This window comes from Paraburkholderia metrosideri (genome assembly GCF_904848625.1).
In the GTDB taxonomy this organism is placed as follows: Bacteria; Pseudomonadota; Gammaproteobacteria; order Burkholderiales; family Burkholderiaceae; genus Paraburkholderia; species Paraburkholderia metrosideri.
The window spans coordinates 1-57,671 of record NZ_CAJHCP010000006.1 but is presented as its reverse complement, the minus strand read 5'-3'; the positions used below and the strand labels follow the sequence as shown (position 1 = coordinate 57,671).

The 57,671-nt window shown below is 62.5% G+C and carries 51 protein-coding genes and 1 pseudogene (1 of these 52 running past the window's edge); 39 read left to right on the top strand and 13 right to left on the bottom strand.

Annotation, left to right across the window (positions count from 1 at the left end):
- The 5 genes from LMG28727_RS13995 to LMG28727_RS13975 all read left to right on the top strand — a co-directional run.
- Nucleotides 1-602: the end of an MFS transporter gene (locus LMG28727_RS13995; protein WP_201642943.1), read on the top strand. Its footprint begins 694 nt before the window's first position; 602 of the gene's 1,296 nt are visible here — the last part of the coding sequence; its start codon lies beyond the left edge, outside the window; the stop codon is at nt 600-602.
- 4 nt (nt 603-606) lie between these two features.
- Entirely contained in the window at nt 607-1,584 is a 978-nt protein-coding gene (locus tag LMG28727_RS13990) for a 2-hydroxyacid dehydrogenase (protein ID WP_201642942.1), read from the top strand.
- A gap of 43 nt (nt 1,585-1,627) precedes the next feature.
- A complete protein-coding gene (locus LMG28727_RS13985; protein WP_201642941.1) occupies nt 1,628-2,749 on the top strand; it encodes a LacI family DNA-binding transcriptional regulator in 1,122 nt (373 codons plus the stop codon).
- A 60-nt stretch (nt 2,750-2,809) separates the two neighbouring features.
- Nucleotides 2,810-3,622 (top strand): YhfC family intramembrane metalloprotease, encoded by an 813-nt coding sequence (locus LMG28727_RS13980; protein WP_201642940.1) that lies wholly within the window; start codon nt 2,810-2,812, stop codon nt 3,620-3,622.
- A gap of 146 nt (nt 3,623-3,768) precedes the next feature.
- Nucleotides 3,769-4,134, top strand: coding sequence for a DUF3022 domain-containing protein (locus tag LMG28727_RS13975; RefSeq protein ID WP_201642939.1), 366 nt, complete (start codon nt 3,769-3,771; stop codon nt 4,132-4,134).
- 58 nt (nt 4,135-4,192) lie between these two features.
- On the opposite strand, the gene LMG28727_RS13970 is transcribed toward LMG28727_RS13975, so the two are convergent.
- Nucleotides 4,193-4,630, bottom strand: coding sequence for a PGDYG domain-containing protein (locus tag LMG28727_RS13970; protein WP_201642938.1), 438 nt, complete (start codon nt 4,628-4,630; stop codon nt 4,193-4,195).
- Between the two features lie 331 nt (nt 4,631-4,961).
- Nucleotides 4,962-5,468: a Spy/CpxP family protein refolding chaperone gene (locus LMG28727_RS13965; protein WP_201642937.1), complete on the bottom strand. Its 507-nt coding sequence runs from the start codon at nt 5,466-5,468 to the stop codon at nt 4,962-4,964.
- Nucleotides 5,469-5,665: 197 nt separating this feature from the next.
- On the opposite strand from LMG28727_RS13965, the gene LMG28727_RS13960 reads away from it, so the two are divergent.
- The 3 genes from LMG28727_RS13960 to LMG28727_RS13950 all read left to right on the top strand — a co-directional run bounded on the left by LMG28727_RS13960 (nt 5,666) and on the right by LMG28727_RS13950 (nt 8,436).
- Nucleotides 5,666-6,550, top strand: coding sequence for a LysR family transcriptional regulator (locus LMG28727_RS13960; protein ID WP_201642936.1), 885 nt, complete (start codon nt 5,666-5,668; stop codon nt 6,548-6,550).
- 96 nt (nt 6,551-6,646) lie between these two features.
- Nucleotides 6,647-7,105 carry an Lrp/AsnC family transcriptional regulator gene (locus LMG28727_RS13955; RefSeq protein WP_201642935.1) on the top strand — a complete coding sequence of 153 codons (459 nt, stop codon included), beginning with the start codon at nt 6,647-6,649 and terminating at the stop codon, nt 7,103-7,105.
- 233 nt (nt 7,106-7,338) lie between these two features.
- Nucleotides 7,339-8,436, top strand: a complete 1,098-nt coding sequence (locus LMG28727_RS13950) for a saccharopine dehydrogenase family protein (protein ID WP_201642934.1) — start codon at nt 7,339-7,341, stop codon at nt 8,434-8,436.
- 188 nt (nt 8,437-8,624) lie between these two features.
- Here LMG28727_RS13950 and LMG28727_RS13945 read toward each other — a convergent pair whose 3' ends face one another.
- Complete coding sequence (locus LMG28727_RS13945) at nt 8,625-9,245, bottom strand: AAA family ATPase (protein ID WP_201642933.1); 621 nt, start codon at nt 9,243-9,245, stop codon at nt 8,625-8,627.
- Nucleotides 9,242-9,391: a cytochrome bd-I oxidase subunit CydX gene (gene cydX, locus LMG28727_RS13940; RefSeq protein ID WP_201642932.1), complete on the bottom strand. Its 150-nt coding sequence runs from the start codon at nt 9,389-9,391 to the stop codon at nt 9,242-9,244. Before cydX ends, LMG28727_RS13945 begins: the two co-directional genes overlap by 4 nt.
- A gap of 372 nt (nt 9,392-9,763) precedes the next feature.
- Here cydX and LMG28727_RS13935 point away from each other — a divergent pair, with 372 nt between their 5' ends.
- The 13 genes from LMG28727_RS13935 (at nt 9,764) to LMG28727_RS13875 (ending at nt 29,793) form a co-directional block, all read left to right on the top strand.
- Complete coding sequence (locus LMG28727_RS13935; RefSeq protein ID WP_201642931.1) at nt 9,764-10,222, top strand: hypothetical protein; 459 nt, start codon at nt 9,764-9,766, stop codon at nt 10,220-10,222.
- A 205-nt stretch (nt 10,223-10,427) separates the two neighbouring features.
- Nucleotides 10,428-11,405, top strand: a complete 978-nt coding sequence (gene corA, locus LMG28727_RS13930; protein WP_201642930.1) for a magnesium/cobalt transporter CorA — start codon at nt 10,428-10,430, stop codon at nt 11,403-11,405.
- A 356-nt stretch (nt 11,406-11,761) separates the two neighbouring features.
- Nucleotides 11,762-12,736 carry a sugar ABC transporter substrate-binding protein gene (locus LMG28727_RS13925; protein ID WP_201642929.1) on the top strand — a complete coding sequence of 325 codons (975 nt, stop codon included), beginning with the start codon at nt 11,762-11,764 and terminating at the stop codon, nt 12,734-12,736.
- 362 nt (nt 12,737-13,098) lie between these two features.
- Complete coding sequence (locus LMG28727_RS13920) at nt 13,099-14,691, top strand: sugar ABC transporter ATP-binding protein (protein WP_201642928.1); 1,593 nt, start codon at nt 13,099-13,101, stop codon at nt 14,689-14,691.
- Nucleotides 14,691-15,758 (top strand): ABC transporter permease, encoded by a 1,068-nt coding sequence (locus LMG28727_RS13915; protein WP_201642927.1) that lies wholly within the window; start codon nt 14,691-14,693, stop codon nt 15,756-15,758. Before LMG28727_RS13920 ends, LMG28727_RS13915 begins: the two co-directional genes overlap by 1 nt.
- A 244-nt stretch (nt 15,759-16,002) precedes the next feature.
- A complete protein-coding gene (locus LMG28727_RS13910; protein ID WP_201642926.1) occupies nt 16,003-17,061 on the top strand; it encodes a LacI family DNA-binding transcriptional regulator in 1,059 nt (352 codons plus the stop codon).
- A gap of 631 nt (nt 17,062-17,692) precedes the next feature.
- The gene (gene rbsK / locus LMG28727_RS13905; RefSeq protein WP_201642925.1) at nt 17,693-18,622 is read left to right on the top strand and encodes a ribokinase; all 930 of its coding nucleotides are present in this window, start codon (nt 17,693-17,695) and stop codon (nt 18,620-18,622) included.
- A gap of 372 nt (nt 18,623-18,994) precedes the next feature.
- On the top strand, nt 18,995-20,749 hold the full coding sequence (locus LMG28727_RS13900) for a methyl-accepting chemotaxis protein (RefSeq protein ID WP_201642924.1): 1,755 nt from the start codon (nt 18,995-18,997) through the stop codon (nt 20,747-20,749).
- A 539-nt stretch (nt 20,750-21,288) separates the two neighbouring features.
- On the top strand, nt 21,289-22,050 hold the full coding sequence (locus LMG28727_RS13895; RefSeq protein WP_201642923.1) for a hydratase: 762 nt from the start codon (nt 21,289-21,291) through the stop codon (nt 22,048-22,050).
- Nucleotides 22,051-22,997: 947 nt separating this feature from the next.
- The gene (locus tag LMG28727_RS13890) at nt 22,998-24,920 is read left to right on the top strand and encodes a PrkA family serine protein kinase (protein WP_201642922.1); all 1,923 of its coding nucleotides are present in this window, start codon (nt 22,998-23,000) and stop codon (nt 24,918-24,920) included.
- Nucleotides 24,921-25,159: 239 nt separating this feature from the next.
- Nucleotides 25,160-26,431, top strand: a complete 1,272-nt coding sequence (locus LMG28727_RS13885) for a YeaH/YhbH family protein (RefSeq protein WP_201642921.1) — start codon at nt 25,160-25,162, stop codon at nt 26,429-26,431.
- A complete protein-coding gene (locus LMG28727_RS13880) occupies nt 26,428-28,155 on the top strand; it encodes a SpoVR family protein (protein WP_201642920.1) in 1,728 nt (575 codons plus the stop codon). Before LMG28727_RS13885 ends, LMG28727_RS13880 begins: the two co-directional genes overlap by 4 nt.
- 333 nt (nt 28,156-28,488) lie before the next feature.
- The gene (locus LMG28727_RS13875; RefSeq protein WP_201642919.1) at nt 28,489-29,793 is read left to right on the top strand and encodes an MFS family transporter; all 1,305 of its coding nucleotides are present in this window, start codon (nt 28,489-28,491) and stop codon (nt 29,791-29,793) included.
- Nucleotides 29,794-29,886: 93 nt separating this feature from the next.
- Here the strand turns inward: LMG28727_RS13875 and LMG28727_RS13870 are convergent, their stop codons facing one another.
- From LMG28727_RS13870 to LMG28727_RS13860, 3 genes are all read right to left on the bottom strand, one after another.
- Nucleotides 29,887-30,108 carry a hypothetical protein gene (locus LMG28727_RS13870; RefSeq protein WP_201642918.1) on the bottom strand — a complete coding sequence of 74 codons (222 nt, stop codon included), beginning with the start codon at nt 30,106-30,108 and terminating at the stop codon, nt 29,887-29,889.
- Nucleotides 30,109-30,315: 207 nt separating this feature from the next.
- Nucleotides 30,316-31,395: a glycosyltransferase family 2 protein gene (locus LMG28727_RS13865; protein ID WP_201642917.1), complete on the bottom strand. Its 1,080-nt coding sequence runs from the start codon at nt 31,393-31,395 to the stop codon at nt 30,316-30,318.
- A gap of 225 nt (nt 31,396-31,620) precedes the next feature.
- Nucleotides 31,621-31,800, bottom strand: a complete 180-nt coding sequence (locus LMG28727_RS13860; protein WP_201642916.1) for a hypothetical protein — start codon at nt 31,798-31,800, stop codon at nt 31,621-31,623.
- Between the two features lie 399 nt (nt 31,801-32,199).
- Here LMG28727_RS13860 and LMG28727_RS13855 point away from each other — a divergent pair, with 399 nt between their 5' ends.
- The 6 genes from LMG28727_RS13855 to LMG28727_RS13830 all read left to right on the top strand — a co-directional run bounded on the left by LMG28727_RS13855 (nt 32,200) and on the right by LMG28727_RS13830 (nt 38,139).
- The gene (locus LMG28727_RS13855) at nt 32,200-33,405 is read left to right on the top strand and encodes an ABC transporter substrate-binding protein (protein ID WP_236591890.1); all 1,206 of its coding nucleotides are present in this window, start codon (nt 32,200-32,202) and stop codon (nt 33,403-33,405) included.
- Between the two features lie 81 nt (nt 33,406-33,486).
- Nucleotides 33,487-34,533: an aromatic ring-hydroxylating dioxygenase subunit alpha gene (locus tag LMG28727_RS13850; RefSeq protein ID WP_201642915.1), complete on the top strand. Its 1,047-nt coding sequence runs from the start codon at nt 33,487-33,489 to the stop codon at nt 34,531-34,533.
- Nucleotides 34,534-34,535: 2 nt separating this feature from the next.
- Nucleotides 34,536-35,381: an ABC transporter ATP-binding protein gene (locus LMG28727_RS13845; RefSeq protein WP_201642914.1), complete on the top strand. Its 846-nt coding sequence runs from the start codon at nt 34,536-34,538 to the stop codon at nt 35,379-35,381.
- Between the two features lie 101 nt (nt 35,382-35,482).
- Nucleotides 35,483-36,244: an ABC transporter permease gene (locus LMG28727_RS13840; RefSeq protein ID WP_201643302.1), complete on the top strand. Its 762-nt coding sequence runs from the start codon at nt 35,483-35,485 to the stop codon at nt 36,242-36,244.
- 62 nt (nt 36,245-36,306) lie between these two features.
- Entirely contained in the window at nt 36,307-37,752 is a 1,446-nt protein-coding gene (locus LMG28727_RS13835) for an amidohydrolase family protein (protein WP_201642913.1), read from the top strand.
- A gap of 135 nt (nt 37,753-37,887) precedes the next feature.
- Entirely contained in the window at nt 37,888-38,139 is a 252-nt protein-coding gene (locus LMG28727_RS13830; protein ID WP_201642912.1) for a DUF1488 family protein, read from the top strand.
- Between the two features lie 82 nt (nt 38,140-38,221).
- Here the strand turns inward: LMG28727_RS13830 and LMG28727_RS13825 are convergent, their stop codons facing one another.
- Nucleotides 38,222-39,151 carry a LysR family transcriptional regulator gene (locus LMG28727_RS13825; protein ID WP_201642911.1) on the bottom strand — a complete coding sequence of 310 codons (930 nt, stop codon included), beginning with the start codon at nt 39,149-39,151 and terminating at the stop codon, nt 38,222-38,224.
- Between the two features lie 252 nt (nt 39,152-39,403).
- Between LMG28727_RS13825 and LMG28727_RS13820 the strand changes: the two genes are divergently transcribed.
- Nucleotides 39,404-40,177, top strand: coding sequence for an SDR family NAD(P)-dependent oxidoreductase (locus LMG28727_RS13820; protein WP_201642910.1), 774 nt, complete (start codon nt 39,404-39,406; stop codon nt 40,175-40,177).
- 49 nt (nt 40,178-40,226) lie between these two features.
- Here the strand turns inward: LMG28727_RS13820 and LMG28727_RS13815 are convergent, their stop codons facing one another.
- A complete protein-coding gene (locus tag LMG28727_RS13815; RefSeq protein WP_268960480.1) occupies nt 40,227-41,675 on the bottom strand; it encodes a DHA2 family efflux MFS transporter permease subunit in 1,449 nt (482 codons plus the stop codon).
- A gap of 109 nt (nt 41,676-41,784) precedes the next feature.
- Between LMG28727_RS13815 and LMG28727_RS13810 the strand changes: the two genes are divergently transcribed.
- On the top strand, nt 41,785-42,645 hold the full coding sequence (locus LMG28727_RS13810) for a LysR family transcriptional regulator (RefSeq protein ID WP_201642908.1): 861 nt from the start codon (nt 41,785-41,787) through the stop codon (nt 42,643-42,645).
- Between the two features lie 149 nt (nt 42,646-42,794).
- On the opposite strand, the gene LMG28727_RS13805 is transcribed toward LMG28727_RS13810, so the two are convergent.
- Nucleotides 42,795-43,232, bottom strand: coding sequence for a carboxymuconolactone decarboxylase family protein (locus LMG28727_RS13805; RefSeq protein WP_201642907.1), 438 nt, complete (start codon nt 43,230-43,232; stop codon nt 42,795-42,797).
- 268 nt (nt 43,233-43,500) lie between these two features.
- Between LMG28727_RS13805 and LMG28727_RS13800 the strand changes: the two genes are divergently transcribed.
- Nucleotides 43,501-44,550 carry an NAD(P)/FAD-dependent oxidoreductase gene (locus LMG28727_RS13800; protein ID WP_201642906.1) on the top strand — a complete coding sequence of 350 codons (1,050 nt, stop codon included), beginning with the start codon at nt 43,501-43,503 and terminating at the stop codon, nt 44,548-44,550.
- 149 nt (nt 44,551-44,699) lie between these two features.
- On the opposite strand, the gene LMG28727_RS13795 is transcribed toward LMG28727_RS13800, so the two are convergent.
- Nucleotides 44,700-44,939, bottom strand: a complete 240-nt coding sequence (locus tag LMG28727_RS13795) for a hypothetical protein (RefSeq protein ID WP_201642905.1) — start codon at nt 44,937-44,939, stop codon at nt 44,700-44,702.
- Nucleotides 44,940-45,150: 211 nt separating this feature from the next.
- Between LMG28727_RS13795 and LMG28727_RS13790 the strand changes: the two genes are divergently transcribed.
- The 5 genes from LMG28727_RS13790 to LMG28727_RS13770 all read left to right on the top strand — a co-directional run bounded on the left by LMG28727_RS13790 (nt 45,151) and on the right by LMG28727_RS13770 (nt 50,464).
- Nucleotides 45,151-47,109 carry a PAS domain-containing hybrid sensor histidine kinase/response regulator gene (locus LMG28727_RS13790; protein ID WP_201642904.1) on the top strand — a complete coding sequence of 653 codons (1,959 nt, stop codon included), beginning with the start codon at nt 45,151-45,153 and terminating at the stop codon, nt 47,107-47,109.
- Between the two features lie 222 nt (nt 47,110-47,331).
- A complete protein-coding gene (locus LMG28727_RS13785) occupies nt 47,332-48,600 on the top strand; it encodes an acyl-CoA dehydrogenase family protein (RefSeq protein ID WP_407945846.1) in 1,269 nt (422 codons plus the stop codon).
- A 37-nt stretch (nt 48,601-48,637) separates the two neighbouring features.
- A complete protein-coding gene (locus LMG28727_RS13780) occupies nt 48,638-49,243 on the top strand; it encodes an SAM-dependent methyltransferase (RefSeq protein ID WP_201642903.1) in 606 nt (201 codons plus the stop codon).
- Nucleotides 49,240-49,893: a glycosyltransferase gene (locus tag LMG28727_RS13775; protein ID WP_201642902.1), complete on the top strand. Its 654-nt coding sequence runs from the start codon at nt 49,240-49,242 to the stop codon at nt 49,891-49,893. The genes LMG28727_RS13780 and LMG28727_RS13775 overlap by 4 nt, the downstream gene beginning before the upstream one ends.
- Before the next feature lie 67 nt (nt 49,894-49,960).
- Entirely contained in the window at nt 49,961-50,464 is a 504-nt protein-coding gene (locus LMG28727_RS13770) for a DUF421 domain-containing protein (RefSeq protein WP_201642901.1), read from the top strand.
- A gap of 38 nt (nt 50,465-50,502) precedes the next feature.
- Here the strand turns inward: LMG28727_RS13770 and LMG28727_RS13765 are convergent, their stop codons facing one another.
- Nucleotides 50,503-51,900, bottom strand: coding sequence for an MFS transporter (locus LMG28727_RS13765; protein WP_201642900.1), 1,398 nt, complete (start codon nt 51,898-51,900; stop codon nt 50,503-50,505).
- A 234-nt stretch (nt 51,901-52,134) separates the two neighbouring features.
- Between LMG28727_RS13765 and LMG28727_RS13760 the strand changes: the two genes are divergently transcribed.
- A complete protein-coding gene (locus LMG28727_RS13760) occupies nt 52,135-52,284 on the top strand; it encodes a hypothetical protein (RefSeq protein ID WP_201642899.1) in 150 nt (49 codons plus the stop codon).
- A 324-nt stretch (nt 52,285-52,608) separates the two neighbouring features.
- Here LMG28727_RS13760 and LMG28727_RS13755 read toward each other — a convergent pair whose 3' ends face one another.
- Nucleotides 52,609-52,746 (bottom strand): hypothetical protein, encoded by a 138-nt coding sequence (locus LMG28727_RS13755; protein ID WP_201642898.1) that lies wholly within the window; start codon nt 52,744-52,746, stop codon nt 52,609-52,611.
- A gap of 489 nt (nt 52,747-53,235) precedes the next feature.
- Here LMG28727_RS13755 and mprF point away from each other — a divergent pair, with 489 nt between their 5' ends.
- From mprF to LMG28727_RS13740, 3 genes and pseudogenes are all read left to right on the top strand, one after another.
- Nucleotides 53,236-55,788, top strand: a complete 2,553-nt coding sequence (gene mprF / locus LMG28727_RS13750) for a bifunctional lysylphosphatidylglycerol flippase/synthetase MprF (RefSeq protein ID WP_407945848.1) — start codon at nt 53,236-53,238, stop codon at nt 55,786-55,788.
- Complete coding sequence (locus LMG28727_RS13745; protein ID WP_201642897.1) at nt 55,785-57,050, top strand: virulence factor family protein; 1,266 nt, start codon at nt 55,785-55,787, stop codon at nt 57,048-57,050. Before mprF ends, LMG28727_RS13745 begins: the two co-directional genes overlap by 4 nt.
- Nucleotides 57,051-57,504: 454 nt before the next feature.
- Nucleotides 57,505-57,671, top strand: a pseudogene (locus tag LMG28727_RS13740) (threonine ammonia-lyase, biosynthetic); the annotation flags it as partial.

Sequence of the window (57,671 nt, the reverse complement as noted above, 5' to 3'; positions counted from 1 at the left end):
GCACGCCCGCGGTGATCCGGCTGTGCGCGCAATATTTCTGCTGGAGCATCGGCGTGTATGGCTTCGTGCTGTGGCTGCCCTCCATTCTGAAAAACGGTTCGTCGCTCGGCATGGTCGAAACCGGCTGGCTGTCGGCGCTGCCGTATCTCGCCGCAACCATCGCGATGCTTGCAGCTTCGTGGGCATCGGATAAACTCAACCGCCGTAAAGTGTTCGTGTGGCCGTTCCTGCTGATCGGCGCGATTGCCTTCGCGGGCTCCTATGCGCTCGGCTCGTCGCATTTCTGGCTCTCGTACGCGTTGCTGGTGATCGCCGGCGGCGCGATGTATGCGCCGTACGGGCCGTTCTTCGCGATCGTGCCGGAGTTGCTGCCGAAGAACGTCGCGGGCGGCGCCATGGCGCTGATCAACAGCATGGGCGCGCTCGGTTCGTTTGTCGGCTCGTATGTGGTCGGCTATCTGAATGGTGCGACCGGTTCGCCGTCCGCATCGTATGCATTCATGAGCGTGGCGCTGATCGCCGCGGTGATCCTGACGCTGACCGTCAAGCCGCAGCCGCTGACGCAAAATCCCACGCTCGCCACACCGTTGCAAGGAAAATAAGCCAATGAAGAAGATCGTCGTCTATAAATCGTTGCCGCCAGATGTGCTCGCGTATCTGCAACAGCACGCGCAGGTCGTCGAGGTCGATGCCTCGCAGCACGACGCGTTCGTCGCCGCGTTGCGCGACGCCGACGGCGCGATCGGCGCCAGCGTGAAAATCACGCCGGCCATGATCGAAGGCGCGAGCCGCCTGAAGGCGCTGTCGACTATCTCGGTGGGCTTCGACCAGTTCGATGTCGCCGACCTCACGCGGCGCGGCATCGTGCTCGCGCACACGCCGGACGTGCTGACTGAATCGACTGCCGACACGGTGTTCGCGCTGATCCTTTCGTCGGCGCGGCGGGTCGTCGAACTCGCCGATTGGGTGAAGGCGGGGCAGTGGCGCGATAGCATCGGCCCGGCGCAGTTCGGGGTCGACGTGCAGGGCAAGACGCTCGGCATCGTCGGGATGGGGCGGATCGGCGGTGCGGTCGCACGCCGGGCGGCGCTCGGCTTCAACATGAAGGTGCAATACACGAACCGCAGCGCGAATCCGCAGGCTGAAGCGGCGTATGGCGCAAAGCGTGTCGAATTGGCAGAACTGCTCGCCACCTCCGACTTCGTCTGTCTGCAAGTGCCGCTCACCGCTGAAACGCGACACATGATCGGCGCGGCCGAATTCAACGCGATGAAAAAGAGCGCGATCCTGATCAATGCATCGCGCGGTGCGACCGTCGACGAACCGGCGCTGATCGAAGCACTGCAAAACGGCACGATTCGCGGCGCAGGGCTCGACGTTTTCGATACCGAACCGCTGCCCGCCGACTCGCCATTGCTGAAGCTGCCGAATGTCGTCGCGTTGCCGCATATCGGTTCGGCGACGCACGAAACCCGTCATGCGATGGCACTGAACGCGGCGGAAAATCTGGTCGCCGCGCTCGACGGCAAGCTGAAGACCAACATCGTCAATCACGACGTGCTGGGCCACGGGTCGGCGCAGTGAATCGCGGTGTGACGCAACCGATGCGCGAACCGGCGAGCGGACGGTGAGCACGCCGCCGTCCGCGCCGCGCCGCGCGACGATTACCGATGTCGCACGCGAAGCCGGCACCGGCAAGACCAGCATCTCGCGCTATCTGAACGGCGAGATGAGCGTGATGTCGCCGGAATTGCGGGCGCGCATCGAGGCGGCTATTGCCCGGCTGAACTATCAGCCGAACCAGATGGCGCGCGGTTTGAAGCGTGGGCGCAACCGTCTGATCGGCATGTTGCTCGCCGATCTGACCAACCCGTATACGGTCGAAGTGCTGCAAGGCGTCGAGGCGGCCTGTCACGCGCTCGGCCTGATGCCGCTGATCTGCCACGCGGCGAACGAAGTGGAGATGGAGCGTCGTTATCTGCAACTGCTGACCACGTATCGGGTGGAAGGAGTGATTGTCAACGCGCTCGGCGTGAGCGAAGAGACCTTGCGCCCGGTGGGCGGCAGCGGTATTCCGGCGGTCCTGGTGGACCGTCAGGTGGACGGACTGATCGCCGACATGGTCGGACTCGATAACCGCGCGGCGGCGGAACTCGGCGTGCGCCATCTGATGGATCAGGGGTTCGACGACATCTGGTTTGTCGTGCAGCCCTTCGCGCAGGTGAGTTCGCGGCAACTGCGGCACACGGCGTTTCTTGATGCGATCGGCAGGTACGGCGGCGCGCTCCGCGTCGAGCGCGATAGTCACGGCGAGCGCGCCAATCCAGGCCCACGCGGCGCCGCCCGCGGCCACACGCTCGTGCTGGATCTGGCGGATGCCGGGGAAACCGCGCGCAGTCTCGCCGAGCTGGATCGCGCGATCGATTCAGCCGCGGCTGACAGCGGAAGTTCTCCTCCAGCTCACCGGCGCATCGCACTGTTCGCGGCCAACGCGCCCGTGGCGCTGTGCGTCGCGCTGCATCTGAAATCCCGTTACGGGGCCGACTGGCAAACCCGCGCGGCGCTCGTTTCCATCGACGACCCCGACTGGGCCGAACTCACCGGCATCACGACGATCCGCCAGCCGACCTACGAAATCGGCTACCGCGCGGTCGAATTCCTGCACGAGCGCATCGAAGGCGTTCAGGCCACGGCGCGAGACTGCCTTTTGCCGGGCGAGTTGATCGTTCGCGCATCAACTTCGCGCTGATCTGCGATCATGCGGGCTGCGGCGCGCAGCGGGTGCGCGCCGGTCATCGCAAGGAAACTCATGGTTGTTGCACCGATTACCCTCTCGAGCCTCGCCGTCGCGACGCTGTTCGTCGCTGCGTTGCCGTTCCTGATTTACCGCCGTCTGCGCCGCTCACTCAAGCTCAATCCACGCGACGCGATTACCGGCATCGCCATATTCGCGCTGTTCGCGATGGTGATCGAGCGCGCGCTGAACGACTATGTCCTGCATCGCAACGAGGCGACGGCGACGTTGCTGTCGAATCCGCTCGCTTTCGTGGTGTATGGCGCGCTGGTCGCGGGTGTGTGCGAAGAAGTGGGGCGCTTCATCGGCATGCGGTTGATCCTGAAGCGCGCGGCGAAGACGCCCGCAGCGGCGGCACGCACCGACGACGGCACCGCGCTGACCTACGGCCTCGGCCACGGCGGCGCGGAAGCGTGGCTGGTCGGCGTGCTGGTGCAAATTCAGTGGATTCTGTTCGCGATCTTCGAAAACCGCGGTCAACTGGACGGCTATCTGAGCAACCTGCCAGCCGACTCGCTGATGCGCATTCACCTGATTCTCGCCAGCCTGTCGCCGCAGACGGCGGGCATTTTCGCACTTGAACGCGTGGCAGCGCTGGTGTTCCAGATTGGTTTGTCGGTGCTGATGTGGCGGGGATTGCGCGCAGGCTGGCGCGGGATCCTGCCGCTGGCGATTCTGCTGCATGCGCTGGTCGACGTACCGGCCGCGCTGTTTCAGGCGCAACTCGTGCCGCTGATCGCGGTGGACGGTATGTATGCGGTCGCGGCGGTCGTCGTGGCGGGATTGCTGTTCCGGACTTTCCGGCGACCGGCAGTGGCCGCCGCGTGAGCGTGATCGCGATCGCGATCGCGTGACGACACTCGCATGCTGCAGATGACTCGCGAAAATGTCGGCCTTTGCCTACAATCGGCCGACTTTTCCAGCAGCTTTTTAAGTTCTTTCAGCCTCTTTAGGCCGACACTTCGGCAGACCTCATGGAAGCTTACCAATACGACTGCGCGAATCCCGAGTTCGAGGAATTGGCGCGTGTGATCAGCGATCTGTTTCCCGAGCAGACGCAGTTCATCCAGAGCGCGGCGGAAGATGGCACGCCGACGCTGGCAATTCACTGGGTGGCGATGCGTTTCGGCTCGACAGCCCGCCGCATTGTGATGACGGTGGCGATCACTCCGGCCGCGTTGGCGCGTTATCGCGCGTTACCGGCGAGGTTGCGCGGGCGCAGTTTCGCCGTGTTGCGCGCGTATGTCGAAGCGAGCCTGGGCTCGCTCGAAGAACAGTACGCGAACGGAGAAACGGTGCCGCGTGACGTCATCGTGGATCTCGGCGACGAGTTTGCGTGAGCGTGGATCTGATGCGGTTTGGTGCGACTCAATGCAGGGTGACGAGGTCCGGTAACGCCTAGTCCGCGCGACGATAAACCTTTGCGAAGCGCGCAGCCTGAACCACGCCATAGTCGCCCGGCGCGTATTGCATCACCCAGTCGCCGGCCACGCCGCGCAGCACGTCGCCCCCGCCAGCGGAACGGGCGAGCGAAAACGCTTCGTTCATCTGTCTGGCCAGCACGACGGCAGGGCGGTTGCGATAGGCGCCGGCTTCCCCGTGCGTGACTGCGGTGTCGGCGGGAACGTACTTCGCGTCGAAGCGCTCGCGCGAGACGACCCAGCGCTCGCCGGTGGATCCGGTGATCAGTGCGTCGCCGCGCACATAACGATTGGGGCCTTCGAGGCTCATCAATTCGCCTTCGCTCGCGGCGAATTCGACGGCGACCGTTTCGTCCTTAACGACGCGAAGTGCGTTGACGTCCTGAGTCAGGTCGAGATTTTCAAGTTCGTTCATGGGGCGGGAGGGGGCGATGCAAGCGGGTGCGGATCGGTGACGACAGCGCATCGACTCTGCGTCGAGGTGTCGGTTTCAAGGGTTTCAAATCACGGTTTCAATTCGGGGCTTGTGTAACGTGTGTAACGTGTGGAACGTGTGGAACGTGTGGAACGGGACATTGTGCCCCGCAGCCGCCTACCCGCATGATGCCAGATGCATCGGGAAACCGGTTTCTTTTGCGATGGGCGCAGGGCCGTGGCAAACGGCCTGAAGAGGCGCCCATCGCAGAAGATCCGCACGCGCAGCGCCAACCTCGCGCTGCGCACAAACACAATCTGTCAGCCGCTGATCAGTTCGCCGCTGCGTCGCTGGCCGGTGCGGCGTGTGCCTTGCCGCCCTTGCCCTTGCCATGATGACGGCCGCCTTCGCCACCCTGATGATGGAACGTCGCATCCGCAAGCTTCTTCTGCTCCGGCGAGAAGCTGCTATAAAGCGGATCGAAAGCATCGACCAGCTTCTTCATGCCGTCAGCATGCGCCTGAGCGATCTGCGCGTACTGCTTCATATCGTCGATGGCAGACAGCGTGCCGGCAGTCTTACGTTGTTCGAACAGTTGACCCATCGTCTCACCGTTGCTGCGCATTACGTCGGCGAACGTGTTCCATTGCGATTCCTGCGCCGAGGTAATCTTCAGTTGCGCATGCAGATAGGCGATGCGGTCTTCGACATTGCGTTCATGACCGGCCTTGCCCGCAGGTGCGGAGGCGCTCATCGGTGCTGCGGCCGGTGTGGAAGCTTGTGCAAATGCGCCGCTCATTGCAACGGCGGTGGCCAGCATAACCAGTGCTTTTTTCATCGAAACTCCTGATGTCTATTCGAAGTGGGACAGGGCGCGTGGCGAGCGGCCCGTTACGCGTGAGCCTCAGTGTTAGCCGAAGCGACGCGCGACGACCGGCTGCCCCGTTCGCCGTCGTCGGTAGTTGTAACACGATATCCGAACAATGCGGCTCTTGTGCGACAAACGCTTACAACCGAAACGAAAGGAAATAGCGGGTGGATAAATTCGTCAGCATGGAAATCTTCGTCGCGGTGGTCGACGAAGGCAGCCTCACAGCGGCTGCCGAACGCTTTCACATTTCAGCGGCGATGGTCGGCAAGCATATCCGCTCGCTTGAAACGCGCCTGGCCACCCGGCTGTTGACGCGCACCACGCGTCGGCAAAGTCTGACGGAAATTGGTCGCCAGTATTACGAACAATGCAGACGCATCCTCGCCGACGTGAAGGATGCCGAGTCGCTGGCCGAAGCGATGGCCGCGACCCCGCGTGGCGTGCTGAAGGTCACGGTGCCGCTGACTTACGGCGTTGAAGTATTCGCGCCAGCGATGACCGACTACCTGGGGGCGTGGCCCGATGTCAGTCTCGAACTCGATCTGTCGAATCGCGTGATCGATCTCGTCGAAGAGGGCTTCGATGCGTCGGTGCGTATCGGTCAGCTGGCCGATTCGAGTTTTGTCGCGCGGCCCTTGAAGCCTTACCGGATGCGCGCGTGCGCATCGCCGGCTTATCTGCAGAAGCACGGCACGCCGCGCACGCCCGCCGATCTCGCGAATCACGAATGCCTGGGCTTTCTGCATTGGGGACGCGAAGGCGTATGGCGTCTCGATGGCGATACTGTCGACGAAAACGTGCTGCGCGCCGGCCGCTTTCGCGCGAACAATGGTCAGGCGTTGAAGGCGGCCGCGTTGCGCGGTTTCGGCCTCGTGTTGCAGCCCGAAGTGCTGCTCGCACGCGAAATTGCCAGCGGTGAACTGGTGCCGGTGCTGGACGACTTTCTGCCCGATGGCGCGCCCGTGCATCTGATTTATCCACGCGACCGCCGCGCGACACCCAAGCTCACGAGCTTTATCGACTTCGTGATCGAACGGTTCGGCGTTTGAGCGGGGTTAGTGCGGGAGTAAGCGTGACTCATGCCGCTTTCCATGCGCAAGACGCGCGATAATCGCCGCCATCACTGACTCACTTCGGCTCCCTCAATGAGACCACCGCGCCTCGATCAACTCGACGACCTCGACCGTCAACTCGTTGCCTTGCTGCAAGCCAATGCCCGCGAAAGCGTCGCCAGTCTCGCGCGCCAGCTCGACGTCGCGCGCACCACGGTGATCGCGAGAATTGCCCGGCTGGAGCGCAGCAACGTGATTGCCGGATATAGCGTGCGGCTCGGCCAGGACGTCCTCGATTCGAGCATCGTCGCGTATGTCGGCATCATCATTGCGCCGAAGCATGGCGCGGCGGTGCAGAAGCGTCTCGGCAAGATGCCCGAGGTGCAGTTGCTATGCGCAGTGAGCGGCGAGTTCGATTATGTCGCCTGGCTGCGTGCCGATTCGCCTGACCGGCTTAACGATCTGCTCGACCAGATTGGCGGCCTCGAAGGCGTGGAGCGGACCACCACGTCGATCATTCTCGCGCGCAAGATCGATCGCGGAACCGTATGAACGTGGCGCCGCGTTTACGTGATTTTTATATGTTTTCGACAGATCGACTGAAAATTTCGTCATAACGTCGAAACTGATGGTCATAGCGCAGCATTTTGCGTGTATGAACTGTTTTTGCTTCTTCCTACACTGTGCCTGTGGAGTTCAAAACAGGGTTTGGCCGCCGCGCACCGCGCGCCGGGCACGAGGTTCGCCCAGGCCGGCGTCAACCCACAGAAAACAAGGAGAAGCGCATGAAAGTAGCCATCGTTGGTGCGGGTCTGATCGGTCACACCATCGCGCATATGTTGCGGGAAACCGGCGACTACGACGTCGTCGCATTCGACCGCGACCAGCACGCGCTCGACCAGCTCGCCGCCCAGGGCATACCGACACGCCGGGTCGATTCCGCCGACGCCACCGCGCTGCGCGCCGCGATACAGGGCTTCGATACGCTCGTCAATGCATTGCCGTACTACCTCGCGGTGAACGTGGCGGCTGCGGCGAAAGGCGCGGGCGTGCACTACTTCGATCTGACCGAGGACGTGCGCGCGACCCACGCGATCCGCGCGATCGCCGACGACGCCGCGCACGCGTTCATGCCGCAGTGCGGTCTGGCGCCGGGCTTTATCGGCATTGCCGCGCACGAACTGGCGAACCGCTTTACGGAGATTCGCGATGTGAAGATGCGGGTCGGCGCACTGCCGGAGTTTCCGACAAACGCGCTGAAATACAACCTGACGTGGAGCGTCGACGGTCTGATCAACGAATACTGCCAGCCGTGCGAAGCGATTCGCGATAGCCGCACGCAGTGGGTGCAGCCGCTCGAAGGCCTCGAACACTTTTCGCTCGACGGCACCGAGTACGAGGCCTTCAATACTTCCGGCGGCCTCGGCACGTTGTGCGAAACCCTGTCGGGACGCGTCGAGTCGCTCGACTACAAGTCGGTGCGTTATCCGGGCCACCGTAATCTGATGCAGTTCCTGCTGGAAGACCTGCGTCTGGCGAGCGACCGCGACACGCTGAAGAACATCATGCGCCGCTCGGTGCCGTCGACCGCGCAGGATGTCGTGCTGGTGTTCATCACCGTATCCGGTATGCGCGACGGTCAACTGGTGCAGGAAGTGTTCACCCGCAAGATTTTCGCGAAGACCGTATGCGGCGTGCCGATGAGCGCGATCCAGATCACCACGGCCGGCGCGATGTGCGCGGTGCTCGACCTGTTCCGCGAAAAGAAGCTGCCGCAAAGCGGGTTTGTGCGTCAGGAGCAGGTGTCGCTACGCGAATTTCTCGCTAACCGGTTTGGGCAATTGTACGAAGGGCAGGGGTTGGAGGCGCTGGCGGTGGCGTGACGCCGGGCGCAACAGAGCGGCGCGAAAGTCGATCAGTGGGCTACGCCTCGAACAAGGGTTGATCAGGTTCGGGGCGTAATTTTTTTAGCTGCTGCTGGTGCTGCTGGTGCTGCCGCTGCCGCGCGCCACTCAGGCGCTGAACGACGCCGGCTGCGAGCCGGCCAATAGCGGCCAACAGCTGGCCAATGCTAGACGGGCAAACGAGGCAGTAGCGTGGCCACGCGCTGCGGCTCGCCGACGATCCGCGTCAGCAACGCTTCATCATTCGCCAACGTCGGCGCCGTATTGTCAAACATCAGCAAGTCTTCGCCCATCTCGCCACTGGGCACGAAACGGCGCTGCCGGTACTCATCCCAGTGCGCGAGCTTATAGGCATCGTTCGGATCCGCGCGCGCGATGATCCGCTGTCGTGCCGTCTCTTCGGTGGTATGCACCCACACGACCCGCAGCTTCACGTCGTCGCCGATACCCAGCCACGCACGATCGAACAGACGCCGCTCACGGATTTCCCGCGATAACGGAGCGACCACCAGTGCGCTCACGCCGAGTTGAAGATTGTCGCGCGCGGTGTCGATCAGGCAGCGATACTCGGGGTCCCGCAGATGTTGCAGGAAAAGCGGACTGTCGCGATCGTTCGGGTCGCCGGTCAGCATGGCCATCGCGGCTGCGCTGTAGCCGCCGTAGAGCGTGTCTTTATCGAGCAGGCAGAAGGGCGTGGCGCTTGCCTGCATCAGCGGGACGAGCAGCTTTTTGGCCAGTGTCGTTTTGCCCGTGCCCGCGTGGCCGCAGAAAAAAACCAGATACGTCACGCAGGTTTGTCCTCGGACGCAGCAGCGGGCGTATCGGTGCGTTGCGGGTCACGCGCGAACTTGCCGTTCGCCTCCAGCCACATCACGTTGATGATGCCGAAGGCCAATGCCACGCCAACGCCCAGAATCCAGGTGAAATACCACATAGCAGTCTCCTTGATCGCCGGTCCGGCAACGCGGACGGCAAGCCGTCGCGCATACGGAAAAGCGAAACCGGGATACGACGAAACCGAAACCGAGGGTTAATCCGTGGCCGGCCGCAGCCAGCGCCCGTACCCCGCAGCGCGCGCTGCGGCCCACTGCAGCGATCATGAAGAAGAACGCGATGTCATGCAAGAGGGTGTGGTATCGGCCGTCTGGCCAGGCTGGCGCAACGGCCGCGCGTTGCTATCATGCATGTCACAAAGGCGCGGCGGCAGTCAGGATGGCCAGGCATCGCACCTCATGTCGATCATCAGGTTGACGTCGACATCGAAGATAGAAAGCACGACCACAATCAACAACACGGGAGAGACAGCATGACAAGGCGCTTCGATTGCCGTTGCAAAGCCGCGTCGGTCGCGACGCTGGCGTGTGTCATGCTGATCGTCGCGGCGCTCGGCGGTTGCGCTTCGACGCCGGCCGAGCCGGTGCCCTTCAAGCCCGTACCGTCGGCCCGTATCGTGCGCTCCGGCTACACGGAGCCGGCCACCGGCCTCGTGGCGGTCGATGTCAGGCGGGAACGTTCGCGCGACGTTATCGTACGGTTTCGCGATGCACCGGTGTATCTCGACGGCGAGCGGGTCACCGACCTGATGAACGGCGAACACGTCGTGTTCTATCTCAGCCCGGGCGTGCATCGGATCGGCGTGTCGACGCAGTTCGATCCGGTGGTCGAGTTGAATTTCATCGTGACGGCCGATCCGCGTTACACGAACCGCGCATCGGTCACCTTCAACGACGATCATCGCATTCAGCTGAACCGGGTTGCCCGCTAGTGCCGCTCTGGCGCGCGGAATGCTGAAGCCTGTCGAGCCGCCAGCGAGCGTGGTCCGAACCGGTCGGATTAACAATTGGATACGTGGCGTTCACGCGCAGCCGCTAACATGGCGGCTATCGTTTATTCGTCAACGCGGACCTTGCGCCGGGCTTACGCTCCGGGCTATACCGGCCGGTCCGTTTCGTTTTCAAGGTAATCCGAACATGCTGATCAATTGCGCCGCCTACCAGGACGGCCGGAAGCTGGCTGATATCGACATCGATAGCATTAGCGACTACGTGGCGCGGCCAGAGTGCTTCGTGTGGGTCGCGTTGAAAGACCCGGGGCCAGGCGAGCTGGCTGTGATGAAAAAAGAATTCGGCCTGCACGAACTCGCGATTGAAGATGCGCAGAACGGCCACCAGCGTCCGAAGATCGAGGAGTATGGCGAATCGCTGTTCACCGTGATGCATACGGTCGAAAAGGACGAAGACGGCGAATTGCTGATCGGCGAAGTCGATGTGTTCGTCGGCCGCAACTATGTGTTGTCGGTGCGCCGCGGCACGAAGGTTGGCTTTCAGGGTGTACGTGCGCGCTGCGAGCGCGAGCCGCATCTGCTGAAGGAAGGCTCGGCCTTCGTGCTGTATGCGCTGATGGACGATGTCGTCGACCGTTATTTCCCGATCATCGAGGGCATGAGCACGGAGATCGAAGAACTCGAAGACCGCATTTTCGATCGCAACGACTCGGCGGCGTCGCGTGCGATCGTGCAGGACCTTTACTCGTTAAAGCGCCGTCTGGTGCTGTTGCAGCACCATATCGGCCCGTTGCAGGAAGCCGTCAGCAAATTGACCGGCGGTCGCATTCCGAGCGTCTGCGCAGGCATGCAGGCCTACTTTCGCGATGTCTACGACCATCTGGAGAGAATCGTCAGAACGATCGAAGGCCGGCGCGAAATCGTCGTCACCGCAGTGCAGGTCAATCTCGGCATGATTTCGCTTGCCGAGAACGAGGTGACCAAGCGGCTCGGGTCGTTCGCGGCGCTGTTCGCGGTGCCGACCATGATCGCCGGCATCTACGGGATGAACTTCGAAAGCATCCCCGAATTGCACTTCAAATTTGGCTATGAAATCTGTCTGCTGGTCATGCTGTCAGTCGACATCTTCCTGTACCGGCGCTTCCGCAAAGCCGGCTGGCTGTGAATCTCAAAGCTGTCACGGCTCTTATCGCTCCGCGTTGTCCCCGCTTGCAGCGCGCGCAATAAAAGGCCAGCATAGGCGGCCCGTCGGCTCTGTTCATTGCGGCCGGCGGCAACACTGCCACGCACGGACTGAGCGAGGGACCCTTGCCACACGCTGCCTGCCGACGCGCCTATCCGGCGCGCCGGGCTGAATCGATCGACCGCACCGCATCGCCGCACATCCTGCGCGCCGATGCACTGCATCACTGCGAATCGTTGACATTTCGAACGGACTGCGCTGAGAATAGGCCTCGCAAACGTTTGCGCGCCACTAAAAATACGGCTCAGCTTCGAGCCTAAGAAACCTGGAGATACGCAATGAGTCATTGCAACGGTCATCGCATGCGCCGCCGCATTCTTGCAGCCGCCGTCCTCGCCACCGCCACCGCCGCCTTGCCGTTTTCCGCCGCTTACGCGCAGAGCGCGCCCGCCCACAAGCCCAAAGTCGCGCTGGTGATGAAGTCGCTCGCCAACGAATTCTTCCTGACCATGGAAACGGGCGCCAAGGATTACCAGGCGCACAATGCCAGCCACTTCGACCTGATCACCAACGGCATCAAGGACGAAACCGACACCGCGAACCAGATCCGCATCGTCGAGCAGATGATCGTGTCGAAGGTCGACGCGATCGTGCTGGCACCGGCCGATTCGAAGGCGCTGGTGCCGGTCGTCAAGAAGGCGGTCGACGCGGGCATCATCGTCGTGAATATCGACAACCGGCTCGACCAGGACGTGCTCAAGTCGAAAGACCTGAATGTGCCGTTCGTGGGTCCGGATAACGCGAAGGGCGCACAGATGGTCGGCGACTACCTGGCCAAGCGGCTGAAGTCTGGTGACGAGGTCGGCATTATCGAAGGCGTGTCGACAACCACCAACGCGCAGCAGCGTACCGCGGGCTTCAAGGCGGCGATGCAGACGGTCGGCGCGAAGGTCGTGTCGGTGCAGTCGGGCGAATGGGAAATCGACAAGGGCAATGCGGTGGCGTCGGCCATGCTCAACGAGTATCCGAACCTGAAGGCGCTGCTCGCCGGTAACGACAACATGGCGATCGGCGCGGTGTCGGCCGTGCGCGCGGCGGGCAAGCAGGGCAAGGTGCTGGTGGTCGGCTACGACAACATCAACGCGATCAAGCCGATGTTGAAGGACGGCCGTGTGCTTGCCACCGCCGATCAATACGCGGCCAAGCAGGCCGTGTTCGGTATCGACACCGCGCTGAAGGCGTTGAGCGAACACAAGAAGCAGTCGGAACTGTCCGGCGTGGTGGAAACGCCGGTCAGCCTCATCACGAAGTAAGCGTTGTCCGGCTCGCACCGGGTCAGATACCGGGACGGTCGTCCGGTATCTGGCACCGGGCCAGCGGGTTTGCGCGCACGCCGTGGCGGGTTCGCTGCGCACCGGGTTTTGCGCGGGGAACCGGCGAGACGACGCGTGAATCCGCACTATTCAACAAACGCTCAATAAGCGCTCAAGAAACCCGCCGCGCCGCCGTTAATTTCAGTGGTATGCGTGATGACGGCGGCTGGGCAGTGGACAGTGCGCGGCTGTTAGTGCCCGCGTGCGCGTGTATTGGGCCGACATGACTCGTGACGGCCGGCTGCTGCCTCATTCGCGTCACTGCATGAGGTCGCGCCGTCCGCCACGGAACCAGGATCGCGATGGATTCAACCGACCACAACGCGTTGCCCGCTGTACTGTCCGTCAGCGGCATCGGTAAGACCTATGCCGAACCGGTGCTCGCCGACGTTTCGCTGGCGCTGCACGCCGGCCAGGTATTGGCGCTGACCGGCGAGAACGGAGCGGGCAAGAGCACGCTGTCCAAAATTATCGGCGGGCTGGTCGAACCGACCGCCGGCACGATGCAACTGGGCGGCGAACCTTATGCGCCGGCGAGCCGTACCGCAGCCGAGGCGCTCGGCGTGCGGATGGTAATGCAGGAGCTGAATCTGCTGCCTACGTTGTCGGTGGCCGAAAACCTGTTCCTGAACCGGTTGCCGCGCGCGGGTGCGCTGAGTTTTGGCTGGATCGACCGTCGCAAGCTGCGTGAGGACGCGCGTCACGCGATGGCGCAAGTCGGCCTCGACGCCATCGATCCCGACACGCTGGTCGGCGAACTCGGGATCGGCCATCAGCAGATGGTGGAGATCGCGCGCAATCTGATCGACGATTGCCGGGTGCTGATTCTCGACGAACCGACGGCGATGCTGACCGCGCGCGAAGTCGATCTGCTGTTCGAACAGATCGACCGGCTGAAGTCGCGCGGCGTCGCGTTGGTCTACATCTCGCACCGGCTCGAAGAGCTGGCGCGGGTCGCCGAACAGGTCGCGGTGCTGCGCGACGGCCGCCTCGTGCATGTCGACGCGATGGCGAACATGACGAGCGATCAGATCGTCACGTGGATGGTCGGCCGCGAACTCGGCGAGCGGATCGATCTGGGCGTGCGCAATATCGGCGCGACGTTGTTGAAGGTGGACCGGCTTGCGCGCGGCAAGGTGGTGCGCGACGTGTCGTTCGACGTGCGGGCGGGCGAGATTTTCGGCATCAGCGGGCTGATCGGCGCGGGCCGCACCGAGTTGATGCGGCTGATCTACGGTGCCGACCAGAAAGACAGCGGCACCGTCGCGCTGGCCGCCACGCCGGGTGCGGCGCCGACGCCGATCGAGATCAGGTCGCCGTCGGACGCGGTGCGCGCGGGCATCGCGCTGATCACCGAAGACCGCAAGGGCGAAGGCCTGCTGCTGCCGCAACCGATCGCGGCCAACGTGTCGCTCGGCAATATCGGCAGCGTCGCGCGGCATGGGGTGGTCGACGCGAAACGCGAAAACGCGCTCGCGCAGAAGCAGATCGACGCGATGCGGATTCGCAGCTCGGGCCCGGCGCAGATTGTCGGCGAGCTGTCGGGCGGCAACCAGCAGAAGGTCGTGATCGGCCGCTGGCTGGCGCGCGATTGCCGGGTGCTGTTATTTGACGAGCCGACGCGCGGGATCGACGTTGGCGCGAAGTTCGATATTTATGGCTTGATGGGCGCGCTGGCCCGTGAGGGACGCGCGCTTGTCGTGGTGTCGAGCGACCTGCGTGAGCTGATGCTGATCTGCGACCGGATCGGCGTAATGTCCGCAGGCAGCATGACGGGTATGTTCGAGCGCGATAGCTGGTCGCAGGACGCGTTGCTGGCGGCGGCGTTTGCCGGTTACCGCAGCCGCGAAGCCTTGCTGAGCACCGTCGATACCACTGAAGCAGGGAGTCTGTGATGACCGATCAATCGTTGCGGGAACCGTCGGGTGGCAAGCAGGGCGCGGCGGGCGCCACGCCAGGCGCAGGCGGTAACGTCACGCCGCCGGCCGATCCGTCGGCGCCGCTCGCGAGCGGTAAACCGGCCGGCACGCGGCTCGGCTTTTCGAACTACCTGGGACTGGCCGGCGCGTTGCTGGCCATGATCGTGCTGTTCTCGCTGCTGAGTTCGCACTTTCTGACCTACGACACGTTCAGCACGATCGCCAACCAGATTCCGGATCTGGTGGTGATGTCGGTGGGGATGACCTTCGTGCTGATCATCGCGGGGATCGATCTGTCGGTGGGGTCGGTGCTGGCGCTGGGGGCGTCGGTGGTCAGTGTGGCCGCGCTGAAGTGGGGCTGGGGGCCGGTCCCGTCGGCGCTGCTCGGCATGGCGGCCGCCGCGCTGACCGGCACGGTCACCGGCGCGGTGACGGTGGGCTGGCGGATTCCGTCGTTCATCGTGTCGCTCGGTGTGCTCGAAGCGGCGCGCGGCCTCGCGTATCAGATGACGAATTCGCGCACCGCCTATATCGGCGACGCGTTCGACATCCTGTCGAATCCGATCGCGCTCGGCATTTCGCCGGCGTTTCTGATCGCGGTCGCGGTGATGGTGATCGCGCAACTGGTGCTCACGCGCACGGTGTTCGGCCGCTATCTGGTCGGTATCGGCACGAACGAGGAAGCGGTGCGGCTCGCGGGCGTCAATCCGCGGCCGTACAAGGTCATCGTGTTCGCGTTGATGGGCGCGATGGCGGGGCTGGCTGCGCTGTTCCAGATTTCGCGTCTGGAAGCGGCCGACCCGAACGCGGGCGTCGGGATGGAACTGCAGGTGATCGCGGCGGTAGTGATCGGCGGCACGAGTCTGATGGGCGGGCGCGGTTCGGTGATCAGCACGTTTTTCGGCGTGCTGATCATCTCGGTGCTGGCGGCCGGGCTCGCGCAGATCGGCGCGAACGAACCGACCAAACGGATGATCACCGGCGCGGTGATCGTCGTGGCCGTGGTGCTGGATACGTATCGGAGCCGGCGCAAACGGGTCTGATCTGAAGCGGCGGATGCAGTCGCAACGAAGAAGCGGTCACAAGGTGGCAACGAGGTGGCAACAAGGTGGCACAAACGGAAGTAGCAGCGAGGGTCTGGACCGGGGGCGGAACCAGCAGCAGTCGCAGCATGACTGGTGGTAAAGCAAAAAATACAAACGGGGTTGGTCTGATTTTGATGAGAACCTCCGGCGCATCGCGAGGTGGCGTGGCCGGTGGGAAAAACAGGCAGGAGAGCAACAGGTTATGGCGACGATCAAGGATGTAGCGGCCGTGGCAGGTGTGTCGTTCACGACGGTATCGCACGTGGTGAACAACTCGCGGCCGGTGTCGGCCGACGTGCGCGCGAAGGTCGAACACGCGATCCGTCAGCTTCACTATGTACCGTCGGCGGTGGCGCGCTCGCTGAAGGCGCGCGCGACGGCGACGATCGGACTGGTCGTGCCGAACAGCACCAATCCGTATTTCGCGGAGCTGGCGCGCGGTATCGAGGACGGTTGTTCGCGCAATGGTTACTGCGTGTTCTTCTGCAATTCCGACGACGATCCGGCGAAGCAGCGTCACTATTTGCGGGTGCTGCAGGAAAAGCGGATCGACGGTTTGATCGTCGCGTCCGCCGGCGACGACGCCGTGCTCGCGCGCACGCTTGCGGACGCCCGCGAACCGCTGGTGATCGTGGACCGCAACATCGAAGGTCTGAATGCGGATCTGGTGCAGATCGATCATGAAAAGGGCGCGTATCTCGCCACCCGTCATCTGCTCGAACTGGGGCACGTGCGGATCGGCTGCATTACCGGGCCGGTCGAGACGGCGGTCAGCGCGATGCGGGTCCACGGCTTTATTCGCGCGATGACCGAGCGCGGCATCGAGATTCCGTCCGACGCGATCGTCGAAAGCGATTTTTCGGGCACCGGCGGCCATCGCGCGGCGGGGCAACTGTTCGATACGGTCAAGCCGTCGGCGATCTTCGCGGGCAACGACATGATGGGCATCGGCGCATTGCGTGCCGCGGCGGAACGCAATATCAGCGTGCCGCGCGATTGCTCGATCATCGGTTTCGACGATATCGAACTCGGACGCTTTACCTATCCGGCGTTGTCGACGGTGGGGCAGTCGGTGCGGGCGCTGGGCGATATGGCGGCGCAGACGCTGATCGAGCGAATTGCCGGCACGTCGCCGGCGAGTTCGAATTCGCCGCTCGGCGTGCGTGCGCCTGGACGGCGGCGAGTCGTGTCGCCGCGGTTGATCGTGCGCGAATCCACTGCGACGTGGGCCGGGGCGGGCAAGCACGGCTTGGCGGCCTGATCGCGCCAGATGAAGGGGCTTTTCATCGGAGCGGCGATCTGGCTGGTGGGTTGGGCCTAATGGGCAAGCGCAAATGGGGCAGCTCCGCGGACGAACCGAATGGGCGGACCCAATGGACGAGCCAAATGGGCGAACCAGACGGACGAACCAGACGGACGAGCCAGACGGACGAGCCAGACGGACGAGCCAGACGGACGAGCCAGACGGACGAGCCAGACGGACGAGCCAGACGGACGAGCCAGACGGACGAGCCAAACGGACGAGCCAAACGGACGAGCCAAACGGACGAGCCAAACGGACGAGCCAAACGGACGAGCCAAACGGACGAGCCAAACGGACGAGCCAAACGGACGAGCCAAATGGACGAGCCAAATGGACGAGCCAAATGGACGAGCCAAATGGACGAGCCAAATGGACGAGCCAAATGGACGAGCCAAATGGACGAGCCAAATGGACGAGCCAAACGGACGAGCCAAATGGACGAACCCAATGCGCGAACCGAATGGACCAGCCCCAACGGACCAGCCCGAACAGGCCAGCCGCTCCAACGCCCACATGATTGACCAGCCTGATCCGACGGGTCAGGCTCGCGTCGCGCGGATGTTCGCTGCGCGCATTAGAGGAGACAGTAGTGGCAAGTAACGAAACGCGCTCGCGCGTGACAGTGGTCGGCAGTCTGAACATGGACCTCGTGGCGCGCGCGCCGCGTATGCCGCATCCCGGCGAGACGCTGGCCGGCCGCACGTTTGCGCAGGTCCCCGGCGGCAAGGGTGGCAACCAGGCGGTCGCCGCCGCGCGGCTAGGCGCACGGGTGGCGATGCTCGGCTGCGTTGGCGCGGACGGCAATGGTGCGCAATTGCGTGCGGGTCTCGAAGCGGAAGCGATCGACTGCTCGGCGGTTGAAACCGGCAAGGAAGCAACCGGCGTCGCGCTGATCGTGGTCGACGATGCCAGCCAGAACGCGATCGTGATCGTGGCGGGCAGCAACGGCGAAGTCACGCCGGCAACGGTCGCCCGTCACGAGGCCGTGCTGGCTTCGGCCGATGTGGTGATCTGCCAGCTCGAAACGCCGCCCGATACGGTGCGCGCGGCGCTCGCCGCGGCCCGGCGTCTAGGCAAGACGGTGATTCTGAACCCCGCGCCCGCGACCGGTCCATTACCGGCCGACTGGCTGCCGCTAATCGATTATCTGATCCCGAACGAACTCGAAGCCGCCACACTGACCGGTTTGCCGGTCGACTCCGCTGACGACGCAGCGAAGGCCGCCGCCGCGCTGCGCGCGGCTGGCGCGCGCAATGTGCTGGTGACGCTCGGCGCACGCGGCGTGTTCGCGGCGCTTGAGGACGCGCAGGCCAAGTTATACGACGCGCCAACAGTGAAAGCCGTCGATACGACCGCGGCGGGGGATACCTTCATCGGCGGCTTTGCTGCGCAGCTTGCGCTAGGCGAGAGCGTGGATGTGGCGATCCGCTTTGCGCAGCGCGCGGCGGCGTTGTCGGTGACGCGCGCCGGCGCGCAGCCTTCGATTCCCACTCGCGCGGAAGTGGGCGCATCGGCCTGAATCCGGAATAGGTGTTGCGACGCGATCGTCGATGAGCCGGTCGCGCGCGGCGTCGTGTGCGCTGCCTCCGGGGGCGCCGTCTTTCATCATCTCGATACCACAGCGCGATCAACGTCGGCCGACCCGGGTTCCGCGCCGGTTCACCGCAATGGGCCCATCCTGGCGCCAAAACTTCCGGCATCTTCGCTGTACTTTCTTTCATTCCCTTACATCTCCTTTCTTCATATCATATAAAGCCTTCAAGTATGCATTGGCCGTGCCGTAAACGAGGTTATTAGAGCGCGCATTCGAAAAGCGCCATACACGCAGGCACCACCCGTTATCCCGTGCTGCGTAAGCGGCCTCTCATTTAGTCACGCACAGGACTCAAGCATGTTGAACCAAGGCATTACGATCAAGGCGCGGATTGGCCTCACGATGGCTTTTCTTGCCGCGCTGCTGGTCGCGATTGGCGGTTTCGGTTTGTTCGGTATGGGCCGTTCGAACGACGCGTACAAAGACACCTTCACCAATGCGATGCCGAGCGCCGTCAATATCGGCAACGCCGAGTTGTACGCCGCGCGCGAGCGCCTCGCTCTCGACCGCGCCGCGTTCATGATCGGCACGCCCGACGCAGCGCCGACGCTCGATCGCGCGCGCCAGATGCGCGCCACCTCCGACATGTGGTGGAAAAAATACGTCAGCCTGCCGCGCACCGCCGACGAAGACCGGCTCGCGCAGGACGTCGCGGCGAAGCGCGACACGCTGCATCAGGAAATGGATTCATTCTCGGCCACCGTGGCGGCGAACGATTCGAGCAAGGTGGTCGACGGCGCGAAGCGTTTGCAGGCAACCTACAACGAGCTGTCCAATGCCGACGACGCACTGCGAAAATTCCAGTTCGAGTCGGCGCAGCAGGGCTACGACGCGGCGCAAGGCAGCTTCGACGTGTTCCGTATGGTCAGTCTCGCCGCGCTGCTGGTGGGCGTGCTGGCCGCTGCGATCTCGTACCTGACGCTGAGCCGCGCGATTGCCCGCCCGCTCGGCGAGGCCCTCGGCCATTTCGACGCGATCGCCGCCGGCGATCTGCGCCGTCCGGTTGTCGTGACTTCGCGTGACGAAATGGGGCAACTGCTGGAAGGCATCGCCAAAATGCAGCGCAGCCTGACCGACACCGTGCGCACGGTGCGCAGCGGCAGCGAATCGATCGCGACCGCCACGCGTCAGATCGCGGCCGGCAATATCGACCTGTCGTCGCGGACCGAAGAACAGGCGTCGGCATTGCAGGAAACCGCGTCGAGCATGGAAGAGCTGACCGGCACGGTCAAACAGAACGCCGACAACGCCCGCCAGGCGAGTTCGCTGGCGGCGAATGCGTCGGAAATCGCCAACAAGGGCAGCGCGGTGGTCGGCCAGGTGGTCGGCACGATGGGCGACATCAACCAGAGCTCGGCGAAAATCGCCGACATCATCTCGATCATCGAAGGCATCGCGTTCCAGACCAATATCCTGGCCCTGAATGCCGCGGTGGAAGCGGCGCGGGCCGGCGAAGAAGGGCGCGGTTTCGCGGTCGTGGCGGGCGAGGTGCGCAGCCTTGCGCAGCGTTCGTCGGCGGCGGCCAAGGAAATCAAGGAGTTGATCGACACGTCGGTCGAGCGCGTGCAGTCGGGCTCGGCGCTGGTGGACGAAGCCGGCCGCACGATGACCGAGATCATCGGCGCGGTGCAGCGCGTGACCGACATCATGGGCGAAATCGCCGCGGCGTCGGAAGAACAGAGTGGCGGCATCGACCAGGTGGCGCGCGCCGTCACGCAGATGGACGAAGTCACCCAGCAGAATGCGGCACTGGTGGAAGAAGCGGCTGCGGCGGCGTCTTCGCTCGAAGACCAGGCCGGCAAGCTGCGTACTGCCGTGTCCGTGTTCCAGCTCGAAGAGGGCGGCTACCGGGCGCCGGAAAGCGCGCCGCGCCGTGCGTCGACGCCGGTGCGTCCGGCTGCGCGCAGGGCGCCGTCGATGACCGCCGTGCAGCGCGCGCCGGCGGCGCCCGCTGCGACTGCGGCTGCGGTTGCCGCCGCCCCGGCCAGGACGCCAGCCAAAGCAACGGCCACCGCAGGTGCGGGTGGCGATCAGGATTGGGAAACGTTCTAAACGGGCGTGCTGATGGAGTCCGGTTCCAGAGGCACCGGACTCCTGAAGTGACTCATCTTGCTTCGGCAGTTCGAATGATTTTGGGGGTGTCCTTTCTTTGCCCTTGTCCCGTTCGAACAACAACAGCGTAAGTCAGCGCGAAGTGGGGCGATCGCACGCTGTGCGCGTATTGCTCAGTGGAAAAGCCAACCCCGCGCGCAACATTCATTCCCGCCAATCGATGTTGCCGCCATCCGTGCGCTGGCGAGCCGTGTTAAACGAACCCCTGCGTGACGTCGAAAGACCGCAATTGCATCCGCATCGGCGGTCTTTTTTTATCGTGTGCGCATTAAGTCACCTTTCCGATCACAGTCCGCCCTGGCGGGCGTCATGATCCGGTACATTGACGGGCGCAGTCATGGCTTCGCGGCCGCAACGTTCATGCGTAATCGTCTATCGATCCGCATGAACGTTGCTGTCTTCAGGCGCCGCAACACATGGCTTTGTCCAACCAGTACGCCACATCAGGCCGCTCAATGCGCCAGCCAGAAAGGATCGACATGACGCCACACGACCTCGCGCAACGCCTCGTCGAAGCCCGCCGGCAGCATCGCCCTATCGATGCGCCCGCCCCCGACAGCCTGCCACCCGATGCGGCAACCGCTTACGCGATCCAGCAGGCGGTCATCGCGGGGCTCGGCGACTCGACCGGCGCGTGGAAGATCGGCGCGCGAGCGCCAGGCGGCGCCGCGGCAGGCGCGCCGATCCCGGCTTCGCTGGTCTTGGCTTCGCCCGCCCGGGTCGCGCATCGCGGCTTCTTCCGCGTGCTCGTGGAACTGGAAATCGCCTTCCGTTTTGCCGAGGCGATCGAGCCGCGAGGCCGGGCCTATGCACGCGATGAGGTGTTGTCGAAGGTCGGTGTGGTGCTGCCGGCCATCGAAATCGTCGATAGCCGCTTCAGCGAATGGCCCAATGTCGCGCCGCTCGCGCAACTGGCCGATGCACAGAACAACGGTGCGCTGATCACCGGGCACCCGGTCGCCTATGCGGGTTTCGCCCGTCACTTCGATTTCGTTTCGCCCGAACTCGAGTTGAGTCTGGACGGTGCGTCACTGGTGCCGGAAGCCACCGGCAATCCGGCGGGCGACCCGCGCGAACTGCTCGTCTGGTTCGTCAACCACTGCGCGGCGATGGGCATCACCATCGAACCGGACTGGACGCTCACCACGGGTTCGTATGTTGGCGCACATAACGTGCAACAGGCTGGCGTCGTGCGCGGGCACATCGACGGTCTGGGCGAAGTGGAAATTGAACTGACCTGAAAGGGATCGACACTCCGCACTCTGTAACAGCGTGACTGCGGCAATGCGTGTGTAACAGCGCATTACGACGCTTTATTCAAACGGCTGCCTGCGGGCGGCCGTTTTTTATTGGTTACGTGATTGATCGCATCTGCAATGACGGCTTTGCCGTATACACCTATGAAAGTGATTGGATGCATCGCCGTCATTCAGGTATGCGAGGGGCCACCATGCTGTCCATGCGGTTAATCGCAATGACGTGAGCGCGATTGTTCGCGCAGGCAATCATTGTGTGAGAGTGCACCATGACGCGGAACCAAAACCGCTGACGCATTGACGAACTGGCTAACGGTGCGCGGCTCGTTTTTGAATTGGCGCACGCATGAACATGTAACAGACGCGTGTGCGCTGTAGACCGAATGCCTATGCCGCGCGTTGATGAAAAAAACGGCGGGCATGGAAATAGCACTCCCTGTCCGTGTTTTTAGCGACGTAGTGTGTCAACACAGACGGCTTGTCCGATGCAGCAGTGAGATTGTTCACTGACCGGGATAAGCGGCATTACCCGTGGGACCGGGCCATGAAAACGGTGCAGGAGCAGAGAAGGACAGCGAAGTGCCGCGACGTGATTGCGGCATAAAAGGTAGCGGCAGGGTAACGATGGGTGACGGTGGATGACGGCAGACGAGGTCGTGCAATGGCGTGGTAACGACACGGTGACAACGCAGCAGACAGTCACGCGGTCGGGCCATCATGTCACGCCGTCATCGCTGCGATGTGAGTGCAAGATTGTAGGTGGTCGAATTTTTGTTTCCAAGTAGCGAATGTTGGGATGCGCATACGGCGCGATTTTCGCAACGTAGTTCATGGAAAAAAAATTTAAAAGGGTTTAGGATGAATTCGAGCGATGTCGTTTCCGAATAGCGCGCCGCGCACGACATCGGTCTAGACTTCGGCGAGGAGGTAGCATGGATATCTACAGCAGTTTCGCGACCCGCTTCGAGAAAACACGAGAAGATGAACTCTCGCTCGAGGAGTATCTCGCGCTCTGCAAAGACAATCCCGCCGCGTACGCCACGGCTGGCGAACGCATGTTGACGGCCATCGGGGAGCCGGAACAGATCGACACTCGTAATGATCCGCGCATGTCGCGTATCTTCGCGAACAAGGTCATCAAGGTATACCCCGCATTCCGTGAGTTCTACGGAATGGAAGAGGTGATCGAGCAGGTGGTCGCTTACTTCCGGCACTCGGCCCAGGGGCTCGAAGAAAAGAAACAGATTCTGTATCTGTTGGGTCCGGTCGGCGGCGGTAAATCGTCGATCGCGGAACGTCTGAAGCAACTGATGGAACGCGTACCGTTTTACTCGATCAAGGGCTCGCCCGTGAACGAGTCGCCTCTCGGTCTGTTCGACTATGAGGAAGATGGCCCGATTCTCGAAGAACAATACGGCATTCCACGCCGCTACCTGAAAAGCATCCTCAGCCCGTGGGCGGTCAAACGCCTGCACGAATACAACGGCGACATCCGCAAGTTCCGCGTGGTGCGTCGCTACCCGTCCATCCTTCGCCAGATCGGTATTGCCAAGACCGAGCCGGGTGACGAGAACAATCAGGACATCTCGTCGCTGGTCGGCAAGGTGGACATCCGCAAGCTCGAACAGTACGCACAGGACGACGCGGACGCCTACAGCTACTCCGGTGGCCTGTGTCTCGCCAATCAGGGCCTGCTCGAGTTCGTCGAAATGTTCAAGGCGCCGATCAAGGTCTTGCACCCGCTGCTTACCGCCACCCAGGAAGGCAACTTCAAGGGCACGGAAGGCTTCGGTGCAATTCCGTTCGACGGCGTGATTCTCGCTCACTCGAACGAGTCGGAATGGAAGGCGTTCCGCAATAACCGCAATAACGAAGCACTGCTCGACCGGATCTTCGTCGTGAAGGTGCCGTACTGCTTGCGCTACGGTGAAGAGGTCAAGATTTACGAGAAGCTGCTGCGTAATTCGTCGCTGGCCAATGCGGTGTGCGCGCCGGGCACGTTGAAGATGATGGCGCAGATGTCGGTGCTCACGCGCTTGCAGGAGCCCGAGAATTCGAGCCTCTTCTCGAAGATGCAGGTGTACGACGGCGAGAATCTGAAGGACACCGATCCGAAGGCGAAGTCGTATCAGGAGTACCGCGATTTCGCGGGCGTCGATGAAGGGATGACCGGCGTGTCGACCCGCTTCGCGTTCAAGATCATGTCGCGTGTCTTCAACTTCGATTCGACCGAAGTCGCGGCCAATCCGGTGCACCTGATGTACGTGCTCGAACAGCAGATCGAACGCGAACAGTTCCCGCCGGAAACCGAGCAGAAGTATCTGTCCTTTATCAAGGACGTGCTGGCCTCGCGCTATGCGGAGTTCATCGGCAAGGAGATTCAGACCGCGTATCTGGAGTCGTATTCCGAGTATGGTCAAAACATCTTCGATCGCTATGTGACGTACGCCGATTTCTGGATTCAGGACCAGGAGTTCCGCGATCACGACACCGGCGAAAGTTTCGACCGCGCGGCGCTGAATGCCGAACTGGAGAAGATCGAGAAACCGGCAGGTATCAGTAACCCGAAGGACTTCCGCAACGAGATCGTGAACTTCGTGCTGCGTGCGCGTGCGGCCAACGGTGGAAAGAACCCCGCCTGGGTCAGCTACGAGAAGCTGCGCGTCGTGATCGAAAAGAAGATGTTCTCGAACACGGAAGAACTGCTGCCGGTTATTTCGTTCAACGCCAAGGGCTCGGCGGAAGAGCAACGCAAGCACGAAGACTTCGTCAATCGTATGGTGACGAAGGGCTATACGCCGAAGCAGGTACGCTTGCTGTGTGACTGGTATCTGCGCGTGCGCAAGTCATCATGATGCGCATGGCGTGCCGCTCGCGCGGTTTGACCGCGCGAGCACCTTGCGAGGCGCAGGCTGTATGGACACGGTCTGTATGGACACGGTCTGTACTGACATAGCGTTGCCGGTGTAGCACCAGGCAGCGTGCGTCTCGCGCACCCGAAATTGGCGCAGCTGCATGGATCGAAGTCAGTGCTTTGCATGGTCGACAGCTAAAGCGCCAACTGCGATCGACATGGCTGCATGGGAGACCGGGCGTGCTTCATCAAATTATCGACCGCAGGTTAGCAGGCAAGAACAAGAGCATTGCGAATCGCGAGCGTTTTTTGCGTCGCGTCAAAAACTACATTCGTCGCGCCGTGTCGGAAGCGGTACGCGACCGTAGCATCAAAGATATCCAGAACACCCAGAGCATCACCATTCCGCGTAAGGACATCGCGGAGCCGTCGTTCCGCCACGGTCCGGGCGGCAAGCGGGAAATGGTGCATCCGGGCAACTCGGACTACATCCGCGGCGACAAGATCCAGCGCCCGCAAGGCGGCGGCGGTGGAGGCGGGGGCAATCAGGCCAGCAACGAAGGCGACGGTCAGGACGACTTCGTGTTCGAACTGAGCCGCGAAGAATTCATGCAGTATTTCTTCGACGACCTCGAACTGCCGCGTCTCGTCAAAACTCATCTGATGGCCGTGCCGACGTGGAAAAGCATCCGCGCGGGCTGGGCTGCCGAAGGCACGCCGAACAATATCGACGTGGTCCGTTCGCTGCGCAGCGCGCTCGGCCGGCGTATCGCGCTCGGTGCGCCGCTCGTCAACCAGTTGCACGAGATGGAGCGGCAACTGGAGCAGATGAAGGCCGACCCGGCCGATCGTCGCGACGAGATCAAACTGCTCGAAGAGGAAATTCACCATTTGCGCGGCCGCATCTGGCGGATTCCGTTTATCGATCCGTTCGATCTGCGCTACGTGAATCGCGTGAAGCAGCCCACGCCGTCCAGTCAGGCGGTGATGTTCTGTCTGATGGATGTGTCCGGTTCGATGGACGAGCAGCGCAAGGACCTTGCCAAGCGCTTTTTCATCCTGCTGTATCTGTTCCTCAAGCGTAACTACGAGAAGATCGAGGTGGTGTTCATCCGCCATCACACGCGTGCCGAAGAAGTCGACGAAGACACGTTCTTCCATTCGACCGAAAGCGGCGGCACGGTTGTATCGAGCGCGCTGGAGCTGATGCAGAAGGTGATGGACGAGCGCTATTCGCCGACTGAATGGAATATTTACGGCGCTCAGGCGTCCGACGGCGACAACTGGACCGACGACTCGCCCAAGTGCCGCAAGATACTGTCGGATGACATCCTGGAGAAGGTGCGCTATTTTGCGTATATTCAGGTGACGCCCGAAGAGCAGAACCTGTGGCTCGAATATGCGCAGTTAGCGTTGAGCCAGCCGCATATGGCGATGAAGAAGGTCGAAACCGCGGCTGACATTTATCCGGTGTTTCGCGAATTGTTTGAAAAGCAGGCGGCGAATTCATGACGAGCCAGCCTCTGCACGACGATGCGCGCGGCGACGCAGACCCTGCGACGCCGGCGCGCGGGAAAGGCGTGCCGCAGCAGGCTTCGGGGCATGCCAAAGTTGGGGCGGACGATACAGGTGCCGCCGCAGCCGGAGCAGTCCACAGCGCTGAAGCACGGGGACACACCGGAACGCCCAATAAGGGGCAAAGGGAAGTCCGTATGAACGTAGCCGATAGACGGCCTCTGCCGTGCCCGTCCGACTGGACCTTCGAATTGATCGAAGAGTACGACTCGCATATTGCCCGTGTTGCAGAGCAATATGAACTCGACGTGTATCCGATCCAGCTCGAACTCATTAGCGCCGAACAGATGATGGACGCTTACGCGTCCGTCGGCATGCCGGTGAACTACCGTCACTGGTCGTTCGGCAAACACTTTCTCTCCACCGAAAAAAGCTACCGTCGCGGGCAGATGGGGCTGGCGTATGAGATCGTCATCAATTCGAACCCTTGCATCGCGTACCTGATGGAAGAGAACACGATGACGATGCAGGCGCTCGTCATCGCGCACGCGGCCTACGGGCACAACTCGTTCTTCAAGGGCAACTATCTGTTCAAGCTGTGGACAGACGCGCACGCGATCATCGACTACCTCGTCTACGCGAAGAATTACATCGCGGAGTGCGAGGAGCGCTTCGGTCTCGACCGGGTCGAGGAACTGCTCGATTCGTGCCACGCGCTGATGAACTATGGCGTGGACCGTTACAAGCGTCCGCAGAAGCTGTCGCTCGAAAAGGAATTCGCCGCGCGGCGTGAGCGCGAGGCTTATCTGCAATCGCAGGTGAATGAATTGTGGCGCACGCTGCCCACCCGGCATACGCCGTTGCCGGAGGAAATCGAGGAGCGTTATCCGCCCGAGCCGCAGGAAAATCTGCTGTATTTCGCGGAGAAAAATGCGCCTTTGCTGGAGCCGTGGGAGCGCGAGGTGATCCGCATCGTGCGCAAGGTCGGGCAGTATTTTTATCCGCAACGGCAAACCCAGGTGATGAACGAGGGTTGGGCCACGTTCTGGCACTACACGTTGCTCAACACGATGTACAACCAGGGCAAGCTCGAAGACGGCTTCATGATGGAGTTTCTCCATTCGCACAGCAACGTGGTGTATCAGCCGCCTGTGACGAAGCCGTATTACAGCGGCATCAACCCGTACGCGCTCGGTTTTTCAATGATGAGCGATATTCGCCGCATCTGCGAAGCGCCGACCGACGAGGATCGCCGCTGGTTTCCAGAACTGGCCGGCAGCCCGTGGTTGCCTGCGTTGCACTACGCAATGCGCAACTTCAAGGACGAGAGCTTCGTCGCGCAGTATCTGTCGCCGCATCTGATCCGCGAAATGCGTCTGTTCTCCGTACTCGACGACGACATGCGCGATTCGCTCGAAGTGTCGGCGATTCATGACGACAGCGGTTATCAGTACGTGCGTCAGGCGTTGTCGCGGCAGTACGACATGCATCATCGGGAGCCGAATATCCAGGTGTGGTCGGTCAATACGCGCGGCGACCGGAGTCTGACGCTGCGGCACTTCATGAGCGACAACCGGCATCTGTCGGGCGACAGCGATGAGGTGCTCAAGCATATGGCGCGGCTGTGGCAGTTCGACGTGTATCTGGAAAGCGTCGACGAAAACGGTACGGTGCGTAAAAAGTATGACTGCCGGTATGTGCCACCTGCGGTAAGGCTGTAGCGCTTTGTTTGACGCGGGGCTGAACTGACGTCTGCCCGTCGTTTTCACCCGCGTTCCCGCCCGCGTGTTCGCCTGATGTCCCCCCAGCCCCTGTCCGTCGGAAGACTGACAGGGGCTTGGTTCGTTCAGGCCAGGTAATTTCTGCGGTGTTTTCCAGACCCGTCCGATCGTCGCTCCAGCTAACAAAATCCCATCTATTCCTTTCTGTTCTGTAAAATTCGGCACGCCTGCGCTGGGCGCCTCATTCGGCACGATCAATGAGGCCCTTGCGCGCAGGCTGTGAAGGCGGCGCGACGACCGCCGTCTCCGGTTCAGACAAGGAAAGATATCTATATGAGCGACCTCCCCGATCAATCCGTCACCTCGGCTCACGACACACGGCGCCGCATCTTTGCGATCGTCGGCGCTTCATCGGGCAATCTTGTCGAGTGGTTCGACTTTTACGTGTATTCGTTCACCGCGCTGTATTTCGCGCCCGCGTTCTTCCCGAGCGGCAACACCACCACGCAGTTGCTCAACACAGCGGGCGTGTTTGCCGCGGGCTTTCTGATGCGGCCTATCGGCGGCTGGTTCTTCGGCCGTCTCGCGGACAAGCGCGGCCGGCGCACCGCGATGATGGTGTCGGTGTTCATGATGTGCGGCGGTTCGCTGGTGATCGCGATGTTGCCCACGTACGCGCAGATCGGCGCGTTCGCACCGGCGCTGCTGCTGGTCGCGCGGCTGTTCCAGGGCTTGTCGGTAGGCGGCGAGTACGGCACCAGCGCGACCTATATGAGTGAAATCGCGCTGAAGGGACGGCGCGGTTTCTTCGCATCGTTCCAGTACGTGACGCTGATCGGCGGACAGTTGTGCGCGCTGCTGGTGCTCGTGATCCTGCAACAGACCCTATCTACTGAAGAGCTGAAAGCGTGGGGCTGGCGCGTGCCGTTCGTGATCGGCGCAATCGCGGCGTTGATTGCGCTGTATCTGCGTAAATCGCTCGACGAAACGACGACCGCCGCCACGCGTCAGCGCAAGGAAGCGGGCACGCTGCGCGGCTTGTGGATGCACAGAGGCGCATTCATGACGGTGCTCGGTTTCACGGCCGGTGGCTCGCTGATCTTCTATACGTTCACGACCTACATGCAGAAGTATCTCGTCAACACGGCGGGCATGCAGACCAAAACAGCCAGTAACGTGATGACTGCGGCGCTGTTCGTTTACATGGTGATGCAACCGGCCTTTGGCGCATTGTCGGACCGCATTGGCCGGCGTCAGTCGATGCTGTTTTTCGGCCTGTTCGCGACGATCGGCACGGTGCCGTTGCTGCATGCGTTGAAAGACGTGTCGAGCCCGTACGCGGCGTTTGCGCTGGTTGTCGTGGCGCTGGCTATTGTCAGCTTCTATACGTCGATCAGCGGCCTGATCAAGGCGGAAATGTTCCCGCCGGAAGTGCGTGCGCTCGGCGTGGGTTTGTCGTATGCGGTGGCGAACGCCATTTTCGGCGGATCGGCGGAGTACGTTGCGTTGTGGCTGAAGTCGATCGGCGTCGAGTCGATGTTCTTCTGGTATGTCACGGTAATGTGCGCGATTGCCGGGCTGGTAGCGCTGCGCATGCGCGATCCGTCGAAAGAAGGGTATCTGCGTCACGAGCCTTGAGCGTGTGACTCGTGGTCTGAAAAGCGGCGGCCAGTGATATCGGCCGCCGCTTTTTATTGCGTGTCTCTCATGGGCGCACCGTCAACTCACCCGTCAACTCACCACGATCTCCGTTCCCAGCGTATGCAACAGATCGCGCAGCGCTTCGGCCTGGGCCATTTTCGCGTCGCTGCGGAGGTGGATTTGCACGGCGCGTCCCGCGATGCCGTCGACGGGATGGGCGAGCCATAACTCCACCGCGAGGCCGAGACCTTCCGGCTGATTGTCGACGACGGGTTCGATCACTCGCGGCTTGAAACAGGCACTGTCGGACATGATGGCGAATCACCTTGGGTGAATGATGAAGGTTCATCGTAATCAGCGACGTGCGCAGCGCCAAGCAACAAATACGCGTTTGCTAAGCAGGCAATGCTTAGCAGAAAGCGTGGTTAAAAGTGAGGTGCACAGCGGCGGGTTGAGCGTCAGCAGACGGACCGGGCGACGAAGCGCGCGGCACATGCTGCATGCTGCACAACGTCCGCGTCAAACCGGCTCGGACCTGTCCGTCACCAGGTCGTTGACCAGCTCCTTCACCACCGCCGCCGGATCGGCCACAGCGGGCGCGGCAGCCACCGCGGCCACCGCCGCCGCGGCGACCGCCTGCCGACGCACCGACAACCCAGCGCGCGCCAGCATCAGCAGATGGTAGTAAAGCCGTGCGCTAAACCCATAGTTGTATGCGAACAGATGACTGAGCGCGATTTTCACGCCGGCCCATGTCTGCCGGTTGCGCGCATGCACCGATACGACGATCGGCACCAGCCGGCGCAATGCGAGCCTGCGCGACGCCTCCAGTTGCGGCGGCAACGTCAGCGCCTTGACGAACCCATAGGCGCTCACCGGGGCGGCGCTTGCCGTGCCGCGCGTGCTGTGCGAGACCGACGTCGCGGTCTTCCGATACACCGACACATAGTCGTGCAGATAGAACACCTCGCGCGCGGCAAGACACAGCTCGCTACCAAACACGAAATCGCAGCATATGCCGTACTGCTCGTTGTAGCCGATTCGTTTCACGAGGTCTGCGTTGGCCATCCAGCCGTTGTTCGGGAACATCTGGATGAGGCCGGTGCGGCCCGCAAGCGGCTGCAGACCCTGCGCGTCCTGGGTGCGCCGGAACGCGGCGTTCAGGCGCGCGCTCGCATCGAAGTCGATGGTACCGTCGTGGTCGGCCTCGTACTGGTCGCCGAACGCGGCATCGAGTTGCGGATGAAGCTGCCAGAGCGACACGAGTTTCTCGACACCGTCGATGGTGAGCAGATCGTCGTCGTGGATCAGCAGGATCTTGTCGCCGCTCGCGCGCTCGAACAGGCTCGCGACATTGCGCGCCTGGCCGAGCGGCGGCTGGTTCAGCGTATAGCGAACGCGCGGCTCCTGCGCATAACGTGCCGCGACGAGCTGCGCGGTGCGGGCGTCCCTCGAATCGTCGCCGATCACGATTTCCAGATTGTCATAGGTCTGGCCGAGGCACGAGTCGATGCACTCGACAATCAGTTCAGGCCGATTGCAGGTCGGCAGACAGATCGAGACTTTTGGCCGATCACGGGACGTGGAGAAGATGGACATGGGCGTCGCCTTTTTTATCGATTAAGGGGCGGCAGCCGGCCCGCTTGGCGCGGAGATCGCTGCAAGCAGGAAAATAGTCCATTACGCGGAAAAAATATTCGGTAAAAAACAGGAAGAAATGTTTGCGTTACGAAAGGTGCTGTAAGGGAAAAATTTGCGCGGCTTTGGTGCAGGGAACGCAGCAAAGCCGCCTGAAAAGCGTTGAATTATTTTTTCGGCGAATCGCTAACTCACCGACGGTTCGCCTTCGCCGGGCTTTTTACCGGGATGGTCAGCGGGCGACTGATCGCGATTTTCGTCGTCGCGTTTGGGCAGCTTGCTCTTCTCATTGTCGCTATGCACGGCCGGTTGCGGATGTTCGATGTCGGCGGGATGGGTTTTGGGCTGTTCCTTGGTTTCGCTCATGGTCGCTCTCCGGTTGGTTTCCACTCTTTTAATGGAGCAAGCGGCAGTCCTGCTAGTAGGTTGACTTAGCGTTTGGCGCTCGTGTGGCACCCCTGTGACGCCCCGCGAAATAGCTCGCGCGCACCACCATGGAGCCGATACGCGTTGCCCAGGTGCAGTCGGGTCGTCCAATAACCCACCCAGCGCGCATGGAATGACCTCGCAGCTCAGCGTGCGCGGTACTCCGCAGCAACTGGCACAACATTCGCTTAACAGACAATCAGAGTAGAAGCGGCTAGCGAGCCGGCATAACCATGCCGGCCTTCGTGGGGCATTGCTCTTGGGGCGCATCGTGCGCCCACGTCGAACTCATTCGACGTTTGATCGGAACCGTCCGGTTTCGCCAACAAGGAGCGTGCGATGCAGTTGCCCCAGATTTTCACCCGACTGTTTTGCGTCACGGCGATGCACCTGTCCGCGTTCGAGCGCGGCGGTCTCACTGTGCGCTCGCGCTCGCGACACCTTTGCGCGATTCCAGCCAGTTCCACGTTCCCCACCTTCGTCACGTTCCCTACATTGACACGGAGTTCAGTCATGCGTGTGTTGCATCTTCTCTCCCGGTTTTCCCGCTTCGCGGCGTCGAGCCGTTCGTTTATCGCGCGTAGTGCGAGTGCCGCGACGTTGGCCGGCGTCACGCTCGCTACGCCGTTGGCCCACGCCGAAGATCACGTTACGTTGTTGACGAGCTGGTACGCGCAAGCGGAACACGGCGGCTTCTATCAGGCGGTCGCTACCGGCATCTACAAGAAGTACGGGCTCGACGTCACCATCAAGATGGGCGGTCCGCAAGTGAACGGGATGCAGTTGCTCGCCGGCGGTCAGGCGGATTTTCTGCTTGGCTACGACTTCCAGGTACTGTCGGGCGTCGAGGCGGGGATTCCTGTCACGACGGTCGCCGCCGCGTTCCAGTACGACCCGCAAGGCATGATGACTCACGCCGACGTCAGCAGCCTCGGCGGTCTGAAGAACAAGACGATTCTGGTCGCGGGTTCGGGCCGCACGACCTGGTGGCCGTGGCTCAAGGCGAAGTACGGCTATACCGAAGCGCAAGCGCGTCCGTACACGTTCAACCTGCAACCTTTCTTCGCCGATCAGAACGTGGCGATGCAGGCCTATCCGTCGTCGGAAACATTCCAGGCCGAGCAGGCTCACGCGAACGCGCATTTCTTCCTGTTCGCCGACGACGGCTATCCGCCGTACAACACGACCATTGTCACGATGCGCGACACGATGAAGAACAAGCCGGACGTGGTCGCACGTTTCGTGAAGGCGTCGATGGAAGGGTGGAAGAGCTATCTGAACGATCCGGCGCCGGGTAACGCGCTGATCAGGAAAGACAATCCGCAGATGAGCGACGCGCAACTCGCGTACGGCGTCGCGCAACTGAAGAAGCTGAAGATCGTGACGGGCGGCGATGCCGCGACGCAAGGGATCGGCACGATGAGCGATGCACGCTGGAAGAAGACTTTCGACTACATGGTCGACGCCAAACTGCTGAAGCCCGCCACCGATTATCACGCGGCGTACACGCTGCAATTCATTCAGAACGTGAAGGTGATGCCGTGATGTGGATGCCGACCCACTCGTGCACTCGAGCACGCATTGAACAACCCCACGTCTGAACGGATAAGAAACAAGGAGCCTCACATGCTGGTCACCCGTCAAAAAGTCTTGCGCCGCTTCTGGTACGCGATCATGCCGATGTCGCAACTCGATGCCGGTCCGCAGCCGTTCACGCTGCTCGGCGAACCGATTGTGTTGTGGAAAGGCGCAGGCGGTAAGCCGCACGCATTGCAGGATCGCTGCTGCCATCGCACCGCGAAACTGTCGAAGGGTTTCGTCGACGGCGACGGTAACATCGCCTGCGGTTATCACGGCTGGACCTACGACTGCACCGGTCAATGCGTGAAGATTCCGCAGAACGACGGCGGCGCAATTCCGTCACGCGCGGTGGTGCAGTCGTACCACTGCGAGGAGCGCTACGGCTACGCGTGGGTCGCGCTCGACGATCCGCTGCGGCCGATCCCCGAGTTTCCCGAAGACGGCGCGCCAGGCTATCGGCGGATCCTGCAGTTTTATGAGCGCTGGGAAACCAGCCCGCTGCGGATGATGGAGAACTCGTTCGACAACTCGCATTTCAGCTTCGTGCACAAGGGCAACTTCGGTCTGTTCGATAACCCGAAGCCGTCGAAATACGAATTCCGTCCGAACGACTGGGGCTTCGAAGCCGAAACACACGTGCCGGTGCGCAATCCTCCGGCCAGTTACCGCATCACCGGCACGACTGAAGAAGTCACCGAGCGTCATCTGATCAATCGCTGGTTCATGCCGTTTGCGCGGCGCTTTGGCTGCGTGTACCCGGCGAGCGGCATCCATCACATCATCTACAACTGTGCGACGCCGATCGACGACCGCACGCTGATGTTGTCGCAATGGCTCTACCGCAACGACACCGAAGACGCGTGCTCGACGCAGGAACTGATCGACTGGGATCGTCCGATCACCGACGAAGACCGCGACATTCTCGAAGCGACCGATTACGACGCGTGCATCGACGTGCGCCGTCAGCAGGAGTGCCATATGGAGTCGGACAAGCCAGGCCTGCTGATGCGCCGCATGCTGCTCAAGCTGCTGAACGATCACGGCGAGAACGAAGTCTTCCGCGACATAGTCCCCATTCATCTGGAGCCGTGATCATGGCCGCGACTCATGCGTATATTCCCAAAGCCTCCGCGCCGTTGCTATCGGTGCAGCGAGTCGACAAGCGCTATCCGAACGGCACGGTCGCGCTCGAAGACGTGCGGCTCGCAATCGAACCGGGCGAGTTCATCTCGTTGCTGGGTCCGTCGGGTTGCGGCAAGAGCACGTTGCTGAAGATGTTCGCCGGGATCGAAACGCCGACGCATGGTCATATCCGTTGGTGGGGGCAGCCGTTCGACACGGTGGGCTCACCAGGACGGCGTATGTCGATGGTGTTTCAGGAAGCCACGCTGATGCCGTGGGCGAGCGTCGCCGATAACGTGCGTCTGCCGCTCGATCTCGCGCACGTGCCGCGTCGCGAAGCGGATGCGCGGGTAGCCGAAGCACTCGACGGCGTAGGCCTTGGCACATTCGGCAAGGTGTTGCCGCGCGAACTGTCGGGTGGCATGCAGATGCGCGCGTCGCTCGCGCGGGCGCTGGTCACCGAGCCGGATCTGCTGCTGCTCGACGAACCGTTCGGCGCGCTCGACGAATTCACCCGCAACCGGCTCGACGGCGATCTGCGTGAGCTGTGGAAACGGCGTGGCATCACGGTGGTGTTCGTCACGCACAGCATTTACGAAGCGGTGTATCTGTCGAGCCGCGTCGTCGTGATGGGCGCGCGGCCTGGGCGGATCATCGCCGAGGTGCCGATCGACGACAGCCAGGCAGGCGTGCTGGAGCGCGACGACGCCTACCGCGTCAGCGAGCCGTTCATGCGGCATTGCAAGACGCTGTCGGAGTTGATTGCCGATGCGCACCGCGCATCGTTTGCAAACGAAGCAACAGGAGTGCAATCATGACAGGCGAAGTGCTGGTGGGTCATTCGGCTAACACGCGGCGGGACGCGGCGACGACTGCCGCCGCGAAGCCCGCGCGTCGGCCGTTGCTGCAACGTCCCGGAATGGCGAAGGCATTGGCACCGTGGATCGTCGGTGTGCTCGTGCTCGCGATGTGGCAGGCGTGGTGCGTGCTGATGAAGGTGCCCGCGTATCTGGTGCCGTCGCCGTCGGCGATCGTGACGGAGTTGATCCAGGACGCGCCGCTGCTGTTCGGCAGTCTGCTCGCCACGTTGAAGATCACGTTGCTGGCTTTCGCGCTGGCAACCGTGCTGGGCGTCGCGATTGCGTTGCTGTTCGTGCAGAGCCCGCTGATCGAGGCGAGCCTGTTTCCGTACGCGATCCTGTTGCAGGTCACGCCGGTGGTCGCCATCGCGCCGTTGATCATCATCTGGGTCAAGGACATGAACACCGCGCTGGTGTTGTGCGCGACGCTCGTTGCGTTGTTCCCGATCATCTCGAACACAGCGCTCGGTTTGCGCAGCGTGAACCCCGGCCTCATCAACCTGTTCAGGATCAACCGTGCGACGCGCTGGCAGACGTTGGTGCGTTTGCGCATTCCCAGCGCACTGCCGTATTTCTTCGGCGGGCTGCGGATTTCGAGTGGCTTGTCGCTGATCGGCGCCGTGGTCGCGGAGTTTGTCGCGGGGACGGGCGGCAGTGGCGCAGGCCTCGCGTATCAGATTCTGCAAGCGGGCTTTCAGTTGAATATTCCGCGTCTGTTTGCTGCACTGCTGCTGATTACCGTGACGGGCGTCGTGCTGTTCGCGATCACCGCATGGGTGTCGCGCATCGGGTTGCGCGGCTGGCACGATAGCCAACTCTGATTCTTTCGCGCCCAGGCGTTCAGGTTTGCATTCAGACATTCAGGCATTCACGCATCAGGCTTATGACAACACACACTACGCAAGCTTCGACGCTGATCCGCAACGCGGCCGCCATCATGACCGGCGCAAGCGGTTCAGCCGATGACCCCGCACGCGTGAAAGGTCCCGACATCCGCATCGTCGGCGACTCGATCGACGCGATTGGCGCGCTCACGCCGCATCCCGGCGAGACGATCGTCGATGCAACCGATTGCGTGATTTATCCAGCGTGGGTCAATACCCACCATCATCTGTTCCAGTCTCTGCTCAAGGGCGACACAGCAGGTCTCGACGCGACGCTCACACCATGGCTCGCCGCCACGCCGTACCGTTTTCGCGCGTTGTTCGACGAGCGGCGTTTTCGCCTCGCGGCGCGCATCGGTCTGATCGAACTGGCGCGCTCGGGTTGCGCAACGGTCGCCGATCACAACTACGTGTACTACCCGGGCATGCCGTTCGACAGTTCGGCGATTCTGTTCGACGAGGCTGACAAACTCGGCTTGCGCTTCGTATTGCTGCGCGGCGGCGCGACCCAGACGCGGCAACTCGAAGCGGAGTTACCGACGGCATTGCGTCCCGAAACACTGGACGCCTATGCCGCCGATATCGAACGTCTCGCCGCGCGATACCACGATGCGTCGCCACGTGCGAAGCAACGTGTCGTCGTCGCGCCGACCACCGTGCTGTATTCGATCTCCGCCGCTGAAATGCGTGAGACGGCGGCGCTCGCGCGGCGTCACGGCTTGCGTCTGCATAGCCATCTGTCGGAGACGGTCGGCTATCAGGACAGCGCGCACGCGATGTACCGGCAGTCGCCGGTCGCGTTCTGCGGCGAGCACGACTGGCTCGGCAGCGACGTCTGGTATGCGCATCTGGTGAAGGTCGATGCCGACGAAATCGCGTTGCTCGCGCAGACCGGCACGGGCGTCGCGCATTGTCCGCAGAGCAATGGGCGGCTCGGCAGCGGCATCTGTCCGGTGCGCGAGATGGCGGATGCGGGCGTGCCGGTATCGATTGGCGTCGATGGCGCGGCATCGAATGAAGCGGCCGACATGATCTCCGAAGTGCACATGACGTGGCTCGCGCAGCGCGCGCGACTCGGCATGATGGCGCAGCCGACCTACCGCGGCGGCAGCTTCGAAGGCGGTGCGAATGCAGCCAGCATCGCCGACGTGATTCATTGGGGCACCGCGGGCGGCGCGCAGATCATGGGGCTCGACGAAGTCGGCAAGATTGCGGTGGGTTTCGCCGCGGACCTCGCGGTGTACCGGCTCGACGATCCGCGCTATTTCGGCTTGCACGATCCGGCGATCGGACCCGTCGCGTCGGGTGGACGACCGTCTTTGGCGGCATTGTTTTGCGCGGGCAGGCGCGTGGTCGCCGACGATCAGATCGACGGCGTCGATCTGAAGGAACTCGCGCGTGAAGCGAGGTCGGCGGTGCGGGAATTGCTGGAAGAGGCGGCCTGAAGCGAAACATAACGTCATACGCCCAGCGTGAGTGGCGCGGCCTGGCAAGCCCGCAATACGGAGCAAAAACCGCTTGACCGCGCCACTCATTCAGCGCAACGTCCAAAAGGAGATGAACAACTGCCGGAGCCCGACATGTCGCTCAACTTCCCGAACCCAAGTCGCAGCTATGACGCTTATCATCATTGCGTGAACTTCTGGGGCTACGACAATGCACGCGAAATCGCTTTCGCGATCAACGATTCGGTGCTGTCGAATCTCAGCCCCAACGCGGGCTCAGACGAACCCGCAGTACTGGCCGCATTCGACCAGCATCGCGAGCAAATATTGATGCTCGCGCGCGGCGTGTATGTTCCCGGTTCGCAAAATCGCTATACGATTGGGTAGCTGCGCTCCGTCGCAGCGCAGCAGATTGGCGTCGCCATCCACTCGGTACACCGGATACTTCGCGCATACTGCGATTCACGCTTTAAACAGCCGCTTCGCGCGCTGTGCCGCCCGTCAGCGTCACAATAAAATCGTAGAACGCCCGCACCTTTGCCGGCGGATGATGTCGCGACGGATAAAGCGCGTACAGCGGATAAACCTCGTCGCCCCAATCGGGGAACAACTCGACCAGCTTGCCGCTCGTCAGCAACGTTTCCGCACCGAGCGACAGAATCTGCGCGATCCCCTGGCCCGCTGCGCAGGCGCTATGCAACGTGCCTACGTCGTTCACCGTCAAGCGGCCCTGCGGTGTAATCATCTGTTTCTTGCGCCCGCGATGAAACTCCCACGCGAACGGGTAGCCCGTGAGCGGGTCGCGAAACTTGATACACACATGCTTGCCGCTTTCGAGGTCGGCCGGGTTCACCGGATGACCATGCTTCTTCAGGTACGACGGCGCGGCCACGGTGAGGATGCGGGTATCGAGCAGCTTGCGCGCGATCAGCGTCGACACGGGCGGCTCGCCGAAACGGATCGCCAGATCGAAGCCGTCGGCGACCATATCGCCCAACTGGTCGCGCGTAATCAGTTCGAGTTGCAGATCGGGATGCTTGTCGATAAAGCCGCCCAGTCGCGGCCCTAGTACGAGACGCGAAAAGAACGGGTCCATGTTCACGCGCAGACGTCCACGTACAGCAGTGGCGCCCTGCGCGGCGGATGCCGCGGCCTCTTCTAGCCCACCCAGCAGCGGCACGATCTGTTCGTAGAAGCGGCGCCCCTCGTCGGTCAGCATGACCGAGCGTGTGGTGCGGTCAAATAGCCGGATACCCAAACGCGCTTCGAGTCGTGCGACGGAACGGCTCACCCCGGATTGCGACATGTCCAGCGCTTCACCCGCTGCGGCGAAACTGCCGCAGTCGACGATCGCTGTCAAGACGCCCATGCCGTTCAGCATGCGCTCGTCAAATGGCATGTGATCTTCCTTTTGTTATGCATTAATGCACGACATGCTAACGCGAAAGTTGGCTTTGATTCACGCGACCAAGCCGCCTAACCAGGCCTGTCAACGCTTATCAATGATTCGATGTCATGAGTGCAATGAGAGCGACGCTATCGCGTCAATCGCGCGCTGGGCGTTAGTCTGTTTGAACTTGACCGGCATACGATGTAATGGGCTTCTCGCTATGCGTCGGGCATATTTAGATGACTTAATGGAGATTCCGTGATGTCGCGAGTTTTTATTACCGGTTCTGCCGATGGACTTGGGAAAATGGCGGCTCGTCTGCTCGTCGAGGCAGGGCACGAGGTCGTTTTGCACGCGCGCAGCGCCGCGCGAGCTGACGATGCACTGAAGGCAGTGCCCGGTGCACAGACTGCACTCGTCGGCGATCTGTCGAGTATCGCGGCGACCATTGCGCTTGCCGCGCAGGTCAATCAGCTCGGCCGCTTCGATGCCGTGATTCACAATGCGGCGGTCGGCTTTCAGGAGCCGCGCCGGGTGGCGAGCGTCGATGGGTTGCCGCATGTGTTCGCGGTCAACACGCTGGCTCCGTATATGTTGACCGCATTGATCGAGCCGCCGAAGCGGCTCGTCTATCTGAGCTCGGGTTTGCATCGCAGCGGCGATGCGAGTCTGGTCGACCTGGCGTGGGAGCGGCGTCCGTGGCAGGGGACCGCCGCGTATTCGGACTCGAAGTTGCACGACGCGCTGCTGGCGTTCGCGATCGCGCGTCGCTGGCCAGGGGTGTTGTCGAATGCGCTGGAGCCGGGCTGGGTCGCGACGAAAATGGGCGGCAGGGGCGCGCCGGACGATCTACAGGCCGCGCCGACAACCCAGGTCTGGCTCGCGGTCAGCGACGAACCGGCGGCCATGGTGAGCGGCGGGTATTTCTATCACATGAAGCCGCGTGACACGCATCCGGCGCTGCGCGACGTTGCAGCGCAGGAGCGCTTGATCGAAGCGTGTGAAGGTTTCTCGGGCGTGCGCTTGCCGGGGTGAGGCTGGTCATGCTTCTCCCCAAGCCGCGGCCCAAGCCGCCGCCCCCACCTCAACGCCCGGCGCTCGGCGCCGCCTGACCCCGCACGGGACTCGTACCCGACGCGTCGTCGAGGTGACGGAAAATCCACGCCGACACCAGCGTAATCACGCCGACACACACGAAGCTCAGCCGGAACCCGAGTTCGGCCGAACCCCATTGCGCGGAGAACACATTCACCAGCCCGCCGCCGATCGACACGCCCAACCCGATCGCCAGCATCTGCACCATTGAAAAGAGGCTGTTGCCGCTGCCCGCATCTTCGTGAGACAGGCCCTTGAGCGTGACGCTGTTCATCGCCGCGAACTGCATGGAATTGGCCGCGCCGAACACCGCCAGGATCGCAGCCTCGATCACGAGCGGGGTGCCGCGCGAAATCAGCGCGAACGACACGATGGCCGACCCGACGATCACCGTATTGACCAGCAGGAACGTGTCATAGCCATAGCGGCGCACGAGCGGGGCGATCCAGCGCTTGGCGAGCGTGCCGGCCAGCGCGGCGGGCAGCATCATCAAGCCGGAATGCAGCGGCGAATAGCCCAGTTGCAATTGCAGCAGCAGCGGCACGAGAAACGGCACCGCGCTGGAGCCGACGCGGCAGACCAGATTGCCGATCAGGCCGACGCTGAAGTTCGGCTCGCCAAACAGCGAGAGCTTGAAAAGCGGGTCGCGCCGATGCCTGGCGTATGGAATGTAGGCCAGCGCGCTCACCACCGCGAGCACGAACAGCCCCGCCGACCATGCGGCCCGATGCGAATGAGCCGGCGCGTCGATCGCGAGCGAGAACGCGATCATGCATAGCGACAGCAACCCGCAGCCGATAAAGTCGAACGGCGGCGCCTTGGCTTCACCATGCGACGGCAGATACCGTTGCACCGCGTACAGACCCACCGCGCCGATCGGCACATTGATCAGAAAAATCCAGTGCCACGTGATGGCCTGAACGAAATAGCCGCCGAGCGTCGGGCCGGCGATCGGCCCCAGTTGCCCCGCAATCGAAATAAACGCGAGCGCCGAGACGTACTGTTCGCCCGAGACGCTGCGCAGCACGGCGAGCCGTCCGATCGGCAGCAGCATCGAGCCGCCGACGCCTTGCAGCACGCGCGCCATCACCAGTTGCCCGAGCGTATGCGCGCTCGCGCAGCAGACCGAGCCGAGCACGAAGATCAGAATCGCCGTGAAGTACACGCGCCGCGTGCCGAAGCGGTCGGCGAGCCAGCCGGAGGCGGGCGTAAGCATGGCCATGGTCAGCGTGTAGGCCACCACGATCGGCTGCATCGCGAGCGGCGCGACGTGCAGGCTATGGGCAATCGACGGCAGCGCGGTGTTGACGATCGTCGTGTCGAGCGATTGCATGAAAAAACCGGCGGCGACGATCCACAGTAGCGCGGTCTGGGCGGAATCCTTGGTCATTTTTTTCGGCGCGCCCGGAGGCCTGGATGGCGTCTGCGCGCGGGGCAATCATGGGGGGAATTCCGTCATGATATTGACATTGCCGTCAATCGGGAACCCCACTAGGAGTGTTGACTGTTATCGACTTTGCCGATAACCAGCGCGACAATGTTGCATCATGCTCAATCCCATCTGGCTCAAGACTTTCGCCACCGTCGCCGCCTGCCATAGCTTTACCGACGCAGGGCGCCGGCTGAACCTGACGCAGTCGAGCGTCAGCGAACATATCCGGCGGCTCGAAGAGAGCGTTGGCCGGCGCCTGTTCGTGCGCGACACCCATTCGCTGGCGATGACCCCCGACGGCGAGGCCATGCTCGCGCATGCCAGCGTGATCCTGCAGGCGCTCGCGCGGGCCGAATCGCAGTTCCGCGCGCCGCGTCTGAAAGGCCGCGTGCGCCTCGGTTCATCGGACGATGTCGCGCTCGGCCCGCTGCCCACCGTGCTGGCGGCGTTTCGCGACGCGCATCCCGATGTCGAACTGGAAATCACCATCGGCATGACCGGCAAGCTCTACGAACTGCTCGACGCAGGGGAGATCGATCTGCTGGTGGGCAAACGCCGTCTCGGCGACCGGCGCGGCGTACCGCTTTTCACCGGACGGCTGGAGTGGCTGGCGCGCGCGGGCACGCTGGTCGATCTGAGCCAGCCGCTGCCGCTGATTCTGGTCGCCGAGCCAAGCGTGACGCGGGCGGTCGTGCTCGACGCGTTGGCGGAGGCGGGCTTTAGCTGGCAAGTGGTGTGCACCAGCAGCAGCCATTCGGGTTGCATTGCCGCTGCGCGCGGCGGGCTGGGCATTACCGTGCGTCCGCAGTATCTGGCCGCGCGCGGACTGACGCCGCCGTTGAATGCGGCCGGTCTGCCGACGCTGCCTTCGGTGGAATTCATCGCGCTCGCGGCGAAGCGGCTCAGCCGTCCTGCGGGAACGCTGCTGCAATTGCTGCATGACAGCGACCTGCGGGGCTCGTGGATCGGCGAATGAGAATGCGGCGGGAAAAAACGCTGTTGCGCAAGGGCTTCGCAGGATAAGACGAGACACGACATGACACCGCGAGTGGCGGCAGCGCGGGAGGCTGATTAAGCATTCGCCCAAGCGTTTGCATCATCAGCCTCCCGTGCAGCGCGGAGCCTTCATGCGGGCATCTTGCGGAAAGCAATCGCAAAGCGGTTCCATGCGTTGATCGCCGAGATCAGCAGCGTCAGGTCGACCAGCTCCTCATCGCTGAAATGCGGACGCACGGTTTGCCACACGGCGTCAGGCACGTGCTCGTGCGACACCAGCGTCACCGCTTCGGTCCATTCGAGCGCGGCGCGTTCGCGGTCGGTGAAGAACGGTGTTTCGCGCCAGACCACCACGGTGGCGAGACGCCGTTCGGTTTCGCCGCCTTTGCGGGCGTCAGTGGTGTGCATGTCGACACAAAATGCACAGCCGTTGATCTGCGACGCACGCAGGCGCACCAGTTCGGTCAGCGATTTTTCGAGCGCCGATTTGCCGATCCGTTCTTCAACGCCGAGCAGTGCCTTGATGGCGGCGGGATTGGCTTTATAGAAGTCGAGACGTTGTTCCATGATGCACTCCTGAGTGGATGGTTGAACGCGGAGCGGGACGCTGTTTTTGCCGGCATTCCGTGACGCGATGAATGAATCTTAGTCCTCGAAATGGATTCTAAAAATGACCGATTCAGGCTAATTTCAGGTAACCACTTTTGCGTGTGAACGAGCGTGAGCAAGGTCTGGGGCAAATCGCGCAAGCGTCCTTATCACCTGTAATGGCATCGTTGCTGCGCTTCTGTCGATTCGGTATGGTGAGCCATCGCCCAATTGAAGAGACATGCTCATGACGTCCGCCGCCGCTTCCTGTTCGCCGCCAGTCCGCTCCGACGTCCTGATCGTCGGCGCCGGCCCCGTGGGCCTGTTTGCGGCTTTCGAAGCCGGCGTGATCGGCCTGTCATGCCAGATCGTCGACGTGCTCGACAAGGTCGGCGGCCAATGCATCGAGCTTTATCCCGACAAGCCCATCTACGACATTCCCGCCATTCCGTCGTGCACCGCGCGCGAGCTGGTCGATCGGTTGATCGCGCAGTGCAAGCCGTTCAACGTGCCGATTCACCTCGAACAGCGGGTCGAATCGGCCGAGCAGCGCGCAGATGGTCGCTGGACCGTGCTGACCCACGGCGGTCTTACGTTCGACGTCGCGGCTATTCTGCTGGCCGCGGGCAACGGCGCGTTCGTGCCGCAAAAGCTGGCGCTCGCTGAAGCCGTGCCGCTGGAGACACGTCATGTGCATTACAGCGTGCCGCGTCTCGCCGATTTCGCCGACCGGATCGTGGTGGTCGCCGGCGGCGGCGATTCAGCGCTCGATTGGGCACTCGCGTTGCGCAAGGTTGCGCGGCGCGTGACGCTGGTGCATCGGCGCAATGGGTTCAGCGCGGCCGATTCGAGTGTCGAATTGATGCGGCGCGCGGTGGCGGCAGGCGAGATGGATTTTATGGTCGGTGCAATTGCGGGGCTCAACGTCGAGGGCGACACGCTGAAGTCGCTGACGTTGCGCCAGCTCGAAGGCGAGACGCAACTCGATACCGAGCATGTCGTTGCGCTATACGGACTGGTAGCGGACCTCGGTCCGATCGCCCAGTGGGGACTGACGATTCATGGCGGCCGTGTCGATGTGGATACCTCCTGCTATGAAAGCTCGCGGCCTGGCATTTTCGCGGTGGGCGACATTGCCAATTATCCGAATAAGCAGAAGCTGATTCTGTCGGGATTTCACGAAGCGTCGCTCGCGCTGCGCAAAGCGTATTCATATGCTTATCCTGACAAAAAGCGCGTACACGTTCATTCGAGCTATGACGCGAAGCTCGCGGAAAAAGTCGGGGCGGCAGGGTGAATACGCTTTCCCGTCCCGATGATTTATCCATTCCGGGCATAGCGGTTTCTTCAGGCGGACCGGTCGCGACAATGCTGTCACGACCGGCCTTTCCAGAGGTGACGCATTCGAGCCTGGCGTTCGGCTCAAATGCCGTTCAGCGTTAAACGTTATTTCCCCTCCGGCTGACTCGCGCCCGCTGCCGCCGCGCTGGCCGCCTTGTCTTTCTTCTTCGCTTCGTGATGGCCGACTGCGCAGCCTGCGGCTGCGCCGGCCACGCCATGATCCCCGGCAACGTGGCCGGTGACGCCGCCAACCACGGCGCCTTTAGTGCAGCCTTCGGCATGGGCGACGGTGCTGGCAAGTGCCAGGGCGGCGGCGAAGGCGAGGGTCGTGAAGGCTTGTTTCAATTGAGGCTCCTTTAGGTCGATGCTTCGAAGTGAAGTAGCCATCGAAGTAGCAAGCGCGGGGCCTGATATTTCGCACCGAGCACGGCAGCGCTGCGTCGCGCCGCCTCCAGACCTGGATCGGTGCGCCCCTGGGTGAAACCATAAGGCACAGGGCGAGGCAACGCCCCACGCGCGGTGTATGCTTCCGGCAAAACCCCTCTACTTTCGCACAATGAACCAGCTTGATGTTCCTCCTCCCCGTGACAACGATAAGCCGCCCCGTGTGGCCGCAACGCGTCCGTCCCGGCCTCTCGACGTCGATTACTGGCAACTCGTGCAGGCGATCGAAGACTATGCAATCTTCCTGCTCGACGCCACGGGGCGCATCGTCAGCTGGAACGTCGGGGCGCAGATGCTGCAGGGTTACACGGAACCGGAAATCGTCGGTCAGCATTTCTCGCGCTTTTATACCGAAGAAGCCGTAGCGCGCGGCTGGCCCGCGTATGAGTTGCAACAGGCGTCGCTGACCGGCCGTTTCGAAGATGAAGGCTGGCGGGTTCGCAAGGACGGCACGACCTTCTGGTCGAACGTCGTGATCACGGCGATCCGTAACGATGCCGGCGTCCTGACCGGCTTCGCGAAGATCACCCGCGACCTGAGCGCGCAGCGCGAGTATGTCGAAGCGTTGCGGCAAAGCGAGGAGCGGTTCCGGCTGCTGGTCGACAGTGTCAAGGATTACGCGATTTTCATGCTCGATCCGCAAGGCTTCGTGATCAGCTGGAACGCGGGCGCGGCGCGCATCAAGGGATACATGCGCGAGGAAATCGTCGGCCGGCATTTCTCGCAGTTTTATCTGCCTGAAGAGGCCGCGGCGGGCAAGCCAGCGCGTGAGCTGGCCATCGCGCGGCAGATCGGCCATGTGGAAGACGAAGGCTGGCGAGTGCGCAAGGACGGCACGACCTTCTGGGCGAACGTCAACATCACGGCCGTGCATGACGAGTCGAACCGGTTGCGCGGCTTCGCCAAGGTCACGCGCGATCTGACTGAGCGGCGTCAGCGAGAAGAGGCAGAGCGCTCAAGCGAACGGCTGCGGGAGTTTATTGCGACGCTTGCGCATGAGTTGCGCAACCCGCTTGCGCCGGTGCGCAATGCGGTGGGCGTGATGCAGCTGGAAGTCGGTTTGAGCCCCACGCTGGCGCGTTCACGCGACCTGATCGACCGTCAGGTCACGCACCTCACGCGGCTCGTCGACGATCTGCTCGATGTGGGCCGGATCATGTCGGACAAGGTCGAGCTGCGCTATGCGCGCGTCGATCTGGCAGAGTTGGTCGCGCGCGCCACCGAGGCCGCGCGGCCGTTCACCGATGGGCGCGAACAGCAGGTCGTCGAGCATCTGCCGGTCGATCCGATGACCATTCGCGGCGACATGACACGGCTCGTGCAGGTGCTGCAAAACCTGCTGCACAATGCGTCGAAGTTTTCGCCGGTGGGCAGCACCATCGACGTGTCGGGCCGTATCGACTACAACATGGCGGTGATCGAGGTGCGCGATTCGGGGTGCGGTATTGCCGCGCGTTCGCTAGACCGGATTTTCGAACTGTTCGCGCAGGAAAAGGCGTCGCAGAGTTCGGGCGAGGGGGGGCTCGGCATCGGTCTGACGTTGTGCAAGTCGCTGGTGGAAATGCATGGCGGCAGCATTTTTGCGAGCAGTGACGGGCCGGGATGCGGCAGCGCATTCACGCTGAGTTTGCCGCTCGCAGCGGGGCCGGCCGATGCCGCTGCCGATGAAACAGGCGCCGCACCGCAGGAGGTGCCGTCATTGCGAATTCTGCTGGTCGACGACAACCACGATTCCGCCGACAGCCTCGCGATGCTGCTCGAACTCAAAGGCCACGAAGTGCGCATCGCCTACTCCGGCGAGCAGGCGATCCAGATCGGGCCACGCTTTGCGCCTCACCTTGGCGTGATCGACATCGCGATGCCAAAGATGGATGGCTACGCGACCATCGCCGTACTGCGTGACATGCCTGAGCTGGCCGACACGATGTATGCGGCGATGACGGGTTTCGGTCATGCAAGCGACCGCGAGCGCACCCGTGAAGCGGGTTTTCATGCTCACCTTGTGAAGCCGGTGGAGATGGCATTGTTCGATGATCTGCTCGCGCGGGTGGAGGCGCGGCGGCGGGGTTAGGCGTTCCTTGGCCGGCTTCCTAACCGTTTCGCGCCCGCAGTCGAGGCCGCGCTGCCGTCTCGCCAACGGGGTGCGCGCTGACCTTCGCATAGATCGAAGTCCCTGAAGATCGCAACATGCACACGTGTCTGATCGCTAAGGCACGACGCTTGCTGTGCGCTTTGTATGCTCTGCCGCCAATTGAAAGCGCGCGGGCTGATCGAAGCGTTTCAGGGAGGCACGATGCTCGATACGCGTGACCGTACGGCCGCCGTCAATTCGCGGTCTTTTGCAGATTCCGGCGGGACGTCCGGCAATACTTCATTGCCGGCTGGTAAAAGCGTCAGCCGCGACGGGCTAATTCCGCGCGATTCCGATTCCGATTTCATTTCCGGCGCGACATCTGAAGAGGCCTCTGCGCAACAACGTGGTTTGCAGCAGGAAGGAACCGTTGCTGCATCGCTCGACCACGTTTTGCGCGGCATGCGTCTCGATTCCCACGATCCCGTCTCACCGGGCGAGGCTTTGCGCACGCTCGTCGAACATGGCTATGACCGTGCGCCATGGCTGCCGCTCCCCGCTCAGGGCCAGACGCTGGCCCGCTGGCGCGTGCTGGCGGCCGTCGCCGCGTGCGACCTGTCGCTCGTCAAACTGTTCGAAGGTCATACCGACGCGCTCGCCATCCTCGCGGAACTGCGCGGTCCTACACCGCCTGCCGCGAGCCGCTGGGCCGTGTGGGCTGCCGAACCGCCCGATGCGCGGGTGCAGGCGGTCCGCGCAGGAATCCGAAACAATGCCGCCGATAACCCGCAGGTGTATCTGACCGGGACCAAGGCATGGTGTTCGGGCGCGGAGGCCGTCAGCCACGCGCTCGTCACCGTGTGGCTGGATAACGAGCCGGTGCTAGCCGCCGTCGCGATGGATCACGCATCGATCTCGATCGATACCTCGAAGTGGCAGGCGGTCGGCATGCGGAGCACGGCAAGCGCCGATGTCAGGTTCGATAAAACGCCTGCGACGCTGGTCGGCGCGGCGCATGCGTATGTGCGTCGGCCGGGGTTCTGGCACGGCGGCGCAGGGATCGCTGCGTGCTGGTACGGGGCTGCTGCACAAATCGGCCGCACGCTGCGCGCCGCCTGCGCGCAGCGTGCCGATCCACATCGACTCGCTCATCTCGGTGCGGTCGATGTCGGCCTCGCGTCGGCTGCCGCCGTCCTGCGCGAAACGGCGGTGCAGATTGACGCCAATCCGCTCGCGGATGCACAGCGTGAAGCCATGCGCGCGCGTCTCGCAGTCGAAGAAGCGGCGACGGCCGTCATGACTCACGCGACGCGCACGCTCGGCGCGGGTCCGCTGTGCCGCGACGCGCGCTTTGCCCGCGCGCTCGCCGATCTGCCGGTGTTCCTGCGGCAAAGTCACGCGGAGCGCGATCTGGCGTCGCTCGGCGAACTCGTGGCAGCCGCTGATGCCGTTGAGGCGATCACGCCGGGAGCCGCGCCATGGACGCTCTGAGATTCCAGGTGAAATTCATTGGGCGGAGGATGCCCGCATGAACTCGACGGCCCAATACTTCGACGATCTCTATCAGCAGAGCGACGATCCGTGGAATCTGCGCGAAGGCTGGTACGAGCGTCGCAAACGCACACTAACGCTCGCGTTGCTGCCGCGTCCGCGTTACCGGAACGCCTTCGAGCCCGGTTGCGCGAATGGCGAATTGACAGCGGAGTTGGCCACGCGTTGCGATGCGCTACTCGCCGCCGACCTTCATGAGCGCGCCGTGACGTTGACCCGCGAACGCGTCGCCGGCATGCCGCAAGTGCGTGTCGAACAACGCACCGTGCCGCTCGAATGGCCGACCGAAGCTGGGCCGTTCGATCTGATCGTCATCAGCGAATTCGCCTATTACCTGCATACCGATGAACTCGAAACGCTGGCCGCGCGGATCGCCGCGTCGCTGACCACGGACGGCACGCTGCTCGCCTGTCACTGGCGGCGGCCCTTTGCCGAAGCACTCGAATCCGCCGATACCGCGCATGCGCTGTTCGATGCGCGATGCGGTCTGTCGCGTCTCGCGCATCATGACGAAGCCGATCTGCTGATCGACGTCTGGTCGCGCGACGCACGTTCGGTCGCTCAACGCGAGGGGCTCCTATGATCGGCGTGATCGTTCCTGCGCACAACGAAGAGGCGTTGCTCGCGCCATGCCTGGCGGCGTTGCTCGAAGCGTCGCGTCACGAGGATCTCGACGGCGAAACGGTGCGGATCGTGGTCGTGCTCGACGCCTGCAATGATTTTTCCGGTGCGATTGCGCGGGCCTACGGCGTCGAGACGTTGACACTGAAGGCGCGCAACGTGGGCATTGCGCGGGCCACCGGCGCCGATTTTCTGCTCGCGGACGGCGCTCGCTGGCTCGCGTTTACCGATGCGGACAGTCGCGTGTCGGCGACATGGCTAGTCGCGCAGCTATCGCTCGACGCGGACGCGGTCTGCGGGTCAATCGCCGTCGACGACTGGAGCGCGCATCCGCACAGCGTGCGCGAATATTTCCGCAAAACTTATGTCGACGCGGACGGACATCGGCATATTCACGGCGCGAATCTCGGTGTATCGGCGCAGGCTTACCGGCAGGCCGGCGGCTTTCCGCCGCTGACCTGCAGCGAAGATGTCGCACTGGTCGACCGCCTGATTGCGATTAACGCGCGGATTGCGTGGAGCGCCGCGCCGCGTGTGATTACCAGTGCGCGCGCGGCGGCCCGCGCGAGCGGCGGCTTCGGCGATACGCTCGCGGCATGGGCGGCCGGATAACCAGCGCGGCGTGGGTTGTCCGATTGGGGAGCGGCTCCCGTCAGCCGCGTGCCGCGAGGAGGGCGACATGATGAATGCGATCTTCGTTCTGTTCGGCGAGGGCCGTGATCTCAATACGTTGCAGATGGGTCTGCGCGCGATCGTCGTGTTCGTGATTGCATTGCTGCTGATTCGCGTATCAGGCCGGCGTTCGTTTGGGCAACGTTCGCCGTTCGACTCGGTGGTGGTGATCCTGTTGGGCGCTACGCTGAGCCGCGCGATTGTCGGCGCGTCGCCGTTCGTCGCGACGGTGGTGTCGTCATTGGTCATCGTTGCGTGTCACCGGTTGCTGGCGCTTGCGTGTGTGCACTGGCGCCGGTTCGAGCGGCTGGTGGGCGGCCTCGAACGCGAGGTGTTTCGCGACGGTGCGTTCAATTCACGCGAGATGGAAGCGGCGCTGATCACGCGAACCGACGTTCACGAAAGCGTGCGGCAGAAAACCGGCGCCCGCTCGATGGACCACGTGGCCGCGGCGATTCTCGAACGCAACGGTGATATCAGCGTGATCCACAAGCCACCGCGAGAAAGCTGACGGAAGTGGCTGAGGTGACCGAGGGGGCGGAGCGGCGCTTAGCCCCGGCCGCCACGGGAGATCTCCGCGCCCGCGCCGCGCGGCATGCGCAGCGTGACTGGAATCGACGCAAACGAGCACAGTCCCACCACCAGAAACGCCGGCCAGAAATCCGACCACATGATGCTCGGATGCCCATGCATTACTCGCGAAATCTGCAGCACGATACCGCCGACCGTTACGCCCAGACCCAGCGACATCTGCTGGACGACGCTACCGAGACTCGTGGCGCGCCCCACGTCGCGGCTGGCGATTTCGGCATACGTCAGCGAGTTCAGACTCGTGAATTGCAACGCAGGGAAGAAGCCGCCGAGCAGCACGACCACCCAGATGAGCCATGTTGGCGTGCCGGGGAAAAACAGGCCACACGCTGCGATCGAGATGCCCGACAGCGCTGCGTTGACCACCAGCACCGAGCGGAAGCCGAAGCGCCGCAGCACGGTGGAGGCGACCGTGCGCATGAACATGCCGCCGAACGCCGACGCGCAGGTGATCAAGCCGGACTGGAATGCGCTCATGCCGTGACCTTCCTGCAACATCAGCGGCAACAGGAACGGCAGCGCGCCAAGGCCGATCCGGAACAGCGAGCCGCCGAGCACGCTCGCCTGAAAGGTCGGCACCTTGAAAAAGCGCAAGTCGAGCAGCGGCAGTTTGGCGCGCTGTGCGTAGACCACATAGATTGCGAGCAGGACCGCGCCGATTCCACACATGCCAAATGCGTCCGCATTTGAAATCAGTTCGCCGCCTACCAGCGACAACCCCAACAGCAGCAGCACGGCGCCCGCCGCCGACAGCACGAAACCGATCCAGTCGAGCGGCCCCGGATGCGGTTCGCGCGTGTTGGCGATGAACCGGTTAGTCAGATAGATGCCGAGGATGCCGATTGGCACGTTGATAAAAAATATCAGACGCCAATGCAGATACGTGGTGATAAAGCCGCCGAGCAGGGGGCCGGCGGCAGGACCGAGCATGGCCGGGACGCTCAGATAGTTCATTGCGCGAATAAAGTCGGCTTTGTCGACCACCCGGAAGATGATGATTCGCCCGACCGGCACCATCATCGCGCCGCCGACCCCCTGCACGAAGCGCGCAAGCGTGAAGGTGGCGAGCGAATTCGACGCCGCGCACAGCAGCGAGCCCGTGACAAAGATGCCGATGGCGGTACGGAAGATGGTGCGCGCGCCGAAGCGGTCGGCCAGCCAGCCGCACACGGGAATGAACACGCCGAGGCCGAGTACGTAGCTCGTGACCGCGATTTTCAGCGTGACCGGGTCGCGCCCGAAGTCGCGGGCCATGGCCGGTAGCGCGGTGACGATTACGTTCGCGTCGACGCTTTCCATGAACATCGCGCACGCGACGATGAGGGGCGCTATCAGAGCTTTTTGGACGACAGTCATGAAGGCGGGTTTTGCGGCGAGCGGTCGCAGGCAAAGGGGTCATTATTGCACCTGTACGGTGCGGATTGTTAATAGACGCCCGTTTGATGGTGCCCCTTGTGAAATTTCTGACGAAAGAGGCGCTGTGACTGTCGTGCAACACCGCTAGTCAATGTTTAATTTTTGTTGCAGCGCGGCATAGGAACGCTATAATCGGGTTATTCCCTAGGTATAAACCCTAAACAGGAGTTGACCATGAACACCGCTTCCAACGCTGCTGCCCGTGCCACTGCTGCTCGCAATACAACCTGGTTGGGTAAATTGCGCGCTTTGGCGCTGCATGCACTGAACCTGCATCTGCAAAACTGCGCGGTCATCGCAGAAGCGCACCGCCGTCCGCAGTAAGACTGACTGGCGTTGTGGGCTGTGTCCACGTCCACAGGGTGAGGCGGGTGCAGGAAGGGGCTCGCCGGGCCGCGTGTGCGGTCTGTGATGCGCTCGAATCGATCAGGTAATTCCCCGCAGTCCTTTATTCGCGCTCTGCCCGTTTGCAACTAGCAGGCGGGCTGCCGCCAGCGTGGCGCGCGACGTTGTTCTAAAAGGACCCGGCACCCATTCGCATAGCGGCTCCGATGCTGCAAAACCGGCGATACGCCCGGCACGAGGTCGCTGGCTTGTGGCGTCGTCATACGCGGGTTCTGAACCTCGCGTTCGCCAGGGCCACGCGCTTTAGTCGCTGGCGGGGGTTGACCGGGACGCCTCCGCGCGTGTCTTCGTCGCTCGCGCGGACAAGGCGCTCATCAAAAGCAGCGTGGACACCAGTCCCACCAGATAGACGCCTGCCATCACCCAATCCTGATCTGCCATTATCGTTCCCCTTCATGTGCCGGCCTTCACGTGGCACGTGCTGCGCATTTCATCGTGCCATTGCTCACGATTACGGCGCGCGGTGGAAAACCTTGATGCTCCAGAACCGCATCCAGTGCGGCAGTTGATGGACGCGGCGCGGTCCTAGCGCCCACCCATGCAGAATGGGGTCGAATGGCAATCAACACGCGCTCGCCTTAACCGTTGATCCTCCGGTTTGCTCCCGTCATCGAAACAAAACCGAATCGGTAAGTTCGACCGTCTACCGATTGACGGCCTCATCAAGCGCGCCCTCTTAATGGCCTGCTGAGTTAATTCCTCAGGAAATCACTACCCCTGTCAACCTTTTGGTCGGTTTGCCGTTATCCCTTTGTAATCGCCAAAAGCAGGCGACGCCGCGATGGACGTTCCGTCGTCGCGACAGCTCCACGCAAGGCCCGCATGACCATGTTTCGTCGCAATAACGATAAATCCGGCCGGTTAGGCGCGATGCTCAGCCGGGCGTCGACAGCCCTCGGCAACCGGGGCATCCTCTCGCCAGTGCTCGCCCTCGTTATCTGCGGGCTGTTGCTGCTCGTCTTCCAGCATTTGTCCCAGGCCGTCGACTATCGCTCGGTCATCCGTCAGTTGCGCGAGCTCACGGCTGGCGAATGGAGCGCCGCGCTCGGCGCCACTGCATTGAGCTACGTGGCGCTGGTCGGCCGCGACGCGGTCGGCCTGCGTTACCTGGGCGCGGTCGTGCCGCGGATGGCGCTATGGATTGGCGCGACGGCGGGCTCCGCGCTCGGTAATGCCACCGGCTTCGGCGCGTTGACAGGCGGCGCCGTGCGCGCGCGCGTCTACGGCGTGGCGGACGTGACCCCGGCGCAGATCGGCCGCATGACGGTGTTCACGAGCGTCTCGCTGGCGCTCGCTCTGGTATTGATGACGGCGCTCGGCATGGTCTGCAAGGCCGGCTCGATTGCGCCGATGCTGCATCTCACGCCCATCACGCTGCGCTGGATCGGCGCGGCGCTGCTCGTGGCGCTCGCGCTCGCGGCCATCGCATGCCGCAGCGAAACGCGCGCGGTTCGCACCCGCTGGCAGTGGCTTTCATTCGATATCCCGGCGCGCCGCGATCTGCTCGCACAAGTCGCGCTCGCGGTCCTCGACGTGGTAGCGGCAGGGCTCGCATTGTGGGCGCTGCTGCCGCACGCAGACGTGAGCTTCGTCACCTTCATCACCGTCTATGCAGCGGCCATGCTGCTCGGCATGATCGGCCATACACCCGGCGGGGTCGGCGTATTTGAAGCGGCGATGGTATTCACCCTGAGCCGCAACGTGCAAACGCATCAGATGCTTGCCGCGTTGCTCGCGTACCGCGCCATTTACTTCGGTGTCCCGCTGATCGTGTCGGCGGCATTGCTGGCGGGTTTCGAAGGCCGCTTGCTGAAAAAGCGCCTGCCGATGCTACAGGCGCAAGCCGCAGCGAAACTCGCGCCACTGTTTTTGAGCCTGGTGACCTTCGTGGTCGGCGGGATGCTGGTCATTTCCAGCGCGACGCCTGCGTTCTGGCAACGCATCCATATCTTGCGCGACGTCGTGCCGCTGTGGGTGATCGAAAGCTCGCAGATGCTGTGCAGCGTGCTCGGCGTACTGCTGCTGTTCGTCGCGCGTGGTTTGCTGCGGCGCCTCGACGCCGCATGGTGGATGACACTCGCACTCGCGGTGGTGAGCCTCGCGTTGTCGCTGACCAAAGGCCTCGCGTTCGTGGAAGCGGGCGTGCTAGGCATGCTGATCGTGTTGCTGCTGTCCACGCGCCGGCGTTTCAACCGTCATTCGTCGTTGTTTGCCGAGCGTTTTACGGCGGGCTGGCTGGTGTCGGTGGCCATGGTGCTGATGCTGGCCACGTGGGTGATGTTGTTTGCTTTCCGCGACGTGCCGTACACGCAGGACTTGTGGTGGCAATTTGCATTCGACGAACGCGCACCGCGTGCGCTGCGCGCGACGCTCGCCGCGAGCCTGTTCGCCGCGACGTTCTCGTTCTGGCAATTGCTGCGTCCAGCACCGGGCCGTTTCGTCAAACCGGCGCCCGAAGATCTGCACGACGCCGCGCGCATCGTGCGCGCGCAGGAGCGCAGCGACGCGGGTCTCGCGCTGATGGGCGACAAGAGTTTTCTGTTCTCCGAGTCACGCCAGGCGTTCCTGATGTACGCAAAAAACGGCCGCACGTGGGCCGCTTTGCATGATCCGGTTGGGCCGCGCGAAGAGTGGGCTGGGCTGATCAGCAAGTTCGTCGCGCTCGCGCATGCACATGGCGGTCGCGCAGCGTTCTATCAGGTCCGCGCGAACGCATTGCCGCTTTATCTCGACGCCGGTCTCACGCTGATGAAACTCGGCGAAGAAGCGCACGTCGTGCTCGACGATTTCGATCTGAAGGGCGCGCACCGCGCGCATCTGCGCTATGCGCTCAAGCGCGGTGAGCGCGACGGCTTTACGGTCGAAGTGATCGATCAGGCGAATGTGCCGGCGTCGCTGGACACACTGCGCCAGATTTCCGATGGCTGGCTCGATAGCCGCGATGCTCGCGAGAAAAGCTTCTCGGTGGCCGCATTCACCGACGAATACCTCGCTGCGCAATCGGTGATGCTGGTTCGCCAGAACGGCGAACCCGCTGCTTTCGTGACCTTCATGACGACCGATCTGAATACCGAAGCAACGGTCGGCGTGATGCGTCATGTGGAAAGCGCGTCGCCGTACGCAATGGAATATCTGTTCACACAACTGGCGCTGCATCTGAAGCAGGCGGGTTTCCGCTCGCTCAGTCTTGGCATCGCGCCGCTCTCCGGCATGTTGCCGACGCCACTCGCATCGCGTTGGCATCGGCTGGCCGGCATCATCTGGCGCTTCGGCGGCCGCTTCTATAACTTCCGCGGACTGCGTGCTTTCAAGAGCAAATTCCAGCCGCATTGGGAGCCGCGTTATCTCGCGGCGTCGGGTTCGGTGGGCGTCTTTTTCACGCTCGCGGACCTGTCATTGCTGGCGGGAGGCCGGCGTTCATGACATTGCATCCATTCTTCAAGCTCGCCGTCGCGGCGGGCCTCGTGACTTGTGCGGCGTTCGCGCAGGCATCCACCAGTACCGTACCGGGCGGCCGTTATGGCGACGTCACCGTGACGCAACCCGCCGGTCCGTTGCGTGGTTTTGTGGTGCTTTATTCGCAGGCCAGTGGCTGGAGCCCGGCGGATCAGCAAAGCGCCGATGCGCTCGCCAAGGCCGGTGCGTTGACGGTCGGCGTGGATACCGCGCGTTACGCGGCCAATCTGAACGCGAAGAAAGAGACCTGTCATCAACTGGTGGGCGATGCTGAAGCACTGAGTCACCAACTCGAACGTCAATCGCAATCGAGCCATTATTTCGCGCCGATCGTCGCGGGTACGGGGCAGGGCGCGACGCTCGCGATGCATGTGCTCGAACAGGCGCCTTCGAATACGATCGCGGGTGCCGTGTCGGTCGATGCCGAGCGTACGCTCGACGCGCGTTTTGAACCCTGTCCGCCGGATCCAACGGTGATTCGCGACAAGGTGCCGGGTTTTGTCGAAAAGGACCCAGCCGCTAGCGCCGATCGTGCGCGACTCGTGTCGCTGGTCACACCGCATCTGCAAGCCGTGTCGACGGGCGACGACGATGTTTCGGATCTGCCGCTGATCGAATTGCCTGCCGCGCATCCGAACGGCCTGATGGCGATCGTGATTTCCGGCGACGGTGGTTGGCGCGATCTCGACAAAACCATCGCACAGGCTTTGCAGAAAGACGGCGTGTCGGTAATCGGTTGGGACAGTCTGCGCTATTTCTGGAGCGAGAAGCCGCCTGCGCAAACCAGCCGCGACCTCGCTCGCGTGATGCAGACTTACGGCACGCGTTGGCATGCGCAGCACATCGCGCTGGTCGGTTATTCGTTCGGCGCTGACGTGATGCCGTTCGCGTATAACCGTTTGCCTGAGGCGCAGCGCGCGAAAGTGTCGTTGATTTCATTGCTCGGCTTCGCGCCGGACGCCGATTTTCAGATTCGGGTGGGCGGCTGGCTGGGTATGCCGGCTAGCGACAAGGCTCTGAAAGTACAGCCCGAGTTGACGCGCGTCCCGCCTGCCATCGTGCAATGCTTCTACGGTGAAGACGAGAAGGAAACGTTGTGTCCGGCGTTGACGAAAACCGGCATCGACGTGATTCGTACTTCGGGCGACCACCATTTCGGCGGCAACTATGATTCGCTGGAGCAGCGCATTCTCGTCGCTTTCAAAAAGCAGAGTGGCGCGCACGACTGATCGTTGTGTGAGAGGACGTGTCGCCCGTGCTACGTGCTGCGCTTCAGTTACGGAGCGTAGCGCGCGGTAAAGCGCCGTAGTGGGATCGTTGATTTTGGCCCGCTTTTCAAGCGCTATTTCGCGTGACCTTTCGATTTGCTTGCTCATTGATCTGCGACAGGGTTAGCCCTTTTCACTTCAGTGCGGCGCGAGTTTCACAGCTTCTGTCACGCCTTCTGTCACATCGCGCACAGGGATTGACAAAGCGCGCGAAGTCAACGAAGATCGAACGCATGAACTGCACCCACATCCGTATTGCGCTGATTATTAGCATCATTCATCGAATGGTGGGTTAGCGCGCGTCTGGTAGCAGTGACACATTAACCCGCCCCACGAGGCGGGTTTTTTTATGTCCGCTCTGCCTGCCTCCTGGTGAACTCTTTGCTGATTCGTCTTGCCCTCCCAGGAGCTTGCCTTGAAGTTATTCGAATTCGAACATGCGGTCGAAGCAGCCGATAGCGTCGCGCTTCGCCACGACTACCTGAAAAAAACCCTGACCGCGCGCGTCTACGACGTGGCCCGCGAGACCGAACTCGAACGCGCGCCGAATCTGTCGGCGCGGCTGCGTAACCCGGTATATCT

Coding starts and splice junctions, on each gene's coding strand:
- LMG28727_RS13990 (WP_201642942.1), top strand. CDS start 607: ATGAAGAAGATCGTCGTCTATAAATCGTTGCCGCCAGATGTGCTCGCG.
- LMG28727_RS13980 (WP_201642940.1), top strand. CDS start 2,810: ATGGTTGTTGCACCGATTACCCTCTCGAGCCTCGCCGTCGCGACGCTG.
- LMG28727_RS13975 (WP_201642939.1), top strand. CDS start 3,769: ATGGAAGCTTACCAATACGACTGCGCGAATCCCGAGTTCGAGGAATTG.
- LMG28727_RS13970 (WP_201642938.1), bottom strand. CDS start 4,630: ATGAACGAACTTGAAAATCTCGACCTGACTCAGGACGTCAACGCACTT.
- LMG28727_RS13965 (WP_201642937.1), bottom strand. CDS start 5,468: ATGAAAAAAGCACTGGTTATGCTGGCCACCGCCGTTGCAATGAGCGGC.
- LMG28727_RS13955 (WP_201642935.1), top strand. CDS start 6,647: ATGAGACCACCGCGCCTCGATCAACTCGACGACCTCGACCGTCAACTC.
- LMG28727_RS13950 (WP_201642934.1), top strand. CDS start 7,339: ATGAAAGTAGCCATCGTTGGTGCGGGTCTGATCGGTCACACCATCGCG.
- cydX (WP_201642932.1), bottom strand. CDS start 9,391: ATGTGGTATTTCACCTGGATTCTGGGCGTTGGCGTGGCATTGGCCTTC.
- LMG28727_RS13935 (WP_201642931.1), top strand. CDS start 9,764: ATGACAAGGCGCTTCGATTGCCGTTGCAAAGCCGCGTCGGTCGCGACG.
- corA (WP_201642930.1), top strand. CDS start 10,428: ATGCTGATCAATTGCGCCGCCTACCAGGACGGCCGGAAGCTGGCTGAT.
- LMG28727_RS13925 (WP_201642929.1), top strand. CDS start 11,762: ATGAGTCATTGCAACGGTCATCGCATGCGCCGCCGCATTCTTGCAGCC.
- LMG28727_RS13920 (WP_201642928.1), top strand. CDS start 13,099: ATGGATTCAACCGACCACAACGCGTTGCCCGCTGTACTGTCCGTCAGC.
- LMG28727_RS13915 (WP_201642927.1), top strand. CDS start 14,691: ATGACCGATCAATCGTTGCGGGAACCGTCGGGTGGCAAGCAGGGCGCG.
- LMG28727_RS13910 (WP_201642926.1), top strand. CDS start 16,003: ATGGCGACGATCAAGGATGTAGCGGCCGTGGCAGGTGTGTCGTTCACG.
- LMG28727_RS13900 (WP_201642924.1), top strand. CDS start 18,995: ATGTTGAACCAAGGCATTACGATCAAGGCGCGGATTGGCCTCACGATG.
- LMG28727_RS13895 (WP_201642923.1), top strand. CDS start 21,289: ATGACGCCACACGACCTCGCGCAACGCCTCGTCGAAGCCCGCCGGCAG.
- LMG28727_RS13890 (WP_201642922.1), top strand. CDS start 22,998: ATGGATATCTACAGCAGTTTCGCGACCCGCTTCGAGAAAACACGAGAA.
- LMG28727_RS13880 (WP_201642920.1), top strand. CDS start 26,428: ATGACGAGCCAGCCTCTGCACGACGATGCGCGCGGCGACGCAGACCCT.
- LMG28727_RS13875 (WP_201642919.1), top strand. CDS start 28,489: ATGAGCGACCTCCCCGATCAATCCGTCACCTCGGCTCACGACACACGG.
- LMG28727_RS13870 (WP_201642918.1), bottom strand. CDS start 30,108: ATGTCCGACAGTGCCTGTTTCAAGCCGCGAGTGATCGAACCCGTCGTC.
- LMG28727_RS13865 (WP_201642917.1), bottom strand. CDS start 31,395: ATGTCCATCTTCTCCACGTCCCGTGATCGGCCAAAAGTCTCGATCTGT.
- LMG28727_RS13860 (WP_201642916.1), bottom strand. CDS start 31,800: ATGAGCGAAACCAAGGAACAGCCCAAAACCCATCCCGCCGACATCGAA.
- LMG28727_RS13855 (WP_236591890.1), top strand. CDS start 32,200: ATGCAGTTGCCCCAGATTTTCACCCGACTGTTTTGCGTCACGGCGATG.
- LMG28727_RS13850 (WP_201642915.1), top strand. CDS start 33,487: ATGCTGGTCACCCGTCAAAAAGTCTTGCGCCGCTTCTGGTACGCGATC.
- LMG28727_RS13845 (WP_201642914.1), top strand. CDS start 34,536: ATGGCCGCGACTCATGCGTATATTCCCAAAGCCTCCGCGCCGTTGCTA.
- LMG28727_RS13840 (WP_201643302.1), top strand. CDS start 35,483: ATGGCGAAGGCATTGGCACCGTGGATCGTCGGTGTGCTCGTGCTCGCG.
- LMG28727_RS13835 (WP_201642913.1), top strand. CDS start 36,307: ATGACAACACACACTACGCAAGCTTCGACGCTGATCCGCAACGCGGCC.
- LMG28727_RS13830 (WP_201642912.1), top strand. CDS start 37,888: ATGTCGCTCAACTTCCCGAACCCAAGTCGCAGCTATGACGCTTATCAT.
- LMG28727_RS13825 (WP_201642911.1), bottom strand. CDS start 39,151: ATGCCATTTGACGAGCGCATGCTGAACGGCATGGGCGTCTTGACAGCG.
- LMG28727_RS13820 (WP_201642910.1), top strand. CDS start 39,404: ATGTCGCGAGTTTTTATTACCGGTTCTGCCGATGGACTTGGGAAAATG.
- LMG28727_RS13810 (WP_201642908.1), top strand. CDS start 41,785: ATGCTCAATCCCATCTGGCTCAAGACTTTCGCCACCGTCGCCGCCTGC.
- LMG28727_RS13805 (WP_201642907.1), bottom strand. CDS start 43,232: ATGGAACAACGTCTCGACTTCTATAAAGCCAATCCCGCCGCCATCAAG.
- LMG28727_RS13800 (WP_201642906.1), top strand. CDS start 43,501: ATGACGTCCGCCGCCGCTTCCTGTTCGCCGCCAGTCCGCTCCGACGTC.
- LMG28727_RS13790 (WP_201642904.1), top strand. CDS start 45,151: ATGAACCAGCTTGATGTTCCTCCTCCCCGTGACAACGATAAGCCGCCC.
- LMG28727_RS13785 (WP_407945846.1), top strand. CDS start 47,332: ATGCTCGATACGCGTGACCGTACGGCCGCCGTCAATTCGCGGTCTTTT.
- LMG28727_RS13780 (WP_201642903.1), top strand. CDS start 48,638: ATGAACTCGACGGCCCAATACTTCGACGATCTCTATCAGCAGAGCGAC.
- LMG28727_RS13775 (WP_201642902.1), top strand. CDS start 49,240: ATGATCGGCGTGATCGTTCCTGCGCACAACGAAGAGGCGTTGCTCGCG.
- LMG28727_RS13770 (WP_201642901.1), top strand. CDS start 49,961: ATGATGAATGCGATCTTCGTTCTGTTCGGCGAGGGCCGTGATCTCAAT.
- LMG28727_RS13765 (WP_201642900.1), bottom strand. CDS start 51,900: ATGACTGTCGTCCAAAAAGCTCTGATAGCGCCCCTCATCGTCGCGTGC.
- LMG28727_RS13760 (WP_201642899.1), top strand. CDS start 52,135: ATGAACACCGCTTCCAACGCTGCTGCCCGTGCCACTGCTGCTCGCAAT.
- LMG28727_RS13755 (WP_201642898.1), bottom strand. CDS start 52,746: ATGGCAGATCAGGATTGGGTGATGGCAGGCGTCTATCTGGTGGGACTG.
- mprF (WP_407945848.1), top strand. CDS start 53,236: ATGCTCAGCCGGGCGTCGACAGCCCTCGGCAACCGGGGCATCCTCTCG.
- LMG28727_RS13745 (WP_201642897.1), top strand. CDS start 55,785: ATGACATTGCATCCATTCTTCAAGCTCGCCGTCGCGGCGGGCCTCGTG.